The sequence below is a fragment of the Microcoleus sp. S13_C3 genome (genome assembly GCF_036700905.1).
In the GTDB taxonomy this organism is placed as follows: domain Bacteria; phylum Cyanobacteriota; class Cyanobacteriia; order Cyanobacteriales; family Microcoleaceae; genus Microcoleus.
Map to the genome: position 1 here is coordinate 9,305 of NZ_JAUBPT010000008.1, position 57,671 is coordinate 66,975.

A 57,671-nucleotide genomic window follows, 5' to 3' on the forward strand; every position below is an offset into this window, starting at 1 on the left:
GCGGGTTTTCGAGATGGTCTGTTTCAGTCAGAAATTGTCTGTAAAACCCGCCCCTACGGAATTACGATAGATTCACCGAATCCGAAAAGGTAGGTTTGTATTTATGGGTGGGTGGGGGCGGGTTTTCGAGATGGTCTGTTTCAGTCAGAAATTGTCTGTAAAACCCGCCCCTACGGAATTACGATAGATTCACCAAACACGATATAACTAATAACTAATAACTAATGACTAACATACAATTTCTGCAACCAGGAGATTTGCTCAAAGTAATTGCCCCTAGTGGCACTTTGCGAGAATCAACCAATTTTGAAAAGGGTGTAGAAATTTGGAAATCCCGCGGCTATCGACTTGAATTAACACCGGGTTTTGACGATCGCTGGGGCTATTTGGCCGGTTCCGATGAAAACCGCGTCCGACAGTTGGCGGATGCCCTCAATGACCCGGATTGTCGCGGTATTCTGTGTGTTCGTGGCGGTTTCGGCAGCACTCGACTTTTGGAAAAAGGAAATGTGGCCGAAGCAAAAAATGCCCAATCACCAATTCCCGATGCCCCATGCCCCATGCCCCATGCCCAATTTCCAACTCCCGATTCCCATTCGCCGAAATGGTTAATCGGTTTTTCCGACATTACTGCTTTGCTGTGGAATCACGACAAATTGGGGATTTGGGGCGTTCACGGGCCGATGCTGACAACTTTGGCTGCGGAACCGGATTGGTCTGTCGATCGACTTTTTGACTGCATAGAAGGTCGCCCCTTACAATCTTTGCAAGGTAAAGGATGGGGCAGCGGACAAGCCACCGGGCGGCTGTTTCCTGCGAATCTGACGGTTGCTTCTCATTTGCTCGGAACCCCGTATCAACCGGATTTGACCGGGGTTATTCTCGCATTTGAGGATGTTTCCGAGGCTCCTTACAGGGTCGATCGAATGCTGACTTTGTGGCGGATGGCGGGGGCTTTCGCTGGGGTGCGGGGCATTGCTTTGGGGCGCTTCAGTCGCTGCGAGATTGAGCCGAGTATTCCCAGTTTTAGCATTGAAGAAGTCTTGCGCGATCGGCTGGGGGACTTGAATATTCCGATTGTCTCGGATTTGCCCTTCGGGCACGAGGGAGTTAACGCTGCTTTGCCAATGGGAATTATGGCGAGTCTCGACGCTGAATCGGGATTGCTGATTTGCGGCGATCGATCGCAACTTTAGATTAGGACTCAACGTCTATAACTTTAACATGAGATTTTGCACCCGCTAAATAGCCGGGTTGGGTGAGGTTGACACGGTTGGCAGAAATTACATTTAAAATGGATTGTGTATGCAAATGTCGGCACAAAAAAAGCAACAAGATTTTAAAATTTTCCAGAGGTTGATATGAAAGCACACAACTTGTTAAAGAGTATTGCTGCCGCAGTCCTAGTTACGGGATTGGCACTTACCGGGATTTCCTCAAGTGCTGTTGGCGAACAGATAGGGAATAACGATCGCATTGACGGAGTAATTCGTCGCACTTCCCCGATTTACCGTTTCCGAAATATGTGGACACCCGGAACTCCGACGGAAGAATTGCGCGGCCAAGAATACACATTCAGCGCAAGGGAAGGCGACAACATTGAAGTTTTTTTAGATACAGATAAAAGTCGCGGTTTTACTCCCGTCATGGTGCTGTTTTACGGGAACAACAAACAAGTCGCTTTTACGCTAGACCGTTCTTTTAATTATCAAATTCCCCGTACTGGCGATTATAAGCTTTTAGTGTTAGCAAAAGATGCTGCCAGGGGCGGTAGCTACACGCTGGAAGTTTCGGGAATTGATGGGGGCAACAGACGATCTCGCAATTCGCGGGACGATTGGTACACGAGGCGAGATGACGGCCGAAATGACGGTCAATATGACAGAGCACAGCTTCTGCAAGATGATTTTGGCTTGCGGTCTGTTGATTGTCGCGAGAGACGTTCTATGGTGAGAGTCAGGTTTGACGATGGTAATCAAGACTCGACTTACTGCGCTGTCCCGACTAGAAACTTTCCGGCGGGAGATTATTACTACAATTCGCGGAGTAGAAATTTAGACTCGGCGAGGCGGAATGATAGTAGATTCGATGCGGGCCGCGATCAATGTCGGGTAGTGGTGGGCGGAGTTTGTGTGACGAGATAGTAGGGTGCGTCCCTATTTACAATCTACAACGAAGCTCGAAAATGTCACAGCGACGCACCCTACAAAATACCGTGGGTACGTCGCTATTTACAATCTAGAAATAAACTCGAAAATCTCGCAGCGACCCACCATACTTACGGCTGCGTCGCTCTGTATAATCTACAACTAACCAAAGAAAACGAGTTTTTGACGCTCATCTGTAAGCCGCAACGCGTCTTTCGGAAAAAAACCGGTTTCTGAGCACCGGCGCACTCCGACAGAAACGGGGTTTTTGACGCTCATCTGTGGGCTGCAACGCGTCTTTCGTAAAAAACCGGGTTTATGACTACCCGTGCGTTCAGGATTATTGGTATAGTGAAACAACCTGACGGTCAACTGAGTACAGTTAGACCGCAGGCTTCTTTTTCCTTTTTTTTCAAAGGCTTTTTATAGTGAGGTAGTTCCACCCCCACTTGCTAATATAGTATCAGAGTATTTCCAGATTATCAAGGGATATACAGAAATAATTGTCGCTTTGGGTACCTACACCCGACGAGCCTTTCATCCCAAGGAGTAATTCCCAACGGGGTACGGGGCGCAGCGCTCTGATTAATCCCCTCTAAATATACGCCCGGGACTTCCCGGCTGGTAGTTAATAATATTAATAATGTGGCAAAATGTATGAGCGTTAAAGAACTTGAAACAGCAATTATGAACTTGTCAGTTAAGGAACTATCCGAACTCATTACTTGGCTGATAGAGTATCGCCAACAGGTTTGGGATAGGCAAATTGAAAACGATTTGGAGGAGGGGCGGTTAGATGCGCTACTTGATGAAGTCGATGCAGAGTATGAAGGGGGATTGGCTAAAGTGTTATGAAGCATCTGACTTTACCGCGTTTTTGGCACTGCTATCACCAGCTACCTAAAGAAATACAAGCGTTAGCCGATAAAAATTACGAATTACTCAAAGCCTAGCCGTATCACCCTTCGCTGCATTTTAAAAAAGTTGGCAGGCTAAAGCAATTGCAATCGGTGCGAGTAGGCGATAGTTACCGAGCTCTGGGAGTTGAGAAACCTGAAGGTATTGTCTGGTTTTGGATAGGGACTCATGGGGATTACGATGCAATATTAGCTCAGAAATAAAGCCGCCGATCGAGTGTGATGATAAACGTTTCCATTTAATTACTGTCCCCAGCCAGTGGGGAGGGGCGGTTCAGCTAATTTACCGCCAGCCTCGCAACCAACCAAATCCCGATCGCCCAAAATCGAACTCAGCCACTCCCCTCATCTCCCTCCCCGCTGACAGATGAATTTTTTGTCAAAAAGGACGATCGCACAGTGGTAAGCTACCAAAGGCATTGAAATATCTAAGGTAGAGAAAAGTTAAAATGTCGGCATTAAATGAAGTTCCCTTGTTGTTGCGGGCAGCCCGCGGCGAAACCCTAGACCGCCCGCCCGTGTGGATGATGCGTCAAGCCGGCCGCTACATGAAGGCTTATCGAGATTTGCGAGAAAAGTATCCCTCGTTTCGCGAACGTTCCGAAATCCCCGAAGTTGCGATCGAAGTTTCCCTTCAGCCGTGGCGCGCGTTTCAACCCGACGGCGTAATTCTGTTTTCCGATATTGTCACCCCCATGCCCGGTTTGGGTATTGACATGGACATCGCCGAAGGCAAAGGCCCGATTATCCACTCACCCATCCGCACTCAGCAGCAAATCGACAACCTGCAACCGCTGAACCCGGAAGAAAGCTTGCCGTTTATCAAAACTATCCTGAAATCCCTGCGCCAGGAAGTCGGCAACAAATCCACCGTGCTCGGCTTTGTCGGCGCGCCGTGGACGCTGGCGGCCTATGCCGTTGAGGGCAAAGGTTCTAAGGATTATGCCATCATCAAAAACATGGCATTTTCCGATCCAACTTTACTGCATCAGTTGCTCTCAAAATTCGCAGATGCGATCGCCGTTTACGTGCGCTATCAAATCGACTGCGGCGCGCAAGTAGTGCAAATGTTCGACTCCTGGGCCGGCCAACTGTCCCCGCAGGACTACGACACCTTCGCTCTACCTTACCAGAAACAAGTATTCGAGCAAGTCAAAAAAACCCATCCTGACACCCCGCTAATTCTGTTAGTCACCGGTAGCGCCGGCCTCCTCGAACGCATGACAACATCCGGCGCCGATATCATCAGCGTCGATTGGACTGTTGACATGGCCGACGCGCGCCGACGTTTGGGCCCCAATATGAACGTTCAGGGAAATCTCGATCCCGGCGTGTTGTTTGGTTCTCAACCGTTTATTCGCGATCGAATTCTTGATACAATTCGCAAAGCGGGCCCGCGCGGACACATCCTCAACTTGGGACACGGCGTGTTACCGGGAACTCCCGAAGACAACGTGCGTTTCTTCTTTGAAACGGCAAAACAAGCGGACAAATTGCTTGCAGTTGCTGCTTGAGTCCGACAATCCGACAGGGGTTGAAACCCCTGTCTCATAGCTAAAGTCCTCGCTATGAGGACTAAAGATTAATATTTCAGTCGGTTTTAACTGAGATATTGCAGCAATATCAATAAGAGGATTTTTCGTGGGGTCGGGCGGGTTTATAGAACCTATTTGCAAGCTTTAAGGCTGTTGGCGAACCCGCCCCCAGCCACAAAAAAGCCCTTTATTAACAATGGTGCTCTTCAGTCGGTTTCAACTCACATCTTGCACCATTCTCAAGAACAGGCAAGATGCCTGTTCCACAAGAAAATTCACTCTTTGTGGAACAGGCATCTTGCCTGTTCCTAAACAAGTAATTGAGAATGGCGCAACATCTCAGTTTCAACCGACTTTTGCTCTTAGCCAGGGGTTTCAACCCCTGGCGGATTGCAGGAGAATGAAACAGCCCTATTCTCCCCCTTGCCGTCCCCCCCTTCCCCTTCTGCAAAATGAACGCCAAAAAAATTTTCATAACGGGTGCAAGTGGCTGTATCGGTCACTACATGGCCGAAACTTTGATTCAAGAAACAAACCACGAACTTTACTTATTAGTTCGCAACCCAGAAAAATTAAAATTTGACTGGAAAGCCCGCCCCGGCATCCATATATTACAAGGCGATATGCGAGATATCGAGCAATTTGCCGAACTTTTGCAAACAATAAATGTAGCAATTGTAGCCGCTACTGCTTGGGGAGGAACTCAAGAAGTTTTTGATGTTAACGTAACCAAAACTCTCCAGCTAATTCAACTACTTTCGCCACAGACTTGCCAACAAGTAATTTATTTTTCAACTGCCAGTATTCTGGGTCGAGACAACAATTTGCTCAAAGAAGCCGGGGAACTGGGGACAGATTATATCAGCTCAAAATACAACTGCATGGTGCATTTGTCTGCCTTAAAAAATGTGCCTCCCATTACGGCACTTTACCCGACATTAGTATTGGGAGGAGACGCCGAAAAACCAGTCTCTCACTTGTCATCGGGCCTGCCACTTGTGGCTAAATGGATTGGTTTGATTCGCTGGTTTAAGGCAGATGGTAGTTTTCACTTCATCCACGGCGCAGATATTGCTAAAGTAGTTAATTATTTAGTTGAACATCCGCCTGCTTCCGAGGAACCGCGACATTTTGTGCTAGGAAATCCGGCGATTACAGCTAACGAAGTGGTAGAACAAGCTTGCCAGTATTTGAATAAAAAGATATTTTTTAGGATTACTCTGTCACCTTGGCTAGCCGATTTCTTTATTTGGCTGTTCCGAATTCAGGTGGCTGCTTGGGATAGATTTTGCATCAGCTACCGCCATTTTACCTATCAAAATCTTGTGAATCCCGAAAGCATAGGAATGCCAAGTTACTGCGGCACAGTTGCCGATATGTTAAGAACTAGCGGGATTCCCGGCAAAGATTCAAAGTAGTCCGTACACTCCGCACCAATAATCGGACGGGCTAGAAGCCCATCCCACAAGAAAGATTGTGGGATGGGCTTCTAGCCCGTCCCTAATTATTTTTGCGCTTCTCAAATCCCATCCCACAAGAAAAACAATTTTTGGGATGGGCTAGAAGCCCATCCCTAATTCTTTATGCTATTCAAGTCTAGTGTTTCAAATTCTTTTTTGCCTTAGTCCCATGCTTTTTAAATGCGATTATCGTCAATTAAGGGTCAAATAGGATAAGATATCAGCATTTGCACACTTTAACAGGGAACTGCAAGCTAAAAATTGCGCTCATTTTGTTGGTATTAGGGGGTGTCACCCCTCGCCAGATATTCGATCGAGTGCAAGATCGTAATTTTAGCCTTAACATGAAGTCTTGAGAGTCGATCGAACTCTCAAACACGCCAGCCCGATCGCAAGTTGTTTACTGATGTGAGGTTTAACATATAATGCGAGTTCTTTTAGTTTACCCGCTGTTTCCGAAAACATTTTGGTCTTACGAGAAAATCCTAGAATTAGTCGATCGTAAAGTGCTGCTGCCACCGCTGGGTTTGGTAACGGTAGCAGCTATTTTACCCCAAGAATGGGAATTTAAGTTAGTCGATCGCAATATCAGACAAATCACCGAAGCAGAATGGGAATGGGCCGAGCTCGTTATTCTCTCGGCAATGATTGTCCAAAAAGAAGATTTGCTAGACATAATTCGCGAAGCAAAACGGCGCGGTAAATCCGTAGCTTGCGGCGGCCCTTACCCGACTTCAGTACCCGAAGAACCTCAAGCAGCGGGCATAGATTACCTGATTCTCGACGAAGGCGAAATCACCTTGCCGATGTTTGTCGAAGCAATAGGGCGCGGCGAAAAAAGCGGAATTTATCGATCGGACGGCGTAAAACCAGACGTTACCACAACGCCAGTCCCCCGCTTCGACTTGCTGGAATTAGACGCCTACGACTCAATGTCGATTCAATTTTCCCGAGGCTGTCCCTTCCAGTGCGAATTCTGCGATATCATCGTCCTCTACGGCCGCAAACCTCGCACCAAAAACCCCCAACAATTGATAGCAGAATTAGACTATCTCTACAACTTGGGCTGGCGGCGCGGCGTGTTCATGGTAGACGACAACTTTATCGGCAACAAACGCAGCGTCAAACTGTTGCTAAAAGACTTAAAAGTCTGGCAAGAAGAACACAAATTCCCGTTTACTTTTAACACAGAAGCATCCATCGATTTAGCACAAGACCAAGAATTGATGGACATGATGGTTGCTTGCAATTTCAATGCAGTGTTTCTAGGGATTGAAACTCCCGACGAAGAAAGCCTGCAAATGACGAAAAAATTCCAAAATACCCGAAATTCCCTGATCGAATCCGTAGAGTTAATTGCTAAATCAGGTTTGCGAGTAATGGCCGGATTTATCATCGGATTTGACGGGGAAAAACCCGGCGCCGGTCAGCGGATTGTCCAGTTTGCCGAAGCAGCAGCAATTCCGAGCACAACCTTTGGAATGCTGCAAGCTTTGCCGCACACTGCATTGTCCCACAGACTAGCAAAAGAAGGGCGGTTGCGCGACAAATCGGGCAACCTCAACCAGACAACTTTGATGAACTTCATTCCGACGCGGCCTCTCGAAGATATTGCCCGCGAATATGTCGAGGCATTCTGCGAAGTGTACGATGCTGAGAAATATTTAGACCGGACTTATCGCCACTTCTTGATGCTGGGTGCACCTACAGCAAAGATACCTGCAAGAGTTCCGAGTTGGATAGACTTGCGAGCACTGTTAACTGTGGTTTGGCGGCAGGGAGTCAAGCGCAAAACTCGGTGGAAGTTCTGGCATCATTTGTTCAGCATTCTTAAGCGCAATCCTGCGGTTTGGGATCATTATTTAACAGTGTGTGCTCACAACGAGCATTTCCTCGAATACCGCCAGATTGTGCGGGATGAAATTGAAGCTCAATTGGCCGACTTTTTGGCTAATGAGTCTCAAACTGTATATCAAGAACCTGTGGCTGTTGAGGAAAAGCAAGTGCAAGCGGTTTAGGGTTGGAGAATTCTACCTAATAGCCAGATACCCGACTTCTTAAACAAGTCGGGTATCTGGCTATTCTCTTTTGTTATCTGGGCTTACTGATAAAATTTTTGCCTTCTTCATCACCACACCCGCTGAATTGGATAAGCATCAAAAGCCTCATCACGACTAATCAAAACCAGCGAATGATTCATCGTCTGTGCTACCAGAATGCGATCGAAAGGATCTCGATGATGCAGAGGAAGACCTGCGTAAATCTCAGTGTCTTCAAATGTAATTGGTAGAATTTGAGCGTTAATGTATTGCAATTCCTTCGGCAGGTCTTCAAATGGCCGATTCAGTTGAAGCTTACCGACATTGATTTTAATAGAGATTTCCCAAAGGCTGGCAATACTAAAATACAAACCTGTTTTAGTATCGATCGCTTCTTTTGCCTTACTACCTAGATTGGAATCGCCAAGCAAATACCACAGAAAGGCATGAGTATCTAAAAGGGAGTTCATGTTACATATATTCCTTTAAATCTTCCAGAGGCTCATCGAAATCATCAGACATAACAATCTTACCTGCCCAACTACCATAACCATGAGGTTGTTCAAGTTGTTCTTGAGATGATTCAGTTTTTGCGTGTTTTTCAAGTAAATATTTTGCATAATGCAATATCTCTTGTTTGAGAGATTCTGGCATCTTGACAACAGTTTGAAAAATCTCTATATCGATAGTCATGATTTATGTGGAATTTTTACTATGTCATATTCACCAATTATACCGTAATTGCAGTCCAAGGGTATTTAGAATGGTTATCTCGTTTAATCTCGTTTCCAACCAGAGCCTGGAAATGTCATATCCTGTGGCTCTATCGCCTCTTGAGAGCAGCCAGAGAGAGCCTCCAGATCGACATTCCCAGTTTCTGACTCAAAAGGTAAAATACTACTATTGGCGGCAGCAGTTATTTCGGCAGATAGAGGCGCGATCGCCCGCAAATATGAAAATCTAATTACAAGCTCAAAAATATCAAAATAGCGATCGCCCTCAACCCGCCATGTTAGGAACAAATCAACTCAGAACAGCCGCTCTCTTAGGACTCCTAAGCGGCCTTCTCGTTTTAGGAAGTTATTATTTAATCGGGAACGAGCAAGGACTTTACATCGGTTTAGCGCTAGCTGCCTTCTCAAGTTTTAGCTCTTGGTACTATTCCGACACGGCAGCGTTAATGGCTTACCGCGCTCAGCCGATCGCCCGCAGCGAAGCACCAGAAATCTACGATATGGTAGCATCGCTAAGCGAAAAAGCCCAAATTCCGGTGCCGAAAATATTTCTAGTTCCTACTCAATCTCCCAACGCATTCGCCACAGGGAGAGACCCGGAACACGCGACAATAGCAGTTACTGAAGGCATCATCAAGCTGCTTTCCCGCGAAGAATTGGAAGGCGTTATAGCGCACGAACTCACGCACATCCGCAACCGCGACACCCTCACTCAAGCAGTTGCCGGAACAATTGCCGGCGCAATTACATTTGTCGGGCGAATTCTGACTTTTGGAGCGCTTTACGGCCCGGTAACGCGGGATAGCAGACAAGGCGCGAATCCGTTTGGTTTGCTATTTTTAATCATTTTAGCACCGCTATCAGCAACCGTAATTCAATTGGCGATTTCTCGGACGAGGGAATTTGCAGCAGACAGCGGTGCGGTGGAAATTACCAATAACCCGATCGGCTTAGCAAACGCCCTGCAAAAATTAGAGAAAATGGGTCATGAAATTCCGATGCACGGCAATCCTGCGATGTCGCCGCTGCTGATTGTGAATCCTTTTTCGACTAAAGGTTTGCAGTCACTTTTCCGCACTCACCCGCCGACAGAGGAGCGAATTCAGCGGCTTTTGACGATCGCGCAGCAGCAGCAGCAAGGTACTCCAGTTATGGCTTACATAAACGGAGTTTGAGCGAGCGAAAATGCAGCAACAATATGGAGAAACCCGGTGTTTTGAAGCAACCGGGTTTTTGTATGTTTATAATGGTAAAGGAATTATAGCTATAGATTTAATAAGGTGGAAACCCTGAGTAAAGATGAACTAGAGTATGAAGTCAGTAAAGAATGGGTAGAAAAGTTTACAAAAACTATAGCAGCGATGGAGCGGGATGCAGAAGCAAAAAGAAAGGACTTTCTCAGATGGGATGCAGGTTGAGGTGCGATTTAATCCCTTAAATAAAAATAAAAACCTCAGCAACAAAAGCTGAGGCTTATCAATTCTTATAGGTATCTTGGAGAACAGTAGCCAAGCTTGACGTTGTATTCAAAATCGCCAAATATCGACTTGTATTTCTCCATTGTGGTAAGCCCTGTGGCACTCTGGGCAAAGTGTCATCATATTCTTCAAATCCGCGGGACCACCATCACTGTAAGCAATAACATGGTGTCCATTTGCGATCTCCGGGACTTTACCGCAAATTTCACATTCGTTACCATCCCTCTGCTTGACTGCCTTCTGTGCCTTCAAGTGTTCGTTGGATCGTTTCTGACTTGCCACGTTACTTACCCTCGATTTCCTTGTTGGATGAACCCTTAAATGTTTGTGGACTGGCCCCCAGAATTGAGATATCGCTATTTGGAGCAACTGACTTGACTGTTTTCACTATCCCATGAGCAACATCGGCGTAGTTTTCATCAGATAAACCATGAACTGTTATTTTAAGAGACTTCTTACCCATTACTCACCTCATTAAGCCGTTATAGAGAGAACTTCTTGACCACTAGCATCGGTTGCCCGTGCTTCAACTTCACCATCTCCATGAGTGATGGTAATCTCTGGTAATTTAGACAGTTTAGGCTGTCCATATGCATCACGGGATACGGAGTAAACAAAAACTTCCTCGTTCGGTTTCCGCACAACTATGTGAATCGCTTCACCAATGTATGAGACATTCAAAACTTGGTCGCCTTCCTTGAGAATTTTGACGATGAGCGTGTCTTTCATCTCACTGATATCTTATTAAATTTATAGGTTGAGCCATGTATTTGACATTTCCCAGAGTAAAGTTGCTCCCGCTCCATACTAGCACTTAACTTTGGTTTTTACGCTTGCAAAAACTTTGGTAGTTATCGGGACTTTTCGAGTTGATAACAGACAAAAAATTGGAAAATATGGGAAAATGTTGGGAAATGTGAGTAAATGTTGGGTACAATACAACCAACCTTGATATCTATCCGGATGTATGAACCTTACAGAAGTGCTAAAACTCGCAGAAGATTTGGTATTTGCTAGAACAGGTAAGCACCTCAATGACTTGCAAGAGAGGATTCTGCGCGGAACATGGGAAGATGAAGGCTACAAAGAAATTGCCAAGGCGGTTAATAGATCAGAGGATCGTGTTAGAGAGGTAGGAATGGAATTATGGCAGACACTTTCAGAAGAATTGGGAGAAGATGTTACTAAATCAAATTTTCGCTCGGCAATTAAGAGGTTCCAAGTCTCTAATTCTTCAAACTTTGCACAAGGTGACGTTGTAGCCATCGGTAATTTTAACATTTGTGGAGAAGCTAGATACCCGCCAGATATCCCAAACTCACACCCACAAAATCAGGAAACATCTAACACAAAACAACCTCAAACTCTACATCAAGATTTAAGCGAAATGCCAGAGTTGGCCGATTTCTACCATCGCACTCTCGAACTCGACACCCTCACCACATGGATTTTACAACAACGCAGTCGCCTCATAGCCCTCACCGGCATCAGCGGCATCGGCAAAACATCCTTAGCAGTGCAACTCGTACAACAAATTAAAGACGAGTTTGAGTACGCAGTTTGGTATACTTTCGACGAATTCCCCAGCATAGATAAATTTCAATCTAACTTAATACAGCTTTTTTCCCAGTCAGAAAAGCTAAATTCATCGGCAACAAACCCGAAACGCTTACCGCTGATTAAATATTTGCAAAACCATCACTGTTTAATAGTCTTGGATGACATTCACAACCTTTTCTGTAGCGGGGAATTGGCCGGAAAATATAAACCAGAATGCGAAGAATATCGCTCTTTATTCAAACAAATAGAAAAATTATCTCATCAAAGCTGCTTTCTGCTAATCGGTTGGGAACAACCCAGAGAAGTGACTCAAGTTAAAAGCCAAAATACTCTTATTCGTACCTTACAACTCAAGGGTTTAGACATCGCAGCCGGACGGGAAATACTCAGAGATTATGGGTTAGAAGAAAGCGACAACAGTGAAGCACTCATTCACCGCTACCAAGGCAACCCCCTATGGTTAAAAAGCGTGGGGAATCTGATTGAAGAGTTGGGAATCAGCGCGACAGAATTATTACTAGATGATACCATATTGTTGCCGGAAGATTTGAAAGATGTTTTACAGCAGCAGTACGATCGCACTTCCGAACTAGAAAAACAAGTTATGTCTTTGTTGGCTAGGGAAAACCAGCCAGTCAACCTCGCAAAATTGCTAGAAAAAGGACAAATATCCTCATCAGATTTACTCAACGCGCTCCAATCTTTATCGCGGCGCTGCTTGATAGAAAAAGAAGGAAGTCTTTACACTCTTTCATCTGTATTCAGGCAGTATATCAAAGGGTTGTAACTGAGATGTTGCACCAATATCAATAAAAACCCGGTTTCTATGCTCAATGCGTAAGTCGTATAAAATAGATATAAAATATAAATTGATGCTGCTAGCAATGGAGTCATCCCATGACCGCAACAATTCCTACTCAAACCTTGCCAGAAATCATCTACCCAGACAGCGACGGAAAACCAATGTCTGACAACACCAAACAGTTCCAATTAATCGTCAAAATTCAAGGCGGAATAGATGCTTTATTCAAAGACAACGAAAATGTCTTTGTAGCAGGTGACTTGCTGTGGTATCCCGTCGAAGGAGATAACAAAACACGCCAAGCACCTGATATTATGGTAGCTTTTGGCAGACCAAAAGGCGACAGAGGTTCCTACCAACAGTGGCTGGAAGATAACATTGCGCCGCAAGTTGTCTTTGAAATCATCTCCCCCGGCAACCGACTGGGAGAAATGTTTAAGCTGTTTAAGTTCTACGAGAATTATGGAGTCGAAGAATATTATATCTATGCTCCAGAGGATAATGAGTTAATGGGTTGGGTGCGAAGTGACGGAGAACTCAACTATATTGAATCAATAGAAGGTTGGGTAAGTCCGCGTTTGGAGATACGTTTTGAAACTGCATCGGGAGACTTGGAAATTTATCGTCCCGACGGACTGAAATTTTTGTCTTATGTGGAGTTGTCAAGACAGATGGAACAAGCACAGCAAAAAGCCGATCGCCTATCTGAAAAACTACGAGAAATGGGGATAAATCCTGAGCAAATTTGAAACTAAATTAACTCTACAATGGTTTAATTTAACAGGAGTTACGCACTCCCAATCTAGAAACCGGGTTTTTTCTGAATCTGCCGCCTACAGCGCGTCTTCTGGTAAAAACCCGGTTTCTGGACTCTCATGGGTAAGTCCTATTCAACCCTATTAAACTGAAGCCGCAACCTTATCTAAAGGCCGCACTTGACCGAGGAATTCGCGAAGTGCATCACCTTCCACTACCTCAGTTTCCAACAGTTTCTGCGTAATTGTTTCCAACAATTCCCGATTTGCTTTCAGAATATCCAAAGCTTGCTGGTGTGCAGTTTCGACAATTTCCTTCACTTCTTGGTCGATCGCCTCAGCAGTCTGAGCACTTACCGCGCGGCGGGCATTTCCCATACCGTCATTGAGGAACATTGATTGTTGACCTCGATCGTAAGCTAGAGGCCCCAAAACCTTACTCATCCCGTAAGTCGTCACCATCCGTTCAGCTAAATCAGTCGCCCTTTGCAAGTCGTTTGAAGCGCCAGTAGTGATGCTACCAAACACAACTTCCTCAGCCGATCGCCCTCCAAGCAGTGTAGCAATCTGACCGCGCAATTCCGATTCATCCAACAAGAAACGGTCTTCAGTCGGTACTTGCAACGTGTAACCCAATGCTGCCATACCGCGCGGGACGATCGATATTTTGGCCACTTCGCCGCCGCCGGTCAGTGCAGCACCAACCATCGCGTGCCCGACTTCGTGGTAAGCCACAATCTTTTTCTCTTTTTCATTGAGCACCCGGCTTTTCTTTTCCAAGCCAGCTACAACGCGCTCAAACGCCTCAAAAAAGTCTTCCTGCGCCACAGTTAGTCGCTTGTTACGAGCGGCTAACAAAGCAGCTTCATTGACCAAATTTGCCAAATCTGCGCCCGAAAAACCGGGGGTACGAGTGGCGACGGCCTTCAAGTCAATATCCGGGCCCAACTTCACTTTTTGAGAGTGAATGTTCAAAATTTCTTCGCGGCCAGATAAATCGGGGCGATCGACTAAAACTTGGCGATCGAAACGGCCAGGGCGCAACAAAGCAGCATCCAAACTTTCTGGGCGGTTAGTTGCAGCCAGCACAATTACCGTAGTATTGCCCGCCGCAAAACCGTCCATTTCAGTTAATAATTGATTGAGAGTTTGTTCGCGTTCATCATTCCCACCGAAGCTAGCGTTACTGCTACGAGATTTGCCGATCGCGTCCAATTCATCAATGAAAATAATACAAGGAGCCTGTTTCTTAGCCTGCTCGAATAAATCTCTAACTCTTGCAGAACCAACACCTACAAACAGTTCCACAAACTCCGAACCGGAGATGCTAAAAAACGGCACGCCAGCTTCACCAGCCACTGCTTTTGCTAACAGCGTTTTGCCAGTTCCCGGAGGCCCCACTAACAGCACGCCTTTCGGGATTCTCGCGCCAATTGCCGTAAAGCGATCGGGAGTTTTCAGGAACTCAACAACTTCGACTAATTCAGTTTTAGCCTCTTCTACTCCAGCCACATCAGCAAAAGTAATTTTCGCCGATTCGCCTTCTACATAGACCTTAGCTTTGCTTTTGCCCAGCGAGAGCGCGCCCTGTGGCCCGCCACCCTGCCTGTTCATGAAAAATTGAAAAATCGCCACAAAAATCAGCGGCGGAACTACCCAGCTTAAAACACTGCCGATCCAGCCATTTTTAGCTGGCGGAGTTGCCGCAAATTCAACGCCTTTTTCTTGTAAAAGTTTAGGTAATTCTAGGTCAAAAATCGGCGTAGTTGACAGCACTTGACCGGGTTTGTCGCCTTCGCCTTTGAGTTGGTAGCGAATTTCATTTTGACCTACCGAAGCTCGGACTACATCTTGTTCTTGTACTTGATGGACGAACAAGCTGTAAGGCACTTGCGGAATTTGGGGGCCGAACAAATTGGGTAAAAAGATGTTTGCCAGCAAAAACAAACTTGAGAGCAATAACAAGACATTGCTAATTTGTCGAAAACGAGGTGGTTGGGGCTGGTCTTTAATGGCCATTGATAACTGTCATCCTTTGATTTAAAGCACTTTTATTCATCTATTTTCTCATCAAATACCCACACACTGTTAAGCGGATTTCCTCACTTTATCGGGTGGGTTAACCCGCTAGCACGGATTTGCTATTATTAACAATGTTTTTTTTTACGTACCGCGAAGACGCGAAGGACACGTTCGGCGAAGCCGTTCCCGTTCCCTGCAGGGGTTCGGTGAAGGGTAGGGTAGGAAGAGAACAGAAGAGCGTTATAGTATGTAGGGTGCGCCGAATAACACCGAAGATTTATGCAGCTTCTGGGTTTAATTGAATCATTTCCCAAGTGGTATAAGTGCCGATCGCACCCCAAATCACGTAAGGCAAAAGTAACAAAGCGGCGGTTTGAGAAATCGGCAAAACAGCCAACGTCAGCACAACTCCCAAAATCTCGCCAGCCCCTCCCAAAATCGTCCCTACTTTGAGACTTTTGGCTCTGAGAGTAGCAGGAATATAAGCAACTGTGACAATTTCTAAAAGCAAGTACAAAGCCATCAGCAGCAAAGTTTTAAGGCTCCCTGGCTCCTGTTCCCACACGAAAGTAGCGCTGCCGACCCCGCAAGCAAAAATCACCGTCCAAATTAACGGAATAGCAGGCTCAAAAAACATCCAATCCGGTCTTTGAAGTTTGACTGCCCAGTTAATATCGCGCAGTTTAAAAAACAGAGTACCGAAGGCGACTGAGAAAGTCACGCCGCCGATAATCATCCAAGATTCAATCATGGTTTTCAACTTTCCAATTGCTCGATCGCTCATTAAGTCGATCGTGTCAAATCAAAGCCGAACTTAGATCCGCCTATAGTAATAACTTTTGTAAAGCCCGATGCAATTATTGCTAACCGCCCGACACATTTTTAGCAAACTCTTCGCGTCCAGACACCAAATTAGCCGGAACGCCGTTAGGGTAATTTTGTGCGATTAAAGCTTGCAACTTTTGAACTCGGTTTTCAGGGTTTGGGTGAGAACTCAAAAACTCCGGCGGCGCTTCGCCCTTCCTAGAAGCACCGAGAATTTGCATCACCTCAACAATACCTCTAGGATCGTAACCCGCTTCCGTCATAAACCGAAAACCGAGCCGATCGCTCTCAAGTTCGTCGGATCTACCGTACCGCAAACCGACAACTTGATTGACAGCTTGAGCAATTAATGCTGCCTGCTGGCCGCCCCCGCGATCGTCGCTAGTAGCCACCCCAACCGCCGTTACCAAAGACCTGCCGAACTGCTGTTTTGCCAAGTGTTCCGCAGCGTGGCGCGCCACAACGTGACCGCTTTCGTGCCCCAGTACAGCAGCCAACTGAGCCTCGGAATTCAGCCGTCGCAGCAGCCCCGCAGTAATGAAAACTTGTCCCCCCGGTAAAGCAAAAGCATTCACAGTTTCGGGGTCTCGCAGCAGGTGGAATTCAAACGGATAACCCGCTTGTTTCGCCGTCGAACCGTTGACAACTCGTTCTCCTACTCGATCGACATACTGCTGAATACTCTGGCTTGGATAAAGCCCCCCATACTTGGCGGCCATTTGATCTCGCGCCTGCAATCCCAAAACTACCTCTTGGCGGGGAGAAAGCTGCACCCGCTGTCTCTCTCCAGTTACCGGATTTTGTACGTCGTTTGTAAAATAGGTGATTGCTCCAAAAAATGCCATTAATAGCCCGATCGCGGCTCGAAATAAAAATTTATTCACAGGCTTTTACCTAAAAACTTTCGCGCTTAGAATACTATGGTGACAGCTCTCTCGACATCTGTCTGAAGTATCAAGAATGGAAAGTTGTTATAGTTTTTTTGGATGATTGGCGAACAAGGATTTTTTTAAACGAACCGCGAAGGCGCGAAGGGGACGAAGGAAGAGAAGAAGGTTATAGTTATTAAATTGGTTAAACTGAGATGTTGCACCATTGTCAGCAACAGGCTTTTCGGCCTGTTCCACAAAGAATAGATTGTCTTGTGGAACAGGCCGGAAAGCCTGTTCAGAAAAGGCAAGATGCCTGTTCCACAAAGAATAGATTTTCTTGTGGAACAGGCCGGAAAGCCTGTTCAGAAAAGGCTAATTGAGAATGGTGCAACATATGAGTTAAATCAATTGAATCCATTACACAATCCGTTGCCAAACTTCCTTCGCAATATGTTTCAAGCTACTCGCCGGCGCCTCGCTATTTGGTATACTGCCGTTACTGCTGTATTGTTACTTGTATTCGCCACTGGTTTCTATTTATACGTCCGCACTACTTTAATCGATCGCATTGATGACACCCTCAATCATGTTGTCGAAGTAATAGAGCGAACTCTCGTTATCGAACCGCTAAAGTTCCCTATTACCAAAGATAAAAATAAGTTACAAGTTAATATTCAAGCCAGTTTTCGAGATAGCACCGATGCAGTAGAAGATGACCACATTGATTTAGAATGGTTCAGTCCTACGGGCGAATTGCTGTGGTCTACTTTATCGGAACCGCTGAATATTCCCATTCACGCTAACCGCACCGGCGAAACAGTTTGGATAATTAATAATAAGTTGCAGTTTGAGGGTAAAAATCAGGCCGAAGAAAGTTGGGCAACGGGCAATGTACGGGATGTCACGGATTTAATGGATAGAGAGAAGAGGGATTTAACCGCAGAGGCGCAGAGGGCGCAGAGGGGAGAAAGAAGAGGTTTTGATGGCGGTTTGAATGCAGGTTGGCAGGAAAATCTAAATTTAGGTAGTGAAAAGTCTATTGCACAAAATACAAATCGCGTTTCTACCAAACCCATTAGCATTCGGACAACTCAAAACTATTCCCTCAGACAAGTAACGCAGCGAGTACAAATCGGCCGCCAAGTTCTGGGATATTTGCGAGTCAGCCATCCTTGGTTTGAAGTGACAAAACCCATCCGCCAATTAATTCTCGATTTGATTTTGGGCGCGGGTTTAACTCTAATTTGCGTGGCGGCTATTGGCTGGCTGCTGTCGGGATTGGCGATGGCACCGATTCGGGAGTCTTACGGGCGTCTGAAACAGTTTACCGCTGATGCTTCTCACGAACTCAGAAATCCGATCGCCACTATTCAAACAAACGTCCAAGTAGCTTTGGCGGAACCGGATATCGAACCGCAGCAGCATCAACAGCTACAAGTTATCGAACGCCTCACCCGCCGCTTGGGGCGCTTGGTTGATGATTTGCTGTTTTTAGCCAGACAAGATAGCGGTATCGTGCAGCAGCAGTGGATTGAGGTTCCTCTGGATGCTTTGCTGATGGAGGTAATTGAAGAACAACAGGCGATCGCCACTACCCAAAATCTCTCTCTTTCTTTGGAAATTGTCGATCTGCCCAACGCTGAGGACAACTTTACACTGTTGGGCGACTGGGATCAATTAGCGCGACTGTTTACCAATATCGTCAGCAACGCCGTGCAGTACACGCCATCCGGGGGCGAAATTGAAGTAGAATTGCAACTTGCAGGTAAAAACAAAAGAAATTCACCGATGTTAAATCCAGCGCTGCAAATCAAAGTAACAGACACCGGCATCGGAATTTCCGCAGAAGCCCTGCCACATTTGTTCGATCGATTCTACCGCATAGATCCCGCCCGCACCCACCGCAGCGCCGCAGGTTCCGGTTTAGGATTAGCCATCGCCAAAGCAATTGTCGAAAATCACCGCGGCCAAATCCGCATTGACAGCCAAGTCGATCGAGGTACAGCCGTTACCGTCACCCTCCCCGCCCACAAATCAGAAGCCTCTCGCCTCTAAAAATCCTCTCTTCCCCTCGAACTCTGCGCCCTCTGCGCCCTCTGCGGTTTAAAAAAATCTACCCCTCAAACCCTTATTCTTTCTACCTCGCGCCCAAACCCAGCTATTAAAATTCATTTCCGCCATAGATTAACATAAACGTTGTTGGAAAACCTCGATCGAACTTGTGAGGAGTTATTTATGTTTCGCCACAATCTACCGTTAAAAAAAATCAGCTTGCTAGCAGCCACCTGCGGAGGTTTAGTCGTTAGTCTCGCAACACTTTCCCAAGCCGGCGGCCCACCGCCCCAACAAGGAAAACCCGTTTCCCAACCCGCAGAAACTCCCGCAGCCACTGAAGAACCCGTCAGCCAACCAACTCCGGCTGCGAGTCCGGGCCTCAGCGGGATACCCTCTACACCCACAAACGCGCCTGCCCGCTTCCCCATGCCCAGTGCGCGAGTTACGCCTGCAGAAGGCATGATAGTAATTAAACTGGTGAATACCACCAATGCCGTCATCAATTATCAAATCGTAGGCGTCACCCAGCCGCGCACTCTGGGCGAACAATCGGAAATTTTGCTCAAAAGCATCCAAGTGCCAATCACCCTCACTTACCAGCGCCCCGACGGCGGATTGCTGCTGGTTCGCCCCCAAGCAACCGCGATGCCGGGAATGTTGCAAGTCAGTTTCGGCGCGACAACTGAGTTGGACGCTGATACAAAATCGCTGCAAATTCAGGAAGATGGCAAGGTAATTTTGAATTAGTCATTAGTCATTAGTCATTAGTTATTAGTTATTAGTTATTAGTTAGCTGCTCTCAATAACCAATAACCAATAACTAATACCTAATCTGACTTATGTCTTAGTCCCCCTCTGCTGGGACTTTGTTTTTGTAGACGCGATTTCAATATCCGAATTAACCATCGACAGCAGGGCTACTGAGGACACCGCACCGTGCCATTTTCCTACGCGAAAATATCGATACCGAAAACGTCGTAGCACGGGCAAGGAATCGCCCGCCCTCCCCCTCGATTGGATGTAACCATCCCCCTAATTGTAGGGAAACGGCACCGCGCCGTGTCTTGATTTCAGGTAACAGGTAAAATCAACCGGATTGGATGATGAAATTGCCCGATAGCGAGTGCGATCGGATATAACTGAGACGAAAGTTTGACTCTTAAGCAATTTCACTCGCCGAGTAACAAAGGAGGTAACTTAGTAAAAGGTAAATCCTCGTTGATTGCATCAATTTCTTGCTGTTCTCTTTCGTTGATTTGACCGATATAAGACTTGAGAATTTGGGCCAGACGGTTGTTATAAAATCGGTGCAAACTATAATTTGGCGTGGCTGGAAAGCCGCGCCGTTTTTTGTGCCTCCCGCCGGCACCCGGATCGAAGCTTTGGATGCCCCGATCGATCGCCCATTCGATCGGCGTATAGTAACAAGCATCGAAGTGCAAGCAGTCGATTTCCTGCAAACTTCCCCAATAACGCCCGTACAGTCGATCGCCCTTATACAAACAAAAAGACATACCCATCGGCTGTCTGTCATCTTCCTTGTCGTAGGCGGCTACGAATAAAACTCGATCGCGATAATTGTGGTGCAACTGTTCAAAAAATCGCTTAGTCAGATACTTGCTTCCCCACCAACCAAATTTGTCGCAAGTATTCTCATAAAAAGCATACATTTGACCAAACATGGCTTGGGGAATTTCATCGCCCGTCAGCGTTTTTACCAACAAGCCAGCTTGGTCAACTGCTTTGCGTTCGCGCTTGATATTGCGGCGCTGGTTAGCATTAAATGCGCCTAAATAATTGTCAAAATTTTGATAGCCTTGATTTTGCCAAATATAGCTGTGGTGCAGCCAACTGCTGAAACCGTGGCGTTCCATTCTTTCGCGCCATTCGGGATCGACATAAAGGAAATTGCAGCCTGAGATATTGTGGCGATCGCAAAAATGGTCGATCGCGCTTACCATTACTCCGGTTAACTCGTCTTCATCTTCCCCCTCGGCAATCAAAAACCGATAGCCTTCAGCCGGAGTAAACGGCGTCATTCCCATCAATTTCGGATAATATTTAATGCCCAAACGTTGAGCTAAATCGGCCCACTGATTATCGAACACAAATTCGCCGTAGCTGTGGCTTTTGACATAAAGTGGCGCGCAAGCAATCAACTGTTTGTCTCGCCACACAGTCAAGTGATGCGGTAGCCAACCGGTTTTACCTGTTGCACTGCCCGATACTTCGAGATTGTTAAGCCAATCCCATTCCAAAAATGGAGTTTTTAGTGGCATCGCCAGGGCATCCCACGACGCTTGCGGGATTTCGCCTATTTTGCTAATCCAGGCTACAGAATATTGAGGTTTTGGCTGTTTCAGCATAGGGAGACTTGTGCGTAGAGCGATCGAACTTCATTTAAGTTAATACAATCTCCCCTGCTTGTGTAATTAGTCGCCACAGGCAAGATGCCTGTGCCACACAAGTGTTGTGGGGAGTAGGGGTTGGGCTTCTAGCCCGCCACAGGCAAGATGCCTGTGCCACACAAGTGTTGTGGGGAGTAGGGGTTGGGCTTCTAGCCCGCGCAAGATGCCTGTGCCACACAAGTGTTGTGGGGTAGGTTTCTAGCCCGCCACAGGCAAGATGCCTGTGCCACACAAGTTTTGTGGGGTGGGCTTCTAGCCCGCCACAGGCAAGATGCCTGTGCCACACAAGTTTTGTGGGGTGGGCTTCTAGCCCGCCCCGAATCTATAATGCAAAAATACCTCTTGTCCCACCTGTTTAACCGCCAAAAGCTCCAATTTCGGAGCTAAATCCGCCAAAAAACCCTTTCCCTCCACTGGTGTCGGTGCATCCGCGCCGCCCAAAATTAACGGGCACACCGTCAGCCAAAGTTCGTCTACCAAGCCTGCAGCCAGCACAGACGCTACCAGTTCCCCCCCGCCCAGAATCGCCAAGCGTTTGATACCGAAGCTTGCTAGCTGTTGAAACGCATCAATCCAATCAATGTCTCCACCTGCGGTTTTCGCATAGATAATTCGATCGAATTGAGATGTTGCACCATTCTCAATAAGCTTTTTATGAACAGGCAAGATGCCTGTTTCACAAGAAAATTCATCTCTTGTGGAACGGGCATCTCTTGTGGAACGGGCATCTTGCCCGTTCTTGAGAGATGTTGCACCATTCTCAATAAGCCTTTTCTGAACAGGCAAGATGCCTGTTCCACAAGAAAATTCATCTCTTGTGGAACGGGCATCTCTTGTGGAACGGGCATCTTGCCCGTTATTGACAATGGTGCCAGATGTGCGATCGAACGGAGACGGCAATGGCGTTTCCCTACTGTCTTGCCCCGTCAGCAGCCACCGAGGCACCGGTTGCTGGAAAAATCGCAACTTTGGGTCAAATTGGGTCGATCGCGAACACACAATTTGCACCGGTTGTGGGGGCTTCCCTTGCAGTTCCCTCTGTTTGAGCAATTCCGGCGAAATCACTCTCATCGTCGTCCCATAGGCCTGTAAAGTGCCGTTGCCGAACAAAACCGCGTCACTTGCTGCTACTTGCTGTTCGAGGTGGGCTTTGTCGTTGGCAGAACCGAATCTCGCGGGCGATCGTACTGCATCTGCAATTTTACCGTCGGCACTGATCGCGAGTATTACTGTGGCGTGAGGTTCAGTCATGACTTATCAGAATTTCCCAAAACATTTAACTGTAGCAATTCACAACTATTTGTAAAGTTTGTTTTCAACTCGCTCCCACGGGTTTTATTTGACGGATAATGTATGTTTATTTATTTTGCAACCCCAGCGATCGCCCTAGCAAAGTATTTACTTTTCTTTACAAACAGCCGATCGAAAAACGGCGCGACAGGTAAAAATTTCCTTGCAGACTTCAAATGCGTCGCGCGATCGACTAGAGTAAAAAAAATGGCTTTATCCGTTTATTCATCGCAAAGGAAACAAAGCTCATGGTTCAACGCGGTTCTACAGTTCGGATTCTCCGCAAAGAATCCTTCTGGTATCAAGAAGTGGGCACCGTTGCTACGGTAGACCAAAGCGGCATTAAATACCCAGTTATCGTTCGCTTTAACAGCGTAAATTATGCAGGCGTCAACACCAACAACTTCGCCCAAAGCGAATTAGTGGAAGTGGCAGCACCCAAAGCAAAAGCGAAAACAGGGACTCCAGTAGCTTCCGGCGGCAAGCAAACCACGGTGGACGAGAAAACCCGGAAAACCGGCAGCGGAGGAGCCCCCCAGCAGCCGAAAACTTCGACGGGCAGCAAACCCGGTGCCGAAGTTCCGGGCAGTGTCGAAGGTTCGCCAAATCAAGGAACAGAACAACGCTAATTGTGCCAGAACTGCCAGAAGTTGAAACTATTTGCCGGGGATTGAATCAAGCAACCCTCGATCGAGAAATTTTGGACGGGGACGTGTTGCTAAACAGCACGATCGCCCGCTCAATCTCTGCGACCGATTTTTTGACGAAACTCAAAGGAAAGTCGATCGCCCGCTGGTACAGGCGGGGCAAATATCTACTGGCAGAACTATCTCAATTCCCAGAAGGAGAAAGGGAAAGGGGGAGAGAGGGAGAGGGGGAGAGAGGGAGAGGGGGAGAATTTCTTGCCCAAACTCCAAACTCTTCCCGAACGCCTTCTTTCTCCCCCTCCCTTTTGCCTTCAAAAGCCGGCTGGTTGGGCGTTCACCTGCGGATGACGGGACAACTGCTGTGGGTGAACCGATCCGAACCCCTGCAAAAACACGCGCGAGTACGGCTGTTTTTTGAGGGAAACCAAGAATTGCGGTTTGTAGACCAGCGCACCTTCGGGCAAATGTGGTACGTGCCCGCAGAAACCGAGGTTTCGGGCACAGTCATCGGTCTGAAACTCTTAGGCCCTGAACCGTTTTCAGACGAATTTACAACCGAATATTTGGCCCGCAAGCTGCACCGACGGGCGCGACCCATAAAAACAGCTTTGCTAGACCAGGCACTGATAGCTGGTTTGGGCAATATTTACGCAGACGAAACTTTGTTTTTGTCGGGAGTGATGCCCACAACTCTGTGCGCGGATTTGACCGCAGAGCAAATTGGGCGCATCCATACAGCTATTATTCAAGTTTTACAGAAGGCGATCGAATCCGGGGGCACCACTTTTAGCAATTTTCTCAACGTCCAAGGTGTCAACGGCAACTACGGCGGCGTCGCTTGGGTTTACAATCGTGCCGGTCAACCCTGCCGCACTTGCTCGGCAACCATCGAACGTATAAAATTAGCAGGGCGATCGACTCATTTTTGCCCCATTTGTCAGACATAGGAAGCAGTCAAGGGATTTTAGGCTTTAGATTTTAGATTTTAGATTTACCCCACGAATCGCACCCCTTTATTCCTTAGTCCGCGTAGGCGGACTTCGTTTGTTTAGTAGCGATTTCAATCGCCGAGTGACTTTGCAGCCAAATCTCGATTAAAATTTGTATAGTTTTTTAAACTAAACAAAGCAAGTTATGGCAATCAAAAAAGGCAGTATAGTTCGCGCTGTACGCGAAAAATTGGAAAACAGTCTAGAAGCCAAAGCCAGCGACCAGCGCTTTTCCTCGTATATATTTGAAACAAAGGGCGAAGTGATGGATGTTCGCGGCGACTATGCCTTCGTCAAATTTGGCAAAGTACCCACCCCGAATATTTGGCTGCGGGTAGACCAACTCGAAGATTTTAAGTAACTCACCAAAACTAAACTTCACTGTTCTTAATGTAGCGAAGGGTGCGCGACGCGCGCCTTTCCCCAATTAAGCTGATTGCTAAAATCTAAAATCTAAAATCTAAAATCTAACATCTAAAATCAAATGAATTCTCCATCAACCCGCGTATCAATTATCGGTGCAGGCAAAGTCGGCAGTACGTTAGCCCAGCGAATTGCCGAGAAAAATCTGGCAGATGTAGTATTGCTAGATATTGTGGAGGGTTGGCCGCAGGGCGTTGCTTTGGATTTGATGGAAGCTAGGGGAGTCGAACACCACGATCGCCAAATTGTCGGTACAAATGATTATACAGATACGGCAAACTCAAATATCATAGTAATTGCCGCCGGAGTGCCGCGCAAACCCGGTATCAATCGGGAAGATTTAATTAAAATCAATGCTCGAATTGTCACCGAAGCCACAAAACAGGCGATCGAGCATTCTCCCCAAGCAATCTTAATCACAGTCACAAATCCCCTAGATATCATGACTTATTTAGCGTGGGAAGCGGCAGATTTGCCAAAACACCGAGTCATGGGGATGGGGGGAGTTCTCGACTCCGCCCGCTTTCAAACTTTTATTGCAATGGAATTGGGCGTTTCAAATGCTCAAGTCAATGCAACTGTCATCGGTTCTCATGGCGATTTAATGGTTCCTTTGCCCCGCTATTCTACTGTCAACGGTATTCCCATCAATCAACTTATGGATGCTGGGACGATCGATCGACTCGTACAGCGGACTCGCCACGGCGGCGTCGAAATTGTAGAATTGATGAAAACTGGTAGTGCTTATTTTGCACCCGCATCTTCTGTCTGTTTGATGGTAGAATCTATTTTATTAAATCAGTCGCGACTCTTGCCTTGCTGCGTTTATTTGCACGGCGAATACGGCGTGCAAGATATCTTTTTAGGAGTTCCCTGCCGCTTGGGATCTCAGGGAGTGGAACAAATAGTGGAACTTGAACTCAGCGATACCGAAAGAGCAGCCTTTATCAAGTCGGGCAAATTGGTTGCCCAAAATATTGAGGAAGCCAGGGCAATATTGAAAACGGCTTCTTAAGCTTGTAGCTGTTGGTTGATCGTAGCAGCAGATCGCTCGCCGCTTCAATATAGCCATCCTCGCATCATTTGTGAATTTCTTACTCCCTCCCCTTGATAAGGGGAGGGTTGGGGTGGGGTCAAAAATTTACGACTCCTGCCAGGATTGCTATATAATAATTTATACTGAGTATGACAGTGCGATCGCTCTGTCGAAAGTAGGCTTTTCGGATTTAAACCCCGCTTTGATCAATATCATTGATCGTGCTTGTTATGCTGTATTTCACAAGCCGAAAAAGGGGCAGCAAGAAACCGATCGATAAACATAAAGTTTACTCTCAAAAACTTGCTGAAAACGCAAAAAAGGGCAAAAGTATTTGAACTTGGTCTGCGCGACAATACCATCAGAGTTTCTCTAGAAATTCAAGCCAAAAACTGCCATCCTTTCTTTACTACTAAACCAACAGCAGAAGCAGTCGGTTTTGGCTGATATCTCACTCGCGATCGGATTGCCCAACACGCTGGCACTTGAAAGGTAGGAAGTGAAATGCGAGTTTATACAGATTTTATCATTACTTCGCCCAAACTTTAATCCTCGCGATCGCCATTTCTATCGATCGAGCTGGAAATACCTTTACTTTCGCCAAAAATGTGATACCCTAAACATTTGTATTATCTAAAATTTTTACACTTCTCAAAAATCGCAAAAATCCGGCAAAAAGTCTCGGCGCGTGCGAACCTATCCCGAACGCGCGTGCGCGCCCGTTGCGGTAGGGAATTGCCCTTGAGTTGAGCCAATTTAACCATAGCCTGCAACTACATCAACTGTTTGACAGAAAACTAACCTCGCATTCGGTTAATTTTAATCAGTTTAAAAAATCCCATCCCTCCCATGAAATAAGGAGAAGGCAAGGAAAAATATCTAAAATTTAGGCTGACCCTAAAGATTGTAAAAAATCTAATTTCGGAGAGATAAATCGAGCATTACTTAAAACTCTAGAAAAGGGTATCGCCTAAATTTAAACAAATTTTAATAGAGCCGATTCCAACAGGATAGTCGAGCGCCAAACCAAGGAAACCATAGATCGAGTTTGCGGTAATAATAAAAAGGTGACAATTGCAACCGAAGGCGAGCCAAAAAAATGTCAAAATTAGTCAGAGACGCTCCTCCCGATCGCGCAACGGAACCGGGTTTCTTCTTCCCACTTTCCGAGATTACCTGACATGATTACGTTAATAAACCCGGTTTATGTGTAAGTTTTGTTAGCATTATTCTCAATAATTGAAAACTAATGATATCAAATCCGGTAGCATCGGAATTATTCCTCTCTGTATTCTCTCCCTCTGCGTTCTCTGCGCCCTCTGCGGTTAAATCATTCCGATACAACCGGAAACGATATGAAGTAGCCAATTATGCCAATTTTTCAGTAAATATACGGGAGCTAAGATGGTCGATTGACCTCCAAATCTCGAAAAAATACGGAAATGCAGCGTGAGTAGCTGCTAAGTGCTAGCAGAAGGAGGAGAATATGTTCTTTGCCTTTTTGAGTTACCAGGCTCAACTTGCAGAGCGCTATTGAGATGCCATCGGGAGCATCTCACCTTTGCAGCCCTCCGCTAGAAATTGGAGTTTTGAGGCAGGAGGCAGAAGGAAAGAGGCAGAAGGAAAGAGGCAGAAGGAAGGAGCCAGAAGAAGTATTTTTACAAATATGAGATGCTCCCGATGCCATAAACCTCGATAACAAACCGCAAAATAACTAAAGAAAAAGCATTATGTTTCATGAATACCTGTATCACGAAGTCTGCAACCTGCGCGAGAAACTAGCTCACCTAGAAAGACAAACGCAGTCTCAAACCTGGTTCAAAAAGCTGCAAGCGCTGATGGGAGTTATTAGCAAAATTCGTGAATCCCTAGACTTAGAAACAATATTCAAAATCACAGCCACCGAAGTTCGGCAACTCCTAAATGCCGATCGAGTCGCCATCTATCGCTTCTTTCCCGAATCCGAATTGAACGAGGGCGAAGTAGTGTCCGAAGACGTACTGCCCCAATACAGCCCATCTTTGGGAGCCAAAATCCGCGACTACTGCTTCGGCGAACAATTTGCAGCCAAATACACCAAAGGATACGTTCAAGCAGTCACGGACATCTACAAAGCCCGGTTGAGCCCTTGTCACCTCAAAATCCTCAAGCGGTTTCAAATCCGAGCCAACTTAGTCGTACCGCTGCGGCAAGGGAAACATTTGTGGGGATTGCTGTGCATTCACTCCTGCGGTCAACCCCGCCAGTGGCAAGAAGACGAAATCGAATTTGCCAGACAAGTAGGCGACCATTTAGCAGTTGCCATCTACCAAGCCGAACTGCACTTGCAAACCCAGAGGCAAATAGCAGAAATCGAATCCGCCCAGCAGAAACTCCGCGACAGCGAGCAAAAATATCACCAAATTCTCGATTCGATCGCCGATATGGTATTAGTCAAAGGCCCCCAATCGAAAATCGTCTGGGCTAATCAAGCATTCCGCGATTATTACGGCATGACTCAAGAGGAACTTCAAGACATCGTAGACGCACCTTTCGCCGATCCCGACAATACTCTCCAGTACGTCAGAGATGACGGCTTCGTATTTGACACCGGACAAACTCTGCAAATTTCTGAAGAACCGGTGACGCGGCACGACTCAGAAGTGCGGCTGTTCAGCACCGTCAAAACACCCATCCGCAACGCAGACGGCCAAATCGTCATGACTGTCGGCGTCTCCCGCGACATGACGGAACGCAAAGAAGCAGAAGAAGCCGTTAAAGCCAGCGAAACAAAATACCGCAGCCTGGTAGAAACCTCCCAAGACATGATTTGGTCGGTCGATGCTTCAGGGCGCTACACCTTCGTCAACCCAGCAGTTAAGTACATCTACGGTTACGAACCCGAAGAAATGATCCGTAGGCCGTTCTCCGACTTTGTGACACCAGAACAAAGCCAGAAAGATTTAGAAGTTTTCGCCCGCCTGTTGACCGGAGAATCAATTTTCCAGTACGAAACCACCCAAATCGCCAAAGACGGCAGCATGAAACATTTGATGTTTAACGCCATTGCCCTCTACGACGAAACCGGAAACTGCCTCGGCACGACCGGTACAGCCACCGACATTACCGATCGCAAGCGAGCAGAAGCAGCCTTACAACACGCCAACGCAGAACTAGAGCGCAGAGTAGAAGCACGCACGGCAGAACTACGACAGACTTTTGCCGCCCTCAGTGCCAGCGAAACCAAGTTTCGGACGATCGCAGCCACCATGCCCGGAGCTCTGTTCCAGTTTTGCAACCGTGACGGAGTTTGGCGCATTGACTACATGAGCGATCGCATCTTCGATATCAGCGGCGTCACAGCAGCAGAAATGATGCGAGACATGAATACATTCATTTCCCGCGTCCACCCTGAAGACTTGGAAAGCTACATCGCCTCCGTCTGCGAAGCCGTAGAAAACCTTTCCCTGTGGCACTACGAAGGGCGGTTAGTCAAGCCCGACGGTGAAATTCGCTGGTGGCAGGGCGACTCCATGCCCACCCGCAGCGAGAACGGCGAAATCGTATTTTGTGGCGTATTGTTCGACATTACCGATCGCAAAGTTGCCGAAACAGCCATCCGCGAGAGCCAGCGGCAGCTCAAAGAAGCCCAGAGACTCGCCCACGTCGGCAATTGGGAACTCGACGCAGCCACTGGAACCATCACTTGGTCGGAAGAACTTTTCCGCATCTTCGGGCTCGAACCGGCCGAAAGCGCGCCCAACCTAGCCCAACAGGTCGCTCTGATCCATCCAGAAGATTTGGAATTGTGGCAGACTCAAGTGCAGCGGGGACTCGAAGCGGGCATCCCCTTCGATTTTGACTTGCGCCTTTACCGTCCCGACGGCACGCTGCGGCATCTCAACGCTTTGGGTCGTGCCGAAACCGATGCCAGTGGCAAGGTGGTAAAAATGTTCGGTACGGCGATCGACATTACCGATCGCAAAGCCGCCGAAGCAGCCCTGCGGCAAGCAGCAGTCGAGTTGGAAGACAGAGTGAGCGATCGCACGGCCGAACTGTCCGAAGCAGTCACGCAATTAGAACAAGAAATTGGCGATCGAAAACTTGCAGAAGCAGCGCTGCAAGTTTCCGAGCAAAACCTGCGGACAATCTTTAACAATGTCTACGATGCTATCTTCATTCACGATTTAGAAGGAAACATTCTAGATGTCAATAATCGAATGTTAGAAATGTACGGAGTGAGCCAGGAACAAGCAACAAAATTATCATTTAAAAACGACTATTCAAGCCCAGACAATCCCATTGAACAAATGGAAGAACTTTGGGAAAGAGTATTAGCCGGCGAAACAGGTCGCGTGGAATGGAAAGCGAGGCGTCCCAACGACGGTTCAACTTTTGATGCAGAAGTGGCCCTGTCCAGAATTCATCTCAACGGCAATCTCAGCATCATTGCCAACGTCCGAGATATTAGCGATCGCAAACAGGCAGAAGCAGAACTGCAACACGCTCAACAGTTTATGGAGTCAGTGCTCAAAACCATACCCGTCGCAGTATTTGGCAAAGAAGCAAAAGAGTTGCGATTTGTACTCTGGAACCCAGTCGCCGAAGAGGTAATGGGTTTCCCCGCGGCTGAAGTTATGGGCAAAAACGATTACGACTTTTTCCCCAGAGAACAAGCCGACTTTTTCACCACCAAAGACCGGGAAGTGCTCGCCAGCGGGCAAATTTTAGACATTCCCGAAGAACTGATTCAAACAAGAGAAGGCGAGAATCGCATATTTCATACCAAGAAAACCGCAATTCTCGATCGAGAAGGCAATCCCCAATATTTATTAGCAGTTACCGAAGACATTACTGAGCGCAAGCAGGGAGAAATTGCTTTGAAGCGATCGGAAGCCCGACTCAGACAGCAGGCCGATCGAGAAAAATTGCTCAACAACCTCACTACTCAAATCCGCAATTCCCTCGACTTCGACAGTATCGTTACAGTTGCAGTTAAAGAAATTCGCGCTTTCATGCAGATCGATCGTTGCAATTTTGCCTGGTATCGCGACGACGGAGAGGAGCCTTTCTGGGAAATTATTAAAGAATCTCGCCTTCGGGAACTTCCCGATTTAACAGGTAGCTATCAAGCTTCCGACTTCGGTCCTGTGGGAGAAAAAGTATTGCAGATGGAAATGCTGCGGGTGGATGATGTCGAAACAGTCGCAGATCCTGTTTGGAAACAAATCGTTCGATCGATGGGCTACCAATCTGTATTAATCATTCCCATGCAGGCACTTTCTGGGGTAATAAGTGCAGTTAGCTGCTGCTCCTGCTGTTCTGTACGACCCTGGAGCGACAGCGAAGTAGAATTGTTGCAATCGATTACAGTTCAATTGGCGATCGCTCTCAACCAAGCCGATCTTTACGCCCAAACTCGCAATAAAGCTCTCGAATTAGAACAAACATTACAGAAATTAACCAGCACTCAATCACAGTTAATTCAAAATGAAAAAATGTCAAGTCTCGGTCAACTTGTGGCAGGAGTAGCCCACGAAATCAACAACCCAGTTAACTTTATTTACGGCAACCTCACCCACGCCAACGACTATACCCAAGACTTGCTACACCTGATCGAACTTTACCAAAATCACTATCCCGATCCAGTCCCGGAAATTCAAGAAGAAGTAGACCATATTGAACTAGACTTTCTGATGGAAGACTTGCCAAAGTTGCTTTCTTCAATGAAAGTCGGTGCAGACAGAATTCAACAAATTGTTGCTTCTCTCCGCACATTTTCCCGCATGGACGAAGCGGAAAAGAAAGCAGTCAACATCCACGACGGCATAGATAGCACCCTGATGATTTTGCAGCATCGGCTCAAAGCTAAACACAATCATCCAGAAATTGAGGTGATTAAAGAATACGCTCAACTGCCCTTAGTAGAATGTTATGCCGGACAATTAAATCAAGTATTTATGAACATCTTGAGCAATGCTTTGGATGCTTTGGAAGAACGGGATCTGCGCCGTTCTGCTGAGGAAATGCGGCAAAAGCCCAGCAACATCCGCATCCGCACTGAACTATCGCCAGCCGGCAAAGTAATCATTCGGATTGCTGACAACGGGCCGGGAATACCGGAGACTGTCGGCACTCGGCTTTTTGACCCGTTTTTTACCACTAAACCTGTGGGTAAAGGCACCGGGATGGGCTTGTCAATTAGCTATCAAATTGTTACAGACAGACACAACGGGTCGCTGAAATGCACTTCTTCGCCGGGCCAGGGTACAGAATTGGCGATCGAGATTCCCCTCAAAGCTAATTGTTAATAGGGAATTGGTAAGTTGTAATTGGCAATTGGCAATTGCGAAAGCGTTACTGTGCGTCATTCGATTTTAGATTTTAGATTTTAGATTTTGGATTGACTTGCGCGAGATAAATGCGGGGGCTTGAGGATTTTCGATTTTCGATGTTGGATTGATTCCACGGATAAACCACGTGGCGGGTACCATCAAGAAATTCGTGGTCAGTTTGGTAATTTTCAACCATATCAAATCCGGTAGCATCGTCCTGATATAGCAACCGCCAAGACGGTTAGGACGTTGTTAATGGCTGAAACGATTGATTTTATTGCTTCTTCCTGCTTCCTTCTGCTATAAAACCCAGTCATATCAAATCCGGTAGCATCGGAATTATTCCTCTCTGTATTCGGGAGCATCTCATATTTGTAAAAATACTTCTTCTGGCTCCTTCCTTCTTCTGGCTCCTTCCTTCTTCTTCTTTCCTTCTGCCTCTTTCCTTCTGCCTCTTTCCTTCTGCCTCCTGCCTCCTGCCTCCTGCCTCAAAACTCCAATTTCTAGCGGAGGGCTGCAAAGGTGAGATGCTCCCCTGTATTCTCTCCCTCTGCGTTCTCTGCGCCCTCTGCGGTTAAATCATTCCGATGCAACCGGAAACGATATCAATACTCAACAATCACGGACGGTACAACCGGAATTGAACCCATTCATCTGCGTGAATCTGTGTTTATCTGCCATCATCTGCGGTTTAAAAAAGAGAATGTATTAACCGCCGATGACAAGGGATTCACGCAGATTCACGCAGATGAATAATTCCGATGCTAACAGATTTGATATCATCACCGAAAATCTAATTTTGATGCAAAATTTATTCTCTGGTGCATCAGTTTTGAGATTAGGAGTTTGTAGCAAAAATGTCTTCAGGATGTGACGCACTATTTACCAATCTCTACCTCAATCAGTCCCTAATTTCTATATTACCGAGATTTATCAGGATTTCTGTCACTGCAGAACTATCCAAAGGTTTAGAAAACCAATATCCCTGAGCTAATTCGCAGTCTAGTTCTCGAAGCTGTGCTAACTGTTCGGCTGTCTCTACACCTTCGGCGATCGCATTTAATCCCAAATTGTGAGCCAAAGTTACGATCGCCCGCACAATCTGCAAAGGCTGACCCCCGTCGTCACCGTTTTCGACAGCCCCCAAGCGGCTCACAAAAGATCGATCGATCTTCAGTGTATCCAGCGGAAAACGGTGCAAGTAACTTAAAGACGAATAGCCAGTACCGAAATCGTCGATCGACAATCGAATATTTCTACCTTTTAATTCGGCTAGCACAATATTGGCTTTCTTGACATTTTCCACGATCGCGCTTTCAGTAATCTCCAATTTTAAACAGCTCGGATTGCAGCCCGTTTCTGCTAATATTTCATCTATTTCATCGATTAAATTCGGGAAACCTAACTGTTTAGGAGAAAGATTGACGCTCATTGTTAATTGCGAAGGAGCAATAATTGGTAATTTAAAATTTGGAATTGATACCTGGGAAGTTGTACTTAACGTAGCCGAACTATTGGTAATTGGGAATTGGGAATTGGTAATAGATGAGTGGAAATCGCTAATCGGGAATTGGTAACTGGGAATTGGTAATTTTTTACTGATTCTTTCTTCCCTGTGACCAATACTGGGGCTACGCTCAGTAAAAGTTCCGTGTTCCTCATTCCCTGTACCTGTTACATCAGTTAAATCCCCTACATTGCCCGTTGCCCTCTTCCTTCTTGTTACCCTGAGCGAAGTCGCAGCGCCTTCTTGCTTCTTGTTACCCTGAGCGACTTGCCCTGAGTGCAGCCGAAGGGAGTCGAAGGGCCTGGTTCCGACTTCCATTGGACTTCTTCCCTGTTCCTCGGTTAACATTTCTTGCCAAATCCGCAATTGCTGACAAGCTTCCCGCAACACCCAGGCTCCCAGAGGCACGATCAAACCTGTTTCTTCAGCTACAGGGATAAAAGTAGACGGCGGAACTAAACCCCGAACTGGGTGGTGCCAGCGCACCAAGGCCTCAAAACCTTCGAGCGCACCGCTGGCGAGCGAAACAATCGGTTGGTAGTGCACCATAAAGTGCGAACATTGATCCTTGCTCTCTCCTAATTCCTCCTTGCCCAAAATAGCCAACCGCAGGTCAGTTTCTAACTGCAACAGCGACATTGTTTGGTCGTGCATCGCCAAATTAAACACTTCGTGGCGGGCCTTACCCAAAGCTTTAGCGCGGTACATAGCGATGTCAGCATCGCGTAGGAATTCTTCCGGGTGAGTGTACGAATTCGATTCGCCACTGTCGGTGGCTTCGCCTCGACTGAAAACAATGCCAATGCTAGCGGTGGTAAATACTTCGTGTCCTTCGAGATGAAACGGCTTCGTCAGTTCTGTTTGTATCTTTTTAGCTGCGAGGGTGGCGTCGCTGAGGCTCTGAATGTGGTCTAGCAGGATGGTGAATTCGTCTCCCCCCAGCCGGGCGACGGTATCAGAAACCCGGACGCAGGTTTGCAGTCGCTGCGCCAGGGCGATTAGCAGTTTGTCTCCTAAAACGTGTCCTAAAGAATCATTAACTACTTTGAAGCGGTCTAAATCTAGGAAAAGTAAACCAAATTTGTAATCGGGGGACTGATTGGATCGGCGGATGGCTTGTCCTAGCCTGTCTAGGAACAAAACGCGGTTGGGCAAACCTGTCAGCGCATCGTGAAAAGCGCCGTGCAGCAGTTCCCGTTCTACTCGCTTGCGCTCGGTGACATCTCGGATAATAATCTGGGCGGCGGTCAAGCCTTGATAAGTAGCGGGGATGCCGGCCATTTCAACGTCTATTATTTGTCCGTCAAGCCGCATCAGTTTTTGTTCGGCAAGGTCGAGCGGCTGATTTTCTGTCTCGACTAGCCGGATGCGCTCTCTGGCTGTTTCCACATAGTTTGGATGGACGAAATGCAATACGGGAAAGCCGATGAGCGCTTCGGGAGAACTCGCACCGAGGAGTTTCGCGCCGGCAGCATTGATGTAGGCGATTTTCCCTTGACTGTGAACGGCGATCGCTTCGGGAGATAGTTCTACTAAACGGCGATAGCGTTCTTCACTTTCTTTGAGAGATACTATCAACTCGCAGCGTTCTTTTTCAGCCTCCTGGCGTTCGACTTCCATTTGGTGAACCGCCAGAATTTTGCCAATACTTTGAGCCATCAATTCTATAATTTCTATTTCCTCATACTTGAATTTTCTTTTCTTTATTTCGGGCGAACTAAAACTCAACGTGCCGTAAGTTTTATTGTTGACAAATATCGGCGTTCCGATGTAAGATTCCGACTTGCAGCTCTGATAAGCAGGATGTTCGCGCATCTCAATATCTGCTCCTATATGAGAATACGCAACAGTTTTATTAAGTTTAATTACTGCCGCGCAGTAAGTATCGCTGAGGTTCAATTCTAAGCCTCGCACGAAGTATTGTAAATCTGTTTTAGCTGCTCGGACAATAAAAGTCTCGTTGTCAACTTCAGCCATGATGCCCATAGAAAGTCCGAACATCAAACAGCCTGCTGTTAGATAATCGTCAACCAGTTCTTCAAAGTTTTGATAATGATAAGTTGTAATCCGGTGCAAGTGTTTGAGATTAGCGCTAAAAGCTGCTAAAGCTTGAGAATTTAAAAATAATTCTTCTTCCGATCGCTGGCGGTCGGTAATGTCTGTTTGTACTCCAATAAAGTGGGTTAAGTGTCGCCGCGAGTTGTAAACCGGAGCGATCGACAGTTCGTGCCAAAAAGGCGTGCCGTCTTTCCGAAAGTTGCGTAATATAACTTGAGATTCTCTGCCTTCTTCAATCGCAATTTGCAATTGTTGGGCAGCGGGGCCGTCAGTGTCTGTGCCCTGCAAAAATCGGCAATTTTTGCCCATTAACTCGTCTCTGCTATAACCAGTAATCCGCTCAAAACTCGGATTGACATAAATAATCGGATTATCTGCAACAGTCGCGTCGGTGATTGCAATGCCGTTGCTGCAACTTTCGATCGCCCGTTCCATCATTTGCAAACGCTCTTGCGATCGAATCCGCTCGATCGCCGCAGCTAACACGTTGGCGATCGCTTCTACAAAATAAACGTCATCTTGACTGAAAACCCGCCCTTGGCAGGTATGAACCCCCAAAATGCCCCAGGCCTGCGAGGAGGAACTGTTGGCTGGTTCTGCTTGTCCCCAGTTCCTCCCCAGTCCCCGATTGCCGGGAATAATGACAGTGACGCCGCTGACAGCCCGGTGGTTGTGCAGCAGCGGCAACTCGCTAAAGCGCGTTTCCACCCGCAAATCTTCGACGATTGTCGGTTCGCCCACTAGCAATGTGTAACCTGCTTGCGATCGGGCAGAAGCGGCAACAGTAGCGCTGCCGACGAGACCTGGCTGCCAGCCAACCCCCGCTCGCAGCATAAAAGCATGACCAGAGGGCAACAGTTCTAACACCTGGCAATAATCAACGTCCAGGGTTTGAGCAATTAAAACCGCAGCTTTGTCCATCAGTGCGGACAAATCTGTTTCGGCCAGGGCCTGCTGCCCCAAGTAAGCGACAGCCGCTTGCTGGCGGGCCCGCGAGTGGATTGACGTGAGCAATTCCTGCTCCTTGGCGGCCGCTCGCTTCCGATCCGTAATGTCGCTGAACACCGACAGAACAGCTTTCCCCGACACCAATGTCAGATACCGCATCGATACACTTGCCCAAAACAGCGTGCCGTCAGCTTTTTTAAGCCGGATTTCTGTCTCGCGGACCAGTCCGTTGCGGGCGAGCCGTAACAGCAATTCCTGGCGCTCTGCAGGTTTGTGGTAGAGCGTTTCGGCTTTTTGGCGGTCGATCGACTTGAATCCTGTGAACCCGAAAGCCTGACGACATAAATCGTTACTATAAAGAATTGTGCCGTCCGCCAGACTGCTGACGATCAGGGGTATTGGCATCGAGTTGGCGATCGTCAGCAGTAATTCTTTGGTTACTTGCAGCTCTTTGTACAAATCGGGCTTGGAGGCCCAGCCGTGAAAGTCTTCAGAGTTTTCAGGGATAAAACTTTCCATTGTTTAATCGATCCATTAGCAGACAACTTTTTTAAACTTGTGGTCAATCAATACTGCGGACGGTTTTAATTAGCATTCGTAGAATATAAAGTTTCAAGTCGATTCGCCAATCGAGCTACCAACGGAAAATCAAGGGTTTCAAACTACGAACTAAAAACAGTCCAGACTATTGGTAAATGACGATTTCAGATGCAGAGGAGGATCTACAGTAGCCCACAACACATTAATCTTAACCAGAACTATGCAACTGAACGCCCCTAAACTGATCGGCTGAAGTTGGATCCGCTGCTTTCCCGTCAAAGACCACATCTGTCTTTGGTATGACAATCTACTGTTTTTAAAGTTGCGTTAAGTTTTGATGTATGGCGAGGTACTTTACCCAATGTGCAGCGGAAGCTCCTAATCTAAAAAGTAAAGTCACCTACTTGCCAACCACCGAATACTATCCGAGGAGAGAGGAGAAATGCTTGAATCTTACCGCCGTACCGCGGCCGAACGGGCCCATGAGGGAATTCCACCCCTGCCGCTAGATGCCCAGCAAACGTCGGAACTGTGTGAACTGCTGAAAAATCCGCCGGCACAAGAAGAAGAAACCTTAATAGAATTATTGCGCGATCGTGTCCCCCCAGGCGTAGACAGCGCCGCCTACGTCAAAGCTGGTTTTCTAACTGGCATTGCTAAAGGCGAAATCCACAGCCCCCTAATTGCTCCCAAATGGGCAGTTTACCTGCTGGGGACAATGATGGGCGGTTACAACGTCCAATCTTTAATCGATTTGCTCGACCCCACTGCCGAAATCGCCATTCCCGCCACCGCCGCCCGGGCACTGAGCAAAACGTTGTTAGTATTCGACGCTTTCCACGATATTCTGACTTTATCCGATACCAATCCCTACGCCAAGCAGGTAGTCGATTCTTGGGCGGATGCCGAGTGGTTTACGGGTCGTCCTGTGTTGCCAGAAGCGATTACCGTTACAGTCTTCAAAGTTCCTGGAGAAACCAATACTGACGACTTGTCGCCAGCACCTCATGCTACCACGCGGCCGGACATTCCCCTACACGCTTTGGCGATGCTCGAAAGTAAGATGCCTGGGGCTTTGCAAACCATTGCAGACTTGAAGCAAAAAGGTTATCCCGTAGCTTATGTTGGTGATGTTGTCGGTACCGGTTCGTCGCGGAAATCGGCGATTAATTCCGTGCTCTGGCATATTGGCAATGATATTCCGTTTGTGCCGAACAAGCGCAGTGGCGGTTATATTTTAGGAAGTGCGATCGCCCCGATATTCTTCAATACCGCTGAAGATTCCGGCGCATTGCCGATCGAATGTGATGTCTCCCAAATGGAAACAGGAATGGTAATTACCATCCATCCCTACAAAGGCGAAATCACCAACGAAGCCGGAGAAATCATCTCCACCTTCACCCTCAAACCCGACACAATTCTAGACGAAGTTCGCGCCGGTGGCCGAATTCCGCTATTAATTGGACGAACTTTAACCGACAAAACCCGCGCAGCTTTAGGACTAAAACCAAGCACTATTTTTACCCGCCCTACAATCCCAGTAGATACGGGCAAAGGCTTCACTTTAGCACAAAAAATGGTAGGCAAAGCTTGCGGTTTGTCCGGCGTTCGTCCCGGTACATCTTGCGAACCAGTCATGACAACAGTCGGCTCGCAAGATACCACTGGGCCCATGACTCGGGACGAATTGAAAGAACTTGCTTGTTTGGGATTTAGCGCCGATTTGGTGATTCAAAGTTTCTGCCACACCGCCGCTTATCCAAAACCAGTTGATGTCAAAACTCACCACGAATTGCCCGATTTCATGGCAGAGCGCGCCGGTATAGCTTTGCGCCCCGGAGACGGCATTATTCACTCTTGGCTGAACCGGATGTTATTGCCAGATACAGTGGGAACTGGCGGCGATTCTCACACTCGTTTTCCTTTGGGAATTTCCTTTCCTGCGGGTTCGGGATTGGTGGCATTTGCTGCGGCATTGGGCGTCATGCCTTTGGATATGCCGGAATCAGTTTTAGTGCGGTTTAAAGGTGAATTGCAGCCCGGAGTAACGCTGCGGGATGTTGTGAATGCAATTCCCTATGTGGCCATTCAAAAAGGTTTGCTAACCGTCGAGAAACAGAACAAGAAAAACATCTTTTCTGGACGGATTATGGAGATTGAAGGTTTGCCCGATTTGAAGGTCGAGCAGGCTTTTGAATTGACCGATGCGACGGCCGAGCGTTCTTGCGCTGGATGCACGATTAAATTGAGCGTGGAGACTGTTTCCGAGTACATTCGTTCCAATGTCGCCCTGCTGAAAAACATGGTGGCCCGGGGCTATCAAGATGCGCGGACGATGATGCGCCGGGTGGCGAAGATGGAGGAATGGCTGGTCAATCCGGTGCTGATGGAGGCGGATGCTGATGCGGAGTACGTTGAAATCATCGAAATCGATCTGAACGAGATTAAAGAGCCAATTGTGGCTGCTCCCAATGACCCGGATAATGTTAAGTTGTTGAGTGAGGTTGCGGGCGATCGGGTTGACGAAGTATTTGTCGGTTCCTGCATGACAAATATCGGTCACTACCGCGCCACAGCGAAGGTGTTGGAAGGTGCAGGGGAAGTGAAAACTCGCCTGTGGATTTGTCCGCCCACTCGCATGGACGAACAGCAACTCAAAGAAGAAGGTTATTACAGCATTTTTGGAGCTGCTGGAGCTCGTACAGAAATGCCAGGATGCAGTCTTTGTATGGGCAATCAAGCGCGGGTTAAAGATGCGACAACGGTGTTTTCAACTTCTACTCGCAACTTTAACAACCGCATGGGCAAAGATGCTCAAGTTTATCTCGGTTCGGCGGAATTGGCTGCCGTTTGTTCGCTGTTAGGTCGCATTCCCACAGTCCAAGAATACAATGACATTGTGTCGAAGAGAATCGATCCTTTTGCTGGGGATTTGTATCGGTATTTGAATTTCGATCAAATTGCTGGTTTTGAGGATGAAGGCAGAGTGGTTGCTTTGGAAGATATGCCTCGCATTGAGGATATTTTGGGGATTCCCGATGGTGTGTTGAGCAAGTAATTTCGTCGCAACTCAGCGAACTGCTTATCTTGAAACGCAGATGAACGCAGGTGAACGCAGATGAATTTTATCTGCGTTCATCTGTGTTAATCCGCTGACATCTGCGGTTACAACAAATCCCAGAATCTCCATGAATCATCCCCCGTTTTTTGTTTAAAATATAAGTAGAGGCGAGTTCGATCGCCAATCTCTAATTCCGATCCAGGATATCGACCTGCCAATTCCTATAAATCCGCTTGAGGAGAAAAAAAGTATGTCTGAACGAGCTTTAATCACTGAAAACCCAGAGACACCAACTTCAGCGCCAGAAATTCGCATTGGTAATGAAATGGTAGAGTTTCTCAGTGTAATTCAGCAAACTCCGAGAGAATATTGGCCTAATTTGCTTAAAATGATGAGGTTATTTCTGGAAACTGTGACAGTTAAGCCAGGATTGTCGGAACCCGCCGAGACGCCTGAAAATGTAGATTTTACTAAACTGTCGAAGGAGGGAAGTATCAACAGAAATCAAGCTATGACCAGAGTAATGCTAGCGGGGATAAAGGAGGGAAATGAGGATAACGAAAAACCAGAAATTATCGATCCTTTACAGCAGCACGAAGCTCTGAGCAAGCTGTTACAGTCTTGGGTAGATGATGGAGATGAACAGGAGCAAACAGAAACCGCTGAAGTTCTCCGCAAGGCACTAGAAGAAAACCCCGTGCATATATAAGAGCATTCCATGAGCAGAATAGTTTTGTTCGATTCTGGGCCTTTAGGAATTGTTACAAATCCCAAAGCCACCTCTCCTTTTTATCAAGAGGGCAAACTTTGGCTGCAATCTTTGCCACAGAAAGGTTACATTGTAATGCTCCCTGAAATTGCTGACTATGAGGTGAGGCGCGAATTAATTCGTGCAGGTAAAACGGAAGGTATTAAACGACTCGATCAACTTAAATCGCAAATCCCCTACCGTCCTTTGACTACCGAGGTAATGCTTCTAGCGGCTCAGTTGTGGGCGGATGCACGAAACAGAGGAAAGCCAACGGCAGACTCCAATGCACTTGACGGGGATGTGATTCTGGCGGCTCAAGCAATATTGGAAGTAAATGCAGGCAATGAAGTGGTGATTGCGACAACAAATGTGGGTCATTTGTCTCAGTTTGTGGAGGCTCGCGAATGGCGATTAATCTCATGAAGCTGGATTCGGGGATAAAAACTCAGGAATGAACTCGTTAGCGAAGGTTGCAGAAGCCGATCGCACTTACGCACTTAGCCAATCCCTGCTATACTTTGAACTACAGATATAGCGGTTCTCAAGCGTGGTGAGGTATGCCCTATGCCCTATGCCCTATGCCCTATGCCCTATGCCCTATGCCCATGAGTACCTCATCTTTCTGAGAAAGGCTATATTTTTACAGACACCGTTAGCGAGATAAACAGGATGGTGGAAACAGTGGACACAATCGAAAAAATTGACGATCGCACACAAACCCGCTACTGGGGTCAAGTTACAGTCATAGACGCGGGCGATCGTTATAAGATCAATCGCATTGAAGTCAAGCCGGGGCATCACATCAGCACCCAAATGCACTATCACCGCAGCGAGCACTGGGTTGTCGTCTCCGGTACCGCTAAAGTTATCTGCGACGACAAAGAGACGATTCTCATGCAGAAACAGTCAACCTACGTTCCCATGAATACTGCTCACCGCGTAGAAAATCCAGGCGTTATTCCCTTGGTGATGATTGAAATCCAAAATGGTGAATACCTCGGCGATGATGACATTATCCGCTTCGCCCAAGATGCTCACGAGCAAGATTGATCCTAGATCCAAATATGAAGCAATCGCAGACGGCTGGGAAAAGCTTCACACAGCCAACAATGACCCAAAGCATCCAGGATACAAGCCCCCGGGTTCATCCGTGGGGTCAATGCTTCAATTCTAAAATCTAAAATCTAAAATCTATTCACCTACGCAGCGACAGGAAACCAGATAATATCATGTCCGCTCGATTGACCATAATATCCCGGCCGGGCGGGTTTTTGAGATTGTCAATTATTGGCAGATATTGTTAGTGAACCCGCCCCTACCTGATGAAGGGTAATCGACCGGACATGATATAAATCCTACCATTAAAACTGTAGGGGCAATTTCAGAATTGCCCCTACCTGATTATATTAACTTTGTTAAGCACCAGAATTTGATATAGCAATTGGCGATCGTCCTACGGCAAAGAAGCGTTTTTCAAATCTACATTTGCCATATTGGCATTCTTTAAATTAGCACCTGTCAAGTCCGAACCGTTCAAATTTGCACCGGTCAAATTTGCATTGGTCAAATTTGCATCCCGCAAGTTGACTCCCTGTACGTCTATTCCCGACAAACTGCCACCTCTGAGGCTGACATTAGATAAATTCGCTAAAGACTGGCGAGCATTTCTCAGGTTTGCACCTGCCAAATTGGCGCTTTCTAAATTAGCGCCGATTAAATTAGCGCTGGTGAGGTTGGTATTTTTCAAACTCGCAATCACTAAACCCGCCAAACTCAGATTAGCGCGGCTCAAATCAGCACCCTCCAAATTAGCCCCGTGCATTTTAGCCGCAATTAAACTCGCACCTTGCAATTTAGCTTGTTTCAGATTTGCTTCATTCAGTTTGGCTTCGTTCAAATTTGCACCGTTCAAATTTGCACCGTTCAAATTTGCACCGCTCAGATTCGCACCGCTCAAATCTGCGCCCGTCAAATCAATACCAGCAAGCTCCGCTCCTGTCAAGTCACATTGGGTACAATTTTTAGTTTCTAATAATTGTTTGACGTGTGATACGTTTTCTGCCTTTACTCCAGAGGCACAACCGATCGCAATCAGCAGCCCTGTTGTTGTTAAAATTCCAAGTTTCATATACCCACCCTCAGCAATGTCTCTCTCTTAATAATATCCCACATTATTAAAGAGGGTTGGGTGATCAGTCTCTTTGATAAACTGTGACAATCATCACCCTGTTGTGCACAAAATATGCAATAATTATTGACGTTTCAACTCCCCCAAATTATTGTAACGAATTATTGCTTTTTCAGGAACCAAAAAGGAAAAGATTGCGTCGGTTCTAGACGGACACCGGTGATGGTGTTCTGAGCAAATGTATAGTCCTTATCCTGCCAAAGAGGGATGAAAGGTACATCTTTACCCAGTATGTCTTGAATTTCGGCAAACAGGGCTTTGCGGGTTTCAGGGTTTGTTTCTTTGCGCTGCTTGTCGATCAGTTGATTTACTCTATCGCTATAATAAAACGAACCCTGACCTTGACTTTGACCTTTGGAGCAGCCCTCAGCCTCGGAACCTGTCGCACAATCTAAAAACGGGTGGATGTAATTGTCAGCGTCAAAAAAGTCGGCAGACCAATCCACTAAAACCGCAGGATAAATTCCCTTCTCTATATTTTGAAACAAAGTCGGAGATTCCACGCTGTTAATTTCTACCTTCATTATCCCGTCCATTTTAAGTTTAGCTTGCGCCTCCATCATGCTCACCACTAAAGCTCGTTTTGTGGAAGATGAAGCATACCAAATTGGCAAAACAAAAGGATTTGTGGCCGAGTATCCCGCTTTCGTTAAAAGTTCCTTAGCCTTTGTCGTGTTGGCATCACCGTAGAGTTCTTTAAAAACCGGTTTTTGAACGTCGAAGTTTGTGGGAATCAGACTGTAAAGCGGTTGTGCTTGTCCCCGCAGTACGCGCTCGTTAATCACCGGGCGATCCATCACTGCTGCGATAGCCTGTCTGACTTCTAACTTGTCCAGCGGTTTAGACTTGGTATTCAGCGTTATGTAATTAACCGTACTGCTTTCCCCGACGATTTCCTGCCATTTCCCTTTTTTTGCTCCCTCGTCCAAGCTTTGAACTTGGTCTGCATCCAGAGACAAATAAGCCACATCAACTGCACCAGTCTGAAAAGTATTGAACAAATTTGACGAACTAGAAAGCAGCAAAATGTCAATTCCTTGATTAACCGGCTTTTCCCCCCAATACTTGTCAAACACGTCAAACTTGACAGAATCGCTGCCGTACTTCGCCAGCTTGTAACGTCCAGTTCCCACAAACGTATCGGGTTTAAATTTACCCTGTCCAATCTCGTATGCTTTCGGAGAAACAGCACACATACCCGAAAATGTCAACAGGGAAGGAAAAGCAGAAAAAGGCTTTTTGAGTTGAAAAGTTAATTCATATTCGCCCGTGGCTTTTACCGATTCTACTGCATCGCTCAACAACATAGCCGGACTGCCACCATTTTTGATAAACCGCTGCAAGGAAAATTCCATTGCGGCGGCGTTAAACGGTGTGTCGTCGTGAAAAATAACGCCTTGACGCAAGGGGATTGTATATGTCAATCCGTCTTGGCTAACTTTTGGCATCGCTGTCGCTAAGTGGGGGATTAACTCTGTAGTTCCCGACTTGTAGGCGTAGAGAGTGTCGCCCAAATTGCGTAGCAATTGTCCAGATAAGGTTTCGTAACCGTCCGCAGGGTCGATCGTCCGCAATTTCAAAGTTGTGCCAATAGTAACGCGGTTATTAGCATTTTCGCCGCTCGCAGTGACCGATGGACGTGTTCTTTGTCCACAACTTGCAGTTAACAAGCAGCAAAGAAAGAACAGAGCTATCGCTTTAATCACTGAAGGTTTTATATGTATTTTAGGCTGCTGCTTGTTGATTCTCATCGTCTTTTTTTGACACTCCAAATTACTGATTATATTATCAGGACTTACGCACTGTTAGACTAGAAACCGGATTTATTGATAGATTCTCCTGTAATATCACGTCCGAGCGATTGACCATAATATCCCGGCCGGGCGCGTTTTTGAGATTGTCAATTATTCGCAGATATTGTTGTTGAACCCGCCCCTACCTGATTTCGGTCGAAGCGAAGCGGAGGGAATCGACCGGACAGAAGATAATACAAATATCGCTGCCTAACCAGAGCAACTTAAAAGCTTGGTGATGTTCGATCGGTTTGAACTCCTTCGGATCAATTTTTAGAGCTGGCTGGCTCATGAGTATTTTTGCTAAGAAGTGCGACGATCGTCTTAATTAATTTATCCGGTTCGATCGGCTTTGCCAGATGTCGGTGAAATCCAGCTTGCAAAGCTTGCTGTTGATTAACCTCGCCCGCATAGGCAGTCAGGGCGATCGCGGGAATCAGCCCTCCCCGTTCTGGCTGCAGGGCTCGCACTTGCCGCAACAGCATATAGCCATCCATCCCCGGCATTCCAATGTCGCTCACCAGGACATCGGGCTGGAAAGTCGCCAACGCTGTGAGGACTTCTTGAGCGACAGCAACAGTCAGTACCTCTGCACCTGCATCTTCTAGCAAAAAGGAAATCAACTCTCGCATATCCGGCTCATCATCTACCACAAGTATCCGCATCCCGGATAACGGTTCCTCCGCAGTCGATCGTTCCGAAAGTCCTGCCAGAGAGTTTTCTTGTCTTACCTTCGGTGATAGAGGCAGTCTTACAGTAAAGGTAGCTCCTAACCCTTCACCGGCGCTATCTGCCACAACGGTGCCGCCGTGCAGTTCGACTAGATGCCGCACGATCGCCAATCCTAAACCCAAGCCACCAAACTTGCGGGTTGTAGCGCCATCTTTTTGGCGGAAGTAGTCAAACACGTAGGGTAAAAACTCCGGTGCGATGCCAATCCCTGTATCCGCCACCGTAATTTGAGCCTGATTGCCAACACGAGTCAAATTCACCTCAACGCGCCCCCCGGCTGAAGTAAATTTGACCGCATTGGAAACAAGATTCCAGACAATCTGCTGCAAACGGCCCGAATCCCCCAAAATTTGTCCGATCTGAGGATCTAACACAGTCCGAATATCAATGGATTTAGCAACAGCAGCCAAATTGACAGTTTCGATCGCCGATTCCACAGTTAAAGCTAAATCGACTGGACGAATATTAAGACTAAGCTTGCCTTGGAGAATTTTCGAGACATCAAGCAAATCTTCAATCAATTCAGTTTGCAGCTTGGCATTGCGTTCGATCGTCGCTAACGCCTGTGCAGTTTTGGCCGCATCCAGCTTGCCAGTTTGCAGCAGCTTTGTCCACCCCAGGATCGGATTGAGGGGCGATCGCAACTCATGGGATAGTACCGCTAAAAACTCATCCTTGATCCGATTTGCCTGTCTTAGCTGTTCCGCTTGCTGCTGCAGTGAATCGTTCAGGTTTGCCCGTTCCAGAGCGATCGCGATCTGGTCACAGGTAGATCGCAGCAGATCGATTTCAGCAGGCGTGAAGTGCGTCCGAGTCAGACTGGCAAAGGAGAGCGTTCCTAATAACTGCCCTTGAGCGATTAACGGTTGACCCGCGTAAGCCATGATGCCCAGTTCAGAGACGGCTTTACCATTCGGATGAGTGGAAAGTTCGGCTTGATTCAAGACAAGTTGCTGCTGCGTTTGGGCAACCAGTCCGCAGAGATATTCCCCTAAATCGATCCATGCGATCGCCTGCGCCCTTTCTTCAGAGATGCCATCATAGTTTCTCAAATGCAGCATCCGGCGGTTGTCTTTTTCTTCCACCATGAAGTTGTAGTAAGAGTGCAGATCGAGTTGCAATGCAAGTTTGCGGAATAGCGTGTCCATCAAAGCCAGAGGCTGTTCTGTCTGCATCAGATCGCGGGTAGTTTCATACAGAAATTGCAGTCGCTCACTTGCTTGCCGTTGTGCAGTCTTGTCCTGCATGATTTTGACAAATCCCTGCGGACAATCCGCTTCATTAAGCAGGGGCATCATCAATCCACTGGCCCAAAAGCGATTCCCATCTTTGCGGACGTGCCAGCGTTCGTCTTCGGCCCGTCCTTGCAGTAGAGCCGTTTGCCTCTGGTACTCGGCTTGTCCTTGTTCGTTATCTTCGGGTGTGAAGATCATCCGACTCGAGCAACCAATTGCTTCTGTCTCGGTATAGCCCAACAACCTTTCTGCCCCTGAGTTCCAACTGGCAATGATGCCGTTAAGGTCGAGGGTGAAGATGGCATAATCTTTGGCGCTTTCAATGATCAGACGGAGGCGGGATTCACTCTCGCGCAGGGCTTCCTCAGCTTGTTTGTGGTCTTCAATATCAACACAGGAGCCGATGTAGCCCAAGAACTCACCGTCCAATCCGTAGCGAGGAACAGCTTCATCCATAATCCAACGGTATATGCCATCACAGCGTTTCAAGCGATAGTCCATCTTGAACGGTTGACGGGCATCAAAGGCAGTCACATACGTGTCTAAACAGCGCTCCAAGTCGTCGGGGTGGACTCCTTCTGTCCAACCATTGCCCCTTTCTTGCTCGATCGTCCGTCCCGTAAAGTTTAGCCACGGGAGGTTGAAGTAATAACAGAGTTTATCGGTGCGGGCCATCCAAATCAGCACCGGGGCGGCATCTGCCATCACCCGGAACCGTGCCTCACTCTCCCGTAGTGTGGCTTCGGCTTGTTTGCGATCGGTGATATCGTTGACCAGTGCTACAAACCCTTCAACTTTTCCCTGGCTATTGAAGCGGGGAACATAGGTCGCATTGATATAACGGGTTCGACCGTCTTTGTAGGGAATTTGGGTTTCAAAGGTCACTTCCTGTCCTGCCAAGACTTGCTCAACATAAGGACGAATCTCTTCATAGGCAGTTTCGCCTAAAACCTCTTGAAGGTGCTTGCCATAGATTTGCGCTGCCGGATGTCCCAACCATTCTTCGTATGCTCGATTGTTGAAGCGATAGCGCTGGTCTGAGTCTACAAAGGAAATCAAGGCAGGCACGGCATTGGTGACTAAACGAAGTTCTGCTTCTCGTTGTTGCAATACCTCCTCGGCCAGTTTTTGAGCGGTGACATTTCGGAAATAAATGGTAATCCCGTTCGCGGCAGGGTAGGTGCGAACGTCATACCACCGATCGTGATCGGGATAAAACGCCGTGACTGACAAAGCCACGCGCTCGTTTGCCACGCGCCGATGAACCCGCTCAAACTCGGTGTCATTGAGTCCTGGGAATTCTTCCCAAAAATTCTTCCCAATCAGAGCGCCCGGAGTGCGGTCTAGCAGAATTTCCGCTGACCGATTCACGTAAGTGAAACGCCAATTCTCATCAAGGGAAAAGAATCCATCATCAATGCTCTCTAGAATGTTGCGACTCTGCTCTTCGCTTTGACGCAACGCTTCTTCGGCTTGTTTGCGATCGCTGATGTCGATTAATACGCCGCGCGTCGAAATTATGATGCCCTCAGCGTTATAGGCGCAATCGCCCTTTGCCAAAATCCAACGAACGGTGCCATCTGCCCAAAGCGTCCGATACTCAATTTCAGTATGCGGTTGATTCGCTTTTAGCTCAGTGAGGGCGCTGTGAAGTAATGGGCGATCGTCGTGATGCACCGCTTCTAAAAACACCTGCATGGACATTGCGGTATTGACGGGTAAACCAAACATTGCTTTGGCTATGTCCGTCAAACTCAGCGTGTCAGTTTCCATATCCCAATACCACAAACCCAAATTGCCGCCTTCGGAAGCCAGTCGGAGCTGTTCTTCGCTCTCGCGCAACGCCTGGAACGATCGATCGCGCTCGAAGGCGATGCTGGCAACTTGGGTGCCGAACTCGGCGAGTTTATGTTGCCAATCAGTGGGCATCCGTGCCTCGCTAAAGCACAGCATCAGCGACCCCATAGGTACATTGTCCTGCCTGAACACGGGCTGAGAATGACAGGCTAGAATGCCATGAGCCACGCATAAATTTCGCCATGCTTGCGACCAGCGATCGTCGTTGGCAATGTCGGCGCAGGTCACGGGCTGACCGCTATACACTGCTTCGCCGCAGGTTCCAATACACAAATCGTTAATCGGAGCATCTTGGAGTCCTTCACCAAAAGACGCTGGAAAGTCTGGAGTAATGGATCTCTTAAACGTCAGCCGCTGAGCATCGGCTAGCAGGAAGCAGGCGCGGGTACCCGGATTCAGCCTGGATACTGAGTCACACACGGCTGCCAGACAGTCGTCTAGTGGCTGTCCGAAAGCGATCGACTCCAGCAGTCGTTTCTGCTCGATTAGGAGGAGTTCCCCCTGCTTGCGATCGGTAATGTCGGCAAGCAAAACGGTCAGTCCACTGGGCGAAGGGTAAATTCGATGGTCATGCCAACCGTTCCAAGGTGAGTAGAGATAATCAAACTGGAGTGGCGTTTGTTCGCACATTGCCCGATGAAACTGCACGTAAGCATCGGTGTCAACGGCAGCCGGAAATAGCTCCCAAACGTTCTGACCCAGAATCGCTGACTGCGACATTCCAACCATTTCACAGTAGCGATCGTTGGCATAGGTGTAGCGCCAATCGCGATCGAGGATGTAAAACCCATCGTTGATGCTAGAAAGTACCGTTTCTAGCTGTTCTTTTGCCGCAGTCGCCGCAGTTTGTGCTGCTTCGCCCCGAACCAGGGCCTTTTGTTCTAGCGACCTTGACTCCTGTAAAGTTTGCAAGGCTGCTTTCGCGTTTTTTATAGCAGTGCGCCACGATAGATTGAGTGAAGCGCTCAATCCTGCGGCGATCGAAAACATACCCAGCCGAACAATTGTCTCTACATTAGCGATCTGTAAGGAATAGAACGGCTCAATAAAAAAATAGTTGATGGCCAGCGTAGATAAAATTGTTGCCAGCAACCCAGCCCCGAAACTGCCATACCAGGTACTCACTATCACCGCGATGAAAAACAGAGGCGTCGTGGTTGGATAGATCCACGGTAAAAGCGATCGGGTTAGCGCCAGTGCCAAAGCCACGGAGAGGGTCGCCACACCATAGGGAAGTAGTCGAATATCTCTGAAAATGCTGTTGATTCCCTCTAAACTCACCCTTTGTACTCCTTATCCGAAAAATATCTTGCTCGCAGCGCCTTACTGCATTCGCGAAGCGTTGCATCTGGCGAATTATCAACTCATCCAGCAATATCTAAATTTGCTTGACTGCCAACCCAGAAGGCGTAGCGTGTCCATTTTCCCAACGATTAATCGTGGGAAAGGTCATCCCTAATTCATCCGCCAACTTTTTCTGAGACAGGTGCAGCGCTTGCCGCTGTTCTCGCACCAAATTACCGATCGCTGGTTTTTGAGCCCTAAGCCGTTCTCTTTTGAGATCCCTCAGAAGTAACAGATATAAAGCTGTTTATATTTTACACCTTTGACAGATTCCAGAGTAATCCCTAGGACGATATTTTCTTAGACATTTCCCTAATAAGTCCGACAATCGGTGTAGGAGGGAGTGGTTCACGTAAAATAAACCTAATATGGCCAAATATGTACCACCAAGAATTGCTATTCAACGACTTGGAGTATGTTCAAAAACACGCTTAGCGGTGGGAAAAAGAAGGGAAAATCAAAGCGTACAGAACACCATCAGGACAGCGACGATACGACTGTGACTCAGTTGTCAATATTCCATCTACTAAACCAACCATCCTCTACGCCAGAGTTAGCAGTCGAAGTCAAAAAGCCGACCTTCTACGACAGACTGACTTTCTTCTGTCTCGCTACCCCGGATGTGAAATTATCCAAGACATCGGGAGCGGCCTCAATTTCAAACGGAAAGGTCTTATCGCCCTACTGGAACACATTTACACAGGCGACATCGGAATGGTTGTCATTGCCTCAAAAGATAGATTGTGTCGATTCGGGTTCGATCTTATCTCATGGTTTGCGGAGCGGGGCGGATGTAAAATTCTGGTTCTCAACAATTGCACACTTAGTCCAGAAAGAGAAATGGTTCAAGACATACTCGCAATCATCCATGTCTTCAGTTGTCGATTGTACGGACTCAGAAAGTACAAAAAGCAAATCATTGAAGACTCTGACGTACCGAGTGTACCCAAAGGGGGAAACCAAGAAAATCTGGATGTTGAGAATTCATGCCAATCGCAAAGTTTACAATAACGCAATTTCTTACCTCAACCAACATCAAGGAAAGTTTACCTATTACACTGTTGACAAAAAGACTAATCAGCCAGTTTTGAAAACTTCTGGGAAGCAAGCATTTCGGAGTTTCTGTAAAACTTTGGGTTACGAGATAATCCCTGAATGGTGCAAAGAGCTAGGAATAGCTCATGGCTTAGATAACGCCCTCTTCGAGGCTTATACAGCTTGGAAGAAAACTGACAAACAACCAACTCACATAGGTAAAGGGAAAAAGGCGAAAATCAATCCTTTAGCTGGACTAAGACTAGCCAAATTCAGGTCGATTCGATCCCAAAAACAGACCATTCAGTTTGACCCGGGTGATTATAAGAACGGTCATCTCATGGCTAACGCTAGCAAGGGTTTAGAAAAACCTCTTTGGACTGGGCAAGATTTTTGCTTAATCAATTACGACAAAGCTGTAGAAGTCACTTACAATAAAGGACGTTGGTTTGTGAATATGCCTGTAGAGATGGACGTTCCAGTATCGAGAAATGGTGGCAAGACCATCGCACTCGATCCAGGACTGCGCTGTTTTTTGACCGGGTTTGATGGCAATTATTTCACTGAATTTGGGAAACATGACTTGGGACGAATTGCTAGATTGTGTCAGCATTTAGATAAAATTCAATCCAAGCGTGACCAATTGAAAGGTTCGGTATTTTCCCGATTGCGTTACCGACTAAGGCAAGCAATGGAGAAAATAAGAACTAAAATCAAAAACTTGCGATCAGAAGCTCACAAACAAGTAGGAAGTTACTTGGCGCGTAATTACGATGTCATTTACTTGCCACACTTTGAGACTTCTGAGATGGTGGCAAGAGGAAGTCGCAAACTTAATTCTAAGTCGGCAAGAGCAATGATGACTTGGGCTTTCTATCAGTTCTCACAAACCTTAGAGCATCTCTGTAATCGTTACGGTTCGAGATTGGTTAGAGTAACTGAGGAATATACCTCCAAAACTTGTACAAAATGCGGTCATATTCATAAAAAGTTGGGTGGCTCTAAAACTTTTAAATGCCCCAATTGTGTTCGTGAAATACCCCGTGATTTTAATGGCGCTTTAGGGATTTTCCTTAAAGCTTTGTGGGATACCACCATACTCTCAGACGTGTCTGATGAGTGTGCTATATTTGGATTCTCTCAGGTTGTCGGAGATTGTCTGGATTAAAAGTATCAGGTCAGTCATCACTCTCAAGATATATATCAATCCTTACAGGAGTCGTAAATTTTTTATCCCACCCCAACCCTCCCCGAACCCGCGAGGAGAAAGTAAGAAATTCACAAGTGATGCGAGGATTGCTATATGGAGTCAATCTAAAATTTAAAATCGAGTAAGCTGCTTTAAATTCCTTTAAGGAGCGATCGCCAATCCCGACAGCGTTTCAGGTAAATGCGAGCTACCTGATCGCTGGGATTTGTTCGCAAACACTCTTCAAATAATTTTCCCGCTTCTCGGAATTCCTTGCGATCGCACAGTAACATAGCTTCATTATATACAGGCAAATTTGCTAGCTTTGCCGACATAATTTCCGGCATATCTGCATCAAATACCTCATAGACTACGACATATTGAGATTTTCCTTTAACCTGTACTTTATCCACAATCCTAATAGCATAATCGTTCGGATTTCGCAACCTTTCTAAAGTTTGCTGAGAAATTAACAGAGGTACGCCGTAATCTTTTGTCAATCCTTCAATGCGAGATGCTAAATTAACAGCATCGCTAATCACAGTGCTGTCCATTCGGCTTTTCCCCCCGACTGTCCCCAGCATCAAAGAACCCGAATTGATGCCAATGCCAATTCGGATCGGGACGTAGCCGACCTCTAGACGGTATTCGTTGTAATTTTTGAGGGTATTTAGCATTGCAATACCCGCTTTCACTGCATCATCTGCAAAGTCACTAAACAAAGCCATAATTGCATCGCCGATGTATTTGTCAATAAACCCGTTATTGCTAGTAATGGCAGGCTCCATCCGCGAAAGGTAAGCATTGATAAATTTAAAATTTTCTTGGGGAGTCATAGTTTCGGAAAGCGTCGTGAAATCGCGAATATCCGAAAATAGCACCGACATTTCCTGCTGTACTTGGTCGCCTAAATGGACATCTATAATACTTTCATATCCCAACAAATTGAGAAATTGGTGCGGCACAAATCTACCGTAGGCATCAGTTAAGTCTGATTCGGCATCCAGGGATTTTTCTAAATTTTTGTTGAGGTCAAATAGTTTCTTAATAAATAACTGGCGATCGGCTTCAGCTTCTTTGCGTTCCGTGACATCTTGAAAAACTGCGATCGCAAAAGCAACTTTGCCACCCTCGTCAAAAATTGGCCTTCCCCAAATCTCTAGGGGAACTTTCTTGTCGGGTCGATGAATTTCCAGATCGTCAGCAGTCGCGTTTTCGCCCCTCAAAGCTCGGACGATAGGCAAATTCTCGAAAGGGTAAATAATCTCAGTTCCCGCCATATAAATTTGATAACTTTCTGACAAATCCTCAACAGAATTTAAGGGCAAAACTCCTTGACCGAGCAACTCGTGTCCGGCGTGATTTACGTAGTAAGGTTTGCCTTGAGAATCGAGCACTACCACGCCTACCGGAATCGCTTCTAGAAATTGAGCCAGCTTGATTTCGCCTTCGCGCACCGCCTCGAATGCGCGAGAGCGCAACTCAGTTTCAACCGTATCGGAATGTTCAGCAGTAGTTTCCAGTAAGATTTCCAGATCGGCTTTTTCCTCCCTCAAGTCTTCCACTTGCTGGCGCAATCTTTCTATCTCTAAAAGTAGCTGTTCTCTAGATGGTTGTTCTTCCAGCATAACTCTAGAATTTGCGCCTCGACTAACAAAAAATTGCTCAACAGATCCCACCCAAAAAGTAAGCGTGTTTCTATAGAAATTCCAACTCTAAACCAGGCATCAGGCGCTGGAAATTCCTCAAAGATTTACTGTGCCAAGCTATGCTGTGAGAACCCTGCACCGCCATTTGCACCCTGGCTGTTTTGCGGATCTCGATAATAAACTTCGATAGCATATTGATGCCAGAACTGTTCAAAAATTCTAACTGCTGCAAATTGAGGATAATTTTCGTCGGTTCCAAGTCGGCAACCTTGGTCAGCAACTGCGCTATCGGCGCGTACTCTGCAGGCCCGCTCAGCCTTAGAGATCCAATCAAACTCACGGTTGCCGTTGCTGGATCGTAACAGATCCGGTAATCTTCTGTATTAATTTCCATAGCCACAAAAAAAATTCCCTTAGATATTATCGATCGCCCGCGTTGCTTATACTGTTAATTGCACCATCGTTGTCACCGCAATTAATTCCGGGTCTTGGTGCACGGTCTGGAATTTCCAGCCAAGTTTAGCGCTATAATCGGTGAGCATGGTCAACAAACCCAATCCAGAATTGGTACAGTTGTCGTCAGCAGCATTTTTTTCCAACCGCTGAATGTAAAGTTCGCTTGGCTCCGAGGCCAGCAACTCCTGAATATAAGCCTGAAACTTCTCCACAGCTTGCAGAGAGATGCTGTTAGCCACTGAGACAATCACTCCGTCGCTCTCTAATTGCAGTTTAATATCGATCGGGTACTCTGAGGTTTCATCATTAAACTTCATGGCATTTTCCAATAACTCGTTGGCAATGTAGCTAACAGCACTTTTTATTTCAGCTTGTCTTTCAATTGTCGAGGGTTCATCTTGGTTGCCCGGAAAAAAAGTCGTCAGATAGTCAGCCAGAAAATCCGCCGACAAACCGTTGTTCCGCCACCGCTGCTTCAGAGGAACCGAACTCGGAGAAAATCCAATTATTAAGTATTCTTGGCTAGCGGGCTGCTCGATGAAATCGCCGAAAATCTGAGTCATACCGAGGTGAGAGCTAAAGTTTGAGATGAGGGGCATCACTGAATATATTTTAAACTTTAGAAGGGATATGCAAGTAGTTATTTTTGTTTGAGTACCAGCAATGTGATGTCATCAAAAACTTTTTGTTCGCCGATGTGCGATCGCACGTCCTTAATTACAGCGTGCCTGATTTCCGCAGCCGAACGCTGCCAATTAATCTCTATTACCTCAATTAACCTATCTAAACCATAAAGCACTTTATCCATATTTTTAGCTTCCGTAATCCCGTCAGTGTACAGCACAACCACATCTCCTGAACGCAAATGCACAATTTTCTCAGCAACAAATTCAGCAATATCTACATCCAGCCCGATCGGGAAACCCAAATCGATCGTATCAAACCGCTCGACAGAACCGTTACACCGCACAACAATCATTTCTTCATGCTGGCCACTCAATTTCAGCATCCCCTCCTCATAGTCTAGCAAAGCAAGGCTGGCGTTTTTATCGGATTTCATGCGCTGCACATTATCGTAAATTACACTGTTAATAGCACTTAAAAATCTTACTGGGTCTGGTTCATTGTAGGCTAGCAAAGTTCGCACTGCCGTTTGCACCATAATCATTAAAACGCCACTCTCCAATCCGTGTCCCGTCACATCCCCAATGCCGATTTTTACTCTACCTTTGTACTGTAGTACGTCGTAATAGTCGCCGCCTACTTCCTCAGCAGCTTCCATAAATCCCGCAATATCTAAGCCGATAACTTCCTTGAGTTCTCGGTCTTTCGGCAGCAGCATCTGCTGAATCTTGCGAGTAACGTCTAGTTCGGCGCTCATTCGCATATTTTCAGCTTTTAGGCGCTCGTTGAGAACAGTAATTTTTTGATTTGCACCAACTAAGGCATCGGCAATTTTGTTGAACGCACCCACAACTTGCCCGAGTTCATCTCTGTTATCCAAAATAATTTTGTGGTTAAGATTGCCGCTTGCCATCTTTTTTGCAGCTTCGTTAAGGACAAATACAGTTTGCATAACGCTTCTGTAAAAACTTACAAATAAATAAATAACTAGGGCTAAGGTTATTAACACAACTAGAGAAATTATGCGTTTCTTGGTAACAAAACTATCAATGCGTTTTTGCAGCAGCAAGTCTAATTCATTGATGGTTTCGTCCCACACTTCAAAACTCAAATTCAGCGCTCGATCGCTGCCATCAAGATAGGCATAATATTCCACTAAGGCTGTGGGATAAATCAGTTTATCTATTTGCCCAGTTAGCAGCTCTACTACGGAGTTAAATTTGGTCACATCCTCGCTTAATTTCTGTCGCAGATTGCCGTGAGGATTATTGCTAGATCCTACCTCCATATTGATTGCTAAATCCTGATTAAGTTCTCTCAATTTGCCTGCCCAAGTAATCAGTTTCGATCTTTCTTCAGGTGTGGCATAGGAACGCAAGCTGTTTTTTTGAGAAATAAGCCTAATCTCTGACAAGAATTTTTGGATTTCTGGAATCTTCAGTAAGGTAGCATCCATCAAATAATAGGTATCAAGATCGGGGTCTAAAATTAGATTAGAAGTATCGCCGACGTGAGTGCTCAGTCTATTAATGTCGGCAGCTAAACGTTGATATACCAAATCGTAAGTTTCTAAACTCCACTGGCTGCGACGAAGTTTGAAGTTTTGCCAATCTTGATAAATTTTATTAAGTTTTTCACTGGACATTAATATGTTTCCAAGCTGGCGATCTGTATTAGCCAGAGATTGAAAGTTCGCATCCATCTTAGCTTCTAAATCTGCTCTCGTATCGGGCAGGCTTAAATTTGTATTTAAAGGCTGATAATTTAAGAGTTGAAATTTAGGTATGTATTCCCTCAACTGGCGCAGTGGGCGCAGGTATTGATTACCGTAGATTTCTTTTTGGGAAAAATCAACCCTGCTGTTAATTTCGGAAATCAGCAGGTACATGACCAAGGTTAACGGTATTGCAAATAGAAGACCGATTAAGGTAAATTTTTGAGGATAGCTCAGCCGATTCATTAAATGGATTCCCAGAGATTTTCTGTTCATAATCGATAGATTTTAACAAAATTGTACTAAAAAAGTAGCGATCGCTACTAAAGTAGTTTCGGGGACGATCGCTCTAGAAAACCACAAGGCTAATATAATTAATCAGCTATCGCTGATTTAATTTCTAATGCGTTTTCGTCCAGTTGCAACAAATTTTGTGGTATCCCTGTGATATCCTTGGCTCAGCTCGCATCTCACAGTCTAAAACACGTTTAGCAGTTTTGGAACGTAGAATAGTAATTTGTACTGAGATTATGGGGCAGCATTCAAGGCTTTTAAGAATATTTACTTAAGCATAAATTTTTCTTAATACCCTGAGACAAAAAGTAAAAATTAAGTAATAACTGGGTAGTGCAAGTTTCCTGAAACACAACTGCCGGCAGCGAGTAGGAAATACTTGCGTCGC

Annotated in this window: 45 protein-coding genes and 2 pseudogenes; 25 read left to right on the forward strand and 22 right to left on the reverse strand. The window is 46.6% G+C overall.

The window, feature by feature from the left end; genetic code table 11:
* Nucleotides 1-224 precede the first annotated feature (224 nt).
* From QUA16_RS03865 to QUA16_RS03895, 7 genes are all read left to right on the forward strand, one after another.
* Nucleotides 225-1,196: an LD-carboxypeptidase gene (locus QUA16_RS03865; RefSeq protein WP_333105053.1), complete on the forward strand. Its 972-nt coding sequence runs from the start codon at nt 225-227 to the stop codon at nt 1,194-1,196.
* A gap of 165 nt (nt 1,197-1,361) precedes the next feature.
* The gene (locus QUA16_RS03870) at nt 1,362-2,144 is read left to right on the forward strand and encodes a hypothetical protein (RefSeq protein WP_333105051.1); all 783 of its coding nucleotides are present in this window, start codon (nt 1,362-1,364) and stop codon (nt 2,142-2,144) included.
* A 660-nt stretch (nt 2,145-2,804) separates the two neighbouring features.
* Nucleotides 2,805-3,002, forward strand: a complete 198-nt coding sequence (locus QUA16_RS03875; RefSeq protein ID WP_333105049.1) for a hypothetical protein — start codon at nt 2,805-2,807, stop codon at nt 3,000-3,002.
* Nucleotides 3,003-3,115: 113 nt separating this feature from the next.
* Entirely contained in the window at nt 3,116-3,268 is a 153-nt protein-coding gene (locus QUA16_RS36850) for a ParE family toxin-like protein (protein WP_445252144.1), read from the forward strand.
* A 245-nt stretch (nt 3,269-3,513) separates the two neighbouring features.
* Nucleotides 3,514-4,578 carry a uroporphyrinogen decarboxylase gene (gene hemE / locus QUA16_RS03885; protein ID WP_333105048.1) on the forward strand — a complete coding sequence of 355 codons (1,065 nt, stop codon included), beginning with the start codon at nt 3,514-3,516 and terminating at the stop codon, nt 4,576-4,578.
* Nucleotides 4,579-5,051: 473 nt separating this feature from the next.
* The gene (locus QUA16_RS03890; RefSeq protein ID WP_333105047.1) at nt 5,052-6,017 is read left to right on the forward strand and encodes an NAD(P)-dependent oxidoreductase; all 966 of its coding nucleotides are present in this window, start codon (nt 5,052-5,054) and stop codon (nt 6,015-6,017) included.
* 467 nt (nt 6,018-6,484) lie between these two features.
* Entirely contained in the window at nt 6,485-8,077 is a 1,593-nt protein-coding gene (locus tag QUA16_RS03895) for a B12-binding domain-containing radical SAM protein (protein ID WP_333105046.1), read from the forward strand.
* A gap of 110 nt (nt 8,078-8,187) precedes the next feature.
* Here the strand turns inward: QUA16_RS03895 and QUA16_RS03900 are convergent, their stop codons facing one another.
* The 3 genes from QUA16_RS03900 to QUA16_RS03910 all read right to left on the reverse strand — a co-directional run bounded on the left by QUA16_RS03900 (nt 8,188) and on the right by QUA16_RS03910 (nt 9,120).
* Complete coding sequence (locus tag QUA16_RS03900) at nt 8,188-8,568, reverse strand: type II toxin-antitoxin system VapC family toxin (RefSeq protein ID WP_333105045.1); 381 nt, start codon at nt 8,566-8,568, stop codon at nt 8,188-8,190.
* Between the two features lies 1 nt (nt 8,569).
* Nucleotides 8,570-8,791 (reverse strand): type II toxin-antitoxin system VapB family antitoxin, encoded by a 222-nt coding sequence (gene vapB, locus QUA16_RS03905; protein ID WP_333105044.1) that lies wholly within the window; start codon nt 8,789-8,791, stop codon nt 8,570-8,572.
* A gap of 83 nt (nt 8,792-8,874) precedes the next feature.
* Nucleotides 8,875-9,120 carry a hypothetical protein gene (locus QUA16_RS03910; RefSeq protein ID WP_333105042.1) on the reverse strand — a complete coding sequence of 82 codons (246 nt, stop codon included), beginning with the start codon at nt 9,118-9,120 and terminating at the stop codon, nt 8,875-8,877.
* Here QUA16_RS03910 and QUA16_RS03915 point away from each other — a divergent pair.
* Nucleotides 9,108-10,007 carry a M48 family metalloprotease gene (locus tag QUA16_RS03915; protein ID WP_333105040.1) on the forward strand — a complete coding sequence of 300 codons (900 nt, stop codon included), beginning with the start codon at nt 9,108-9,110 and terminating at the stop codon, nt 10,005-10,007. The genes QUA16_RS03910 and QUA16_RS03915 overlap by 13 nt on opposite strands.
* Before the next feature lie 351 nt (nt 10,008-10,358).
* Here QUA16_RS03915 and QUA16_RS03920 read toward each other — a convergent pair whose 3' ends face one another.
* Genes QUA16_RS03920 through QUA16_RS03930 form a run of 3 tightly spaced genes read right to left on the reverse strand, consistent with a single transcriptional unit; the run spans nt 10,359 to nt 11,039 of the window.
* On the reverse strand, nt 10,359-10,592 hold the full coding sequence (locus QUA16_RS03920) for an HNH endonuclease signature motif containing protein (protein ID WP_333105038.1): 234 nt from the start codon (nt 10,590-10,592) through the stop codon (nt 10,359-10,361).
* 1 nt (nt 10,593) lies between these two features.
* The gene (locus QUA16_RS03925; protein WP_333181024.1) at nt 10,594-10,773 is read right to left on the reverse strand and encodes a hypothetical protein; all 180 of its coding nucleotides are present in this window, start codon (nt 10,771-10,773) and stop codon (nt 10,594-10,596) included.
* 11 nt (nt 10,774-10,784) lie between these two features.
* Nucleotides 10,785-11,039 (reverse strand): hypothetical protein, encoded by a 255-nt coding sequence (locus tag QUA16_RS03930; protein WP_333105036.1) that lies wholly within the window; start codon nt 11,037-11,039, stop codon nt 10,785-10,787.
* 238 nt (nt 11,040-11,277) lie between these two features.
* Between QUA16_RS03930 and QUA16_RS03935 the strand changes: the two genes are divergently transcribed.
* Nucleotides 11,278-12,657, forward strand: coding sequence for an NB-ARC domain-containing protein (locus tag QUA16_RS03935; RefSeq protein WP_333105035.1), 1,380 nt, complete (start codon nt 11,278-11,280; stop codon nt 12,655-12,657).
* Between the two features lie 110 nt (nt 12,658-12,767).
* Nucleotides 12,768-13,421 carry a Uma2 family endonuclease gene (locus QUA16_RS03940; protein ID WP_333105033.1) on the forward strand — a complete coding sequence of 218 codons (654 nt, stop codon included), beginning with the start codon at nt 12,768-12,770 and terminating at the stop codon, nt 13,419-13,421.
* Nucleotides 13,422-13,571: 150 nt separating this feature from the next.
* On the opposite strand, the gene ftsH4 is transcribed toward QUA16_RS03940, so the two are convergent.
* From ftsH4 to QUA16_RS03955, 3 genes are all read right to left on the reverse strand, one after another.
* Entirely contained in the window at nt 13,572-15,446 is a 1,875-nt protein-coding gene (ftsH4, locus tag QUA16_RS03945) for an ATP-dependent zinc metalloprotease FtsH4 (protein WP_333105032.1), read from the reverse strand.
* A 280-nt stretch (nt 15,447-15,726) separates the two neighbouring features.
* Nucleotides 15,727-16,200, reverse strand: a complete 474-nt coding sequence (locus QUA16_RS03950; RefSeq protein WP_333181025.1) for a tryptophan-rich sensory protein — start codon at nt 16,198-16,200, stop codon at nt 15,727-15,729.
* A gap of 112 nt (nt 16,201-16,312) precedes the next feature.
* Nucleotides 16,313-17,158, reverse strand: a complete 846-nt coding sequence (locus QUA16_RS03955) for a M48 family metalloprotease (RefSeq protein WP_333105029.1) — start codon at nt 17,156-17,158, stop codon at nt 16,313-16,315.
* 438 nt (nt 17,159-17,596) lie between these two features.
* Here QUA16_RS03955 and QUA16_RS03960 point away from each other — a divergent pair, with 438 nt between their 5' ends.
* Both QUA16_RS03960 and QUA16_RS03965 read left to right on the forward strand, forming a co-directional pair.
* Nucleotides 17,597-19,201 carry a HAMP domain-containing sensor histidine kinase gene (locus QUA16_RS03960; RefSeq protein WP_333105065.1) on the forward strand — a complete coding sequence of 535 codons (1,605 nt, stop codon included), beginning with the start codon at nt 17,597-17,599 and terminating at the stop codon, nt 19,199-19,201.
* A gap of 180 nt (nt 19,202-19,381) precedes the next feature.
* Nucleotides 19,382-19,948, forward strand: a complete 567-nt coding sequence (locus QUA16_RS03965) for a hypothetical protein (RefSeq protein WP_333105028.1) — start codon at nt 19,382-19,384, stop codon at nt 19,946-19,948.
* Between the two features lie 422 nt (nt 19,949-20,370).
* Here QUA16_RS03965 and QUA16_RS03970 read toward each other — a convergent pair whose 3' ends face one another.
* The 3 genes and pseudogenes from QUA16_RS03970 to QUA16_RS36855 form a co-directional block, all read right to left on the reverse strand.
* Complete coding sequence (locus QUA16_RS03970) at nt 20,371-21,567, reverse strand: GNAT family N-acetyltransferase (protein ID WP_333105026.1); 1,197 nt, start codon at nt 21,565-21,567, stop codon at nt 20,371-20,373.
* A gap of 348 nt (nt 21,568-21,915) precedes the next feature.
* Nucleotides 21,916-22,554, reverse strand: a complete 639-nt coding sequence (locus QUA16_RS03975; protein ID WP_445252143.1) for a RibD family protein — start codon at nt 22,552-22,554, stop codon at nt 21,916-21,918.
* Nucleotides 22,534-22,860: pseudogene (locus tag QUA16_RS36855) on the reverse strand (RibD family protein); the annotation flags it as partial. The pseudogene QUA16_RS36855 and the gene QUA16_RS03975, both read right to left, overlap by 21 nt.
* Before the next feature lie 287 nt (nt 22,861-23,147).
* On the opposite strand from QUA16_RS36855, the gene QUA16_RS03980 reads away from it, so the two are divergent.
* The 7 genes from QUA16_RS03980 to QUA16_RS04010 all read left to right on the forward strand — a co-directional run bounded on the left by QUA16_RS03980 (nt 23,148) and on the right by QUA16_RS04010 (nt 32,284).
* Complete coding sequence (locus QUA16_RS03980) at nt 23,148-23,528, forward strand: photosystem I reaction center subunit IV (protein ID WP_333105022.1); 381 nt, start codon at nt 23,148-23,150, stop codon at nt 23,526-23,528.
* A gap of 2 nt (nt 23,529-23,530) precedes the next feature.
* Nucleotides 23,531-24,493, forward strand: a complete 963-nt coding sequence (locus QUA16_RS03985; RefSeq protein WP_333105021.1) for a DNA-formamidopyrimidine glycosylase — start codon at nt 23,531-23,533, stop codon at nt 24,491-24,493.
* A gap of 187 nt (nt 24,494-24,680) precedes the next feature.
* Complete coding sequence (locus QUA16_RS03990) at nt 24,681-24,896, forward strand: NAD(P)H-quinone oxidoreductase subunit O (protein WP_015178120.1); 216 nt, start codon at nt 24,681-24,683, stop codon at nt 24,894-24,896.
* Between the two features lie 123 nt (nt 24,897-25,019).
* Nucleotides 25,020-25,973: a malate dehydrogenase gene (gene mdh / locus QUA16_RS03995; RefSeq protein WP_333105019.1), complete on the forward strand. Its 954-nt coding sequence runs from the start codon at nt 25,020-25,022 to the stop codon at nt 25,971-25,973.
* A 324-nt stretch (nt 25,974-26,297) separates the two neighbouring features.
* Entirely contained in the window at nt 26,298-26,441 is a 144-nt protein-coding gene (locus tag QUA16_RS04000; RefSeq protein WP_333105018.1) for a hypothetical protein, read from the forward strand.
* A 1,091-nt stretch (nt 26,442-27,532) separates the two neighbouring features.
* Nucleotides 27,533-27,664, forward strand: a complete 132-nt coding sequence (locus tag QUA16_RS04005) for a hypothetical protein (protein WP_333105017.1) — start codon at nt 27,533-27,535, stop codon at nt 27,662-27,664.
* A gap of 60 nt (nt 27,665-27,724) precedes the next feature.
* A complete protein-coding gene (locus tag QUA16_RS04010) occupies nt 27,725-32,284 on the forward strand; it encodes a PAS domain S-box protein (protein ID WP_333105016.1) in 4,560 nt (1,519 codons plus the stop codon).
* A gap of 390 nt (nt 32,285-32,674) precedes the next feature.
* On the opposite strand, the gene QUA16_RS04015 is transcribed toward QUA16_RS04010, so the two are convergent.
* Both QUA16_RS04015 and QUA16_RS04020 read right to left on the reverse strand, forming a co-directional pair.
* Nucleotides 32,675-32,800: a hypothetical protein gene (locus tag QUA16_RS04015; RefSeq protein ID WP_333102285.1), complete on the reverse strand. Its 126-nt coding sequence runs from the start codon at nt 32,798-32,800 to the stop codon at nt 32,675-32,677.
* Between the two features lie 409 nt (nt 32,801-33,209).
* Nucleotides 33,210-37,340 (reverse strand): EAL domain-containing protein, encoded by a 4,131-nt coding sequence (locus tag QUA16_RS04020; RefSeq protein WP_333104594.1) that lies wholly within the window; start codon nt 37,338-37,340, stop codon nt 33,210-33,212.
* Nucleotides 37,341-37,803: 463 nt separating this feature from the next.
* Here QUA16_RS04020 and acnB point away from each other — a divergent pair, with 463 nt between their 5' ends.
* From acnB to QUA16_RS04040, 4 genes are all read left to right on the forward strand, one after another.
* Nucleotides 37,804-40,419 (forward strand): bifunctional aconitate hydratase 2/2-methylisocitrate dehydratase, encoded by a 2,616-nt coding sequence (gene acnB / locus QUA16_RS04025; RefSeq protein ID WP_333104593.1) that lies wholly within the window; start codon nt 37,804-37,806, stop codon nt 40,417-40,419.
* A gap of 253 nt (nt 40,420-40,672) precedes the next feature.
* A complete protein-coding gene (locus tag QUA16_RS04030) occupies nt 40,673-41,131 on the forward strand; it encodes a hypothetical protein (protein ID WP_333104591.1) in 459 nt (152 codons plus the stop codon).
* A gap of 9 nt (nt 41,132-41,140) precedes the next feature.
* Entirely contained in the window at nt 41,141-41,596 is a 456-nt protein-coding gene (locus QUA16_RS04035) for a nucleic acid-binding protein (RefSeq protein WP_333104590.1), read from the forward strand.
* Nucleotides 41,597-41,842: 246 nt separating this feature from the next.
* A complete protein-coding gene (locus QUA16_RS04040) occupies nt 41,843-42,223 on the forward strand; it encodes a cupin domain-containing protein (protein WP_445251431.1) in 381 nt (126 codons plus the stop codon).
* Nucleotides 42,224-42,626: 403 nt separating this feature from the next.
* Here QUA16_RS04040 and QUA16_RS04045 read toward each other — a convergent pair whose 3' ends face one another.
* From QUA16_RS04045 to QUA16_RS04060, 4 genes are all read right to left on the reverse strand, one after another.
* Nucleotides 42,627-43,301 (reverse strand): pentapeptide repeat-containing protein, encoded by a 675-nt coding sequence (locus QUA16_RS04045; RefSeq protein ID WP_333104589.1) that lies wholly within the window; start codon nt 43,299-43,301, stop codon nt 42,627-42,629.
* Nucleotides 43,302-43,462: 161 nt separating this feature from the next.
* A complete protein-coding gene (locus QUA16_RS04050) occupies nt 43,463-45,112 on the reverse strand; it encodes an ABC transporter substrate-binding protein (protein WP_333104587.1) in 1,650 nt (549 codons plus the stop codon).
* 308 nt (nt 45,113-45,420) lie between these two features.
* Nucleotides 45,421-50,259 carry a PAS domain S-box protein gene (locus tag QUA16_RS04055; protein WP_333104586.1) on the reverse strand — a complete coding sequence of 1,613 codons (4,839 nt, stop codon included), beginning with the start codon at nt 50,257-50,259 and terminating at the stop codon, nt 45,421-45,423.
* 97 nt (nt 50,260-50,356) lie between these two features.
* Nucleotides 50,357-50,491, reverse strand: a complete 135-nt coding sequence (locus QUA16_RS04060) for a helix-turn-helix transcriptional regulator (RefSeq protein ID WP_333104598.1) — start codon at nt 50,489-50,491, stop codon at nt 50,357-50,359.
* Nucleotides 50,492-50,690: 199 nt separating this feature from the next.
* Between QUA16_RS04060 and QUA16_RS04065 the strand changes: the two are divergent.
* Nucleotides 50,691-51,333: pseudogene (locus QUA16_RS04065) on the forward strand (IS607 family transposase).
* Nucleotides 51,296-52,525: a transposase gene (locus QUA16_RS04070; RefSeq protein ID WP_333104585.1), complete on the forward strand. Its 1,230-nt coding sequence runs from the start codon at nt 51,296-51,298 to the stop codon at nt 52,523-52,525. The pseudogene QUA16_RS04065 and the gene QUA16_RS04070 overlap by 38 nt, the downstream one beginning before the upstream one ends.
* 173 nt (nt 52,526-52,698) lie before the next feature.
* On the opposite strand, the gene QUA16_RS04075 is transcribed toward QUA16_RS04070, so the two are convergent.
* From QUA16_RS04075 to QUA16_RS04090, 4 genes are all read right to left on the reverse strand, one after another.
* Nucleotides 52,699-54,174 (reverse strand): adenylate/guanylate cyclase domain-containing protein, encoded by a 1,476-nt coding sequence (locus QUA16_RS04075; RefSeq protein WP_333104584.1) that lies wholly within the window; start codon nt 54,172-54,174, stop codon nt 52,699-52,701.
* Between the two features lie 70 nt (nt 54,175-54,244).
* Nucleotides 54,245-54,589, reverse strand: coding sequence for a slr1659 superfamily regulator (locus tag QUA16_RS04080; RefSeq protein WP_333104583.1), 345 nt, complete (start codon nt 54,587-54,589; stop codon nt 54,245-54,247).
* Nucleotides 54,590-54,635: 46 nt separating this feature from the next.
* Complete coding sequence (locus tag QUA16_RS04085) at nt 54,636-55,214, reverse strand: DUF6272 family protein (protein ID WP_333181026.1); 579 nt, start codon at nt 55,212-55,214, stop codon at nt 54,636-54,638.
* A gap of 77 nt (nt 55,215-55,291) precedes the next feature.
* Nucleotides 55,292-57,265: a SpoIIE family protein phosphatase gene (locus QUA16_RS04090; protein WP_333104582.1), complete on the reverse strand. Its 1,974-nt coding sequence runs from the start codon at nt 57,263-57,265 to the stop codon at nt 55,292-55,294.
* Nucleotides 57,266-57,671 lie beyond the last annotated feature (406 nt).

What these genes read in the sequence shown, in the direction of transcription:
- QUA16_RS04045 (WP_333104589.1), bottom strand. Translation starts at nt 43,301, where the DNA reads ATGAAACTTGGAATTTTAACAACAACAGGGCTGCTGATTGCGATCGGT.
- QUA16_RS04070 (WP_333104585.1), top strand. Translation starts at nt 51,296, where the DNA reads ATGTTGAGAATTCATGCCAATCGCAAAGTTTACAATAACGCAATTTCT.
- QUA16_RS04085 (WP_333181026.1), bottom strand. Translation starts at nt 55,214, where the DNA reads ATGACTCAGATTTTCGGCGATTTCATCGAGCAGCCCGCTAGCCAAGAA.
- QUA16_RS04090 (WP_333104582.1), bottom strand. Translation starts at nt 57,265, where the DNA reads ATGAACAGAAAATCTCTGGGAATCCATTTAATGAATCGGCTGAGCTAT.
- QUA16_RS04020 (WP_333104594.1), bottom strand. Translation starts at nt 37,340, where the DNA reads ATGGAAAGTTTTATCCCTGAAAACTCTGAAGACTTTCACGGCTGGGCC.
- QUA16_RS03970 (WP_333105026.1), bottom strand. Translation starts at nt 21,567, where the DNA reads ATGCTGAAACAGCCAAAACCTCAATATTCTGTAGCCTGGATTAGCAAA.
- QUA16_RS03925 (WP_333181024.1), bottom strand. Translation starts at nt 10,773, where the DNA reads ATGGGTAAGAAGTCTCTTAAAATAACAGTTCATGGTTTATCTGATGAA.
- QUA16_RS03870 (WP_333105051.1), top strand. Translation starts at nt 1,362, where the DNA reads ATGAAAGCACACAACTTGTTAAAGAGTATTGCTGCCGCAGTCCTAGTT.
- QUA16_RS03875 (WP_333105049.1), top strand. Translation starts at nt 2,805, where the DNA reads ATGAGCGTTAAAGAACTTGAAACAGCAATTATGAACTTGTCAGTTAAG.
- vapB (WP_333105044.1), bottom strand. Translation starts at nt 8,791, where the DNA reads ATGACTATCGATATAGAGATTTTTCAAACTGTTGTCAAGATGCCAGAA.
- QUA16_RS03940 (WP_333105033.1), top strand. Translation starts at nt 12,768, where the DNA reads ATGACCGCAACAATTCCTACTCAAACCTTGCCAGAAATCATCTACCCA.
- QUA16_RS03895 (WP_333105046.1), top strand. Translation starts at nt 6,485, where the DNA reads ATGCGAGTTCTTTTAGTTTACCCGCTGTTTCCGAAAACATTTTGGTCT.
- QUA16_RS04050 (WP_333104587.1), bottom strand. Translation starts at nt 45,112, where the DNA reads ATGAGAATCAACAAGCAGCAGCCTAAAATACATATAAAACCTTCAGTG.
- QUA16_RS03965 (WP_333105028.1), top strand. Translation starts at nt 19,382, where the DNA reads ATGTTTCGCCACAATCTACCGTTAAAAAAAATCAGCTTGCTAGCAGCC.
- mdh (WP_333105019.1), top strand. Translation starts at nt 25,020, where the DNA reads ATGAATTCTCCATCAACCCGCGTATCAATTATCGGTGCAGGCAAAGTC.
- QUA16_RS04040 (WP_445251431.1), top strand. Translation starts at nt 41,843, where the DNA reads ATGGTGGAAACAGTGGACACAATCGAAAAAATTGACGATCGCACACAA.
- QUA16_RS04010 (WP_333105016.1), top strand. Translation starts at nt 27,725, where the DNA reads ATGTTTCATGAATACCTGTATCACGAAGTCTGCAACCTGCGCGAGAAA.
- QUA16_RS03865 (WP_333105053.1), top strand. Translation starts at nt 225, where the DNA reads ATGACTAACATACAATTTCTGCAACCAGGAGATTTGCTCAAAGTAATT.
- QUA16_RS03990 (WP_015178120.1), top strand. Translation starts at nt 24,681, where the DNA reads ATGGCAATCAAAAAAGGCAGTATAGTTCGCGCTGTACGCGAAAAATTG.
- QUA16_RS03950 (WP_333181025.1), bottom strand. Translation starts at nt 16,200, where the DNA reads ATGATTGAATCTTGGATGATTATCGGCGGCGTGACTTTCTCAGTCGCC.
- QUA16_RS04030 (WP_333104591.1), top strand. Translation starts at nt 40,673, where the DNA reads ATGTCTGAACGAGCTTTAATCACTGAAAACCCAGAGACACCAACTTCA.
- QUA16_RS03890 (WP_333105047.1), top strand. Translation starts at nt 5,052, where the DNA reads ATGAACGCCAAAAAAATTTTCATAACGGGTGCAAGTGGCTGTATCGGT.
- QUA16_RS03915 (WP_333105040.1), top strand. Translation starts at nt 9,108, where the DNA reads ATGTTAGGAACAAATCAACTCAGAACAGCCGCTCTCTTAGGACTCCTA.
- QUA16_RS04080 (WP_333104583.1), bottom strand. Translation starts at nt 54,589, where the DNA reads ATGGAAATTAATACAGAAGATTACCGGATCTGTTACGATCCAGCAACG.
- QUA16_RS03930 (WP_333105036.1), bottom strand. Translation starts at nt 11,039, where the DNA reads ATGAAAGACACGCTCATCGTCAAAATTCTCAAGGAAGGCGACCAAGTT.
- QUA16_RS03980 (WP_333105022.1), top strand. Translation starts at nt 23,148, where the DNA reads ATGGTTCAACGCGGTTCTACAGTTCGGATTCTCCGCAAAGAATCCTTC.
- ftsH4 (WP_333105032.1), bottom strand. Translation starts at nt 15,446, where the DNA reads ATGGCCATTAAAGACCAGCCCCAACCACCTCGTTTTCGACAAATTAGC.
- hemE (WP_333105048.1), top strand. Translation starts at nt 3,514, where the DNA reads ATGTCGGCATTAAATGAAGTTCCCTTGTTGTTGCGGGCAGCCCGCGGC.
- QUA16_RS03935 (WP_333105035.1), top strand. Translation starts at nt 11,278, where the DNA reads ATGAACCTTACAGAAGTGCTAAAACTCGCAGAAGATTTGGTATTTGCT.
- QUA16_RS04005 (WP_333105017.1), top strand. Translation starts at nt 27,533, where the DNA reads ATGCCATCGGGAGCATCTCACCTTTGCAGCCCTCCGCTAGAAATTGGA.
- QUA16_RS03900 (WP_333105045.1), bottom strand. Translation starts at nt 8,568, where the DNA reads ATGAACTCCCTTTTAGATACTCATGCCTTTCTGTGGTATTTGCTTGGC.
- QUA16_RS04075 (WP_333104584.1), bottom strand. Translation starts at nt 54,174, where the DNA reads ATGCTGGAAGAACAACCATCTAGAGAACAGCTACTTTTAGAGATAGAA.
- QUA16_RS03960 (WP_333105065.1), top strand. Translation starts at nt 17,597, where the DNA reads ATGTTTCAAGCTACTCGCCGGCGCCTCGCTATTTGGTATACTGCCGTT.
- QUA16_RS04035 (WP_333104590.1), top strand. Translation starts at nt 41,141, where the DNA reads ATGAGCAGAATAGTTTTGTTCGATTCTGGGCCTTTAGGAATTGTTACA.
- acnB (WP_333104593.1), top strand. Translation starts at nt 37,804, where the DNA reads ATGCTTGAATCTTACCGCCGTACCGCGGCCGAACGGGCCCATGAGGGA.